The sequence below is a fragment of the Hominiventricola filiformis genome (genome assembly GCF_020686965.1).
GTDB classification, from domain to species: Bacteria; Bacillota; Clostridia; order Lachnospirales; family Lachnospiraceae; genus Hominiventricola; species Hominiventricola filiformis.
Map to the genome: position 1 here is coordinate 115,343 of NZ_JAJEPS010000007.1, position 57,671 is coordinate 173,013.

The following is a 57,671-nucleotide window of genomic DNA, read 5'->3' on the forward strand; positions in this document are numbered from 1 at the left end:
GCGGTTTGAAGGTATCTGCGCGGCTTTTGTGGGAACGGATGAGAAAGGCTATCGTTATATTCTTGGAAGTAAAATAAAGGATGTGCGGGAACTGGCAAAAGAACTGAATACTCGTTTCGCAGGAAAAGGCGGCGGAAAGCCGGAGATGGTGCAGGGATCTTTGAATGGAACAGAAGCCGGGATCCGGTCTGCCATCGGAGATTTTCTTTAAATTTTCCGAATTCCAGCTGCCGCCCCTTGACAAAGTTTTTCTTTCCATCTAAACTAAGGAAGAATTGCAAATGGCAGTGATGAAGAGGAGTACAGATGGACCGCCGTCAGAGAGAATTACCCGCAGGCTGAGAGGTGATTTCGGAATGGACATGTGGAAGGTAGCTTCGGAGCCGGAGCGCTGAAAGGAAGAGATAGGCGTTCCCGAGTCCTCCGCGTTAAGGAGTCAGGAGGTATGTGTGGAACACACATATGAACAAAGGTGGTACCGCGATCATTCGCCCTTTGCACAGATGTCTGTGCAGAGGGCTTTTTTACGCAGAGAAAGGGAGAAATTCACAATGAAAGAATTAGCAAAGACTTATGATCCGTCTGAAATCGAGGATCGTACCTATGCCAAATGGATGGGAAGAAAATACTTCCATCCGGATGTAGACAGAAGCAAAAAACCGTTCACCATTGTTATGCCGCCGCCAAACATTACCGGTAAGCTGCACATGGGACATGCTCTTGACAATACCCTTCAGGATATCCTGATCCGTTACAAGAGAATGCAGGGATACAACGCACTGTGGATTCCGGGAACGGACCATGCAAGTATTTCCACAGAGGTAAAGGTGATCAACAAACTGAAAGAGGAAGGAATCGACAAGAACGATCTGGGAAGAGAAGGCTTCTTAAAGAGAACCTGGGAGTGGCGTGAAGAATATGGCCGCACCATCGTAGACCAGTTAAAGAAGATCGGTTCTTCCTGTGATTGGGACAGAGAGCGTTTCACCATGGATGAAGGATGCTCCGAGGCAGTTCTCGAAGTATTCACCCGCCTCTATGAAAAAGGATATATTTACAAAGGATCCAGAATTATCAATTGGTGTCCGGTATGCCAGACTTCCATCTCTGATGCAGAGGTAGAGCATGAGGAACAGGCTGGCCATTTCTGGCACATTAATTATCCGATCGCAGATGGAAGCGGTTATGTAGAGATCGCAACCACCCGTCCGGAGACTTTGCTTGGCGATACCGCTGTGGCTGTGAATCCGGATGATGAAAGATATACGAATCTGGTTGGCAAGATGCTGAAACTGCCGCTCACAGACCGCGAGATTCCGGTAGTTGCAGATCCGTACGTAGATAAAGAGTTTGGAACCGGATGCGTAAAGATTACGCCTGCCCATGACCCGAATGACTTTGAGGTAGGAAGACGCCACAATCTGCCAGAGATCAACATCATGAACGATGATGCGACCATTAACTGCCCGGGCAGCAAATATGATGGTATGGACCGTTACGAGGCAAGAAAAGCAATGGTAGCGGATCTGGAAGCACAGGGACTGCTTGTAAAAGTAGAAGAGCATGTACACAATGTAGGTACTCATGACCGCTGTGGTACGACGGTAGAGCCGATGATCAAGCAGCAGTGGTTTGTAAAGATGGAAGAGATGGCAAAACCGGCTATCGAAGCGATCAAGAACGGTGACCTGACCTTCGTTCCGGAGCGTTTTGACAAGACGTATCTGCACTGGCTGGAGAACATCCGTGACTGGTGTATTTCCCGTCAGCTCTGGTGGGGACACAGAATCCCGGCATATTACTGTGATGAGTGCGGCGAGACCGTTGTTTCCAAGACAGCACCGACGGTATGCCCGAAATGTGGATGCACCCATCTGACCCAGGACCCGGATACTCTGGATACTTGGTTCTCTTCCGCACTGTGGCCTTTCTCAACCTTAGGCTGGCCGAAGAATACCGAGGAGCTTGATTATTTCTATCCGACCGACGTACTGGTAACCGGATATGATATCATCTTCTTCTGGGTTATCCGTATGGTATTCTCCGGCTATGAGCAGACTGGAAAATGCCCGTTCCACCATGTACTGATCCATGGACTGGTCAGAGATTCTCTGGGACGTAAGATGAGTAAATCTCTTGGAAATGGTATTGACCCGCTGGAGATCATTGATAAATACGGCGCTGACGCGCTGCGGCTGACCCTGGTAACCGGTAACGCACCGGGCAACGATATGCGTTTCTACATGGAGCGTGTAGAGGCCAGCAGAAACTTTGCAAACAAAGTATGGAATGCTTCCCGTTTCATTATGATGAATATGGAGAAAGCAGAGATTCCGGATGAGATTGATCTGAGCACGCTTACCGCAGCTGATAAATGGATCCTGTCCAAAGTCAACAGTCTGGCAAAAGAGATCACTGCCAATATGGATAACTTTGATCTGGGTATTGCCGTACAGAAAATTTACGACTTTATCTGGGAAGAATTCTGCGACTGGTACATTGAGATGGTAAAACCGCGTCTGTGGAATGACGAGGATGAGACCAAGGGCGCTGCTTTATGGACCCTGAAAAATGTACTGATCAATGCACTGAAGATGCTGCATCCTTACATGCCGTTCATCACGGAGGAGATCTTCTGCAACCTGTCCGATGAGGAATCCATTATGATTTCCTCCTGGCCGGAGTACAAAGAAGAGTGGAACTTTGAAGCAGAAGAAAATGCGATTGAGACGATCAAGGAAGCAGTCCGTGGTATCCGTACCGTTCGTACCAGCATGAATGTACCGAACAGCAAGAAAGCAACCGTTTATGTGGTATCCGAGAATGCCAGGATTCGTGAGATCTTTGAACATGGCAAAGTCTTCTTTGCAGCACTTGGATTTGCAAGCGAAGTCATCGTACAGGCAGACAAGACCGGTATCGCAGATGATGCGGTATCTGCACTGCTTCCGGAGGCAGCTATTTACATGCCTCTGCAGGAGCTGGTAGATATCGAGAAAGAAAAAGAGCGTCTCCATAAAGAGGAAAAACGTCTGGAAGGCGAGCTTAACCGTGTCAATGGCATGCTGAACAATGAGAAATTTGTCAGCCGTGCACCGGAAGCAAAGATTCAGGAAGAGCGCGCAAAACTGGAGAAATACACACAGATGATGAGTCAGGTCAAAGAACGTCTGGCTCAGCTGGGAGAATAATATGACATACGAAGAAGCAGAGAGCTATATTAACAATACACCTAAATTTACAAAGAAAAATACATTGGAAAACACACGGATGGTTCTGGACGCCATGGATCATCCGGAGCGTAAGATGAAGTTGATTCATGTGGCAGGTTCCAATGGAAAAGGGTCCGTATGTGCATATCTGTCTTCTATCTTAAAAGCTGCGGGAAAAGAGGTGGGACTGTTCACCTCTCCGCATCTGGTAAAGATCAATGAGCGGTTCAAGATCAATGAGGAGGATGTATCCGACGAACTGTTCCTGGAAGCTTTTGAAGGAGTGATGGATCTGGTTCGTCAGCTTTTAAAAGAAAAGCCGGAGGAGTTTGCCCATCCTACCTTTTTTGAATTATTATTTCTTATGGGTATCTACATTTTTGACAAAGCCCATATGGAATATGTAGTGTTAGAGACCGGTCTTGGTGGACGCTTCGATGCCACCAATGTGATTGAAAAACCGCTGGTCAGCGTGATTACCTCCATCAGTCTGGAGCATACGGAATATCTTGGAGATACCTATGCAAAGATTGCAGGGGAAAAGGCAGGCATTATCAAAGAAGGCTGCCCGGTCGTCTATGACGGAACCAGGAAGGATGTGGAAGCAGCCATTCTTAAGAAGGCTTCCGAGATGCATGCGAAGGCTTATGCCATCCGTCCGGACATGTATAAAATTTTGATGAACACCCAGAAAACGATTGATTTTTCAATGGATACTGGGTATTATGAACCTATGAACGTGTCCATCGACACCGTTGCAGAGTACCAGGTGATGAATGCCTGTGAGGCTGTGACAGCGGCACTGGTGATGGATGAGGGACTGACAGAAACGGATATTCACAGCGGTATGAAGAATATGCGCTGGGAAGGACGTATGGAGCCGGTGCTTCCGGGCGTGATTCTGGATGGCGCGCACAATGATTCCGGAATTGAGGAATTTGTGAAAACAGCCAGACAGCTTGGAAAAGATACCAAAGTGACGTTGTTGTTTTCCTGCGTCAGTGACAAGGACTATGACGGCATGATCAGGACCATCTGTGAGGAGATTCCTTTTACGGAGGTCATTGTCACAGAGGTAGGTGCTTACCGTATGGTTCCGGCAGAGAAGCTTGGCAGTATTTTCCGGAAATATACAAAGCAGCCCGTCGCGGAGATTTCTTCCGTGGAAGAGGCATTTGACGAAGCATATGCCCGCAAAGGAGACGGAATCCTGTTCTGTGTAGGTTCCCTGTATCTGGTGGGAAGTCTGAAAGAGATATTAAGGAGTCGAAAGAATGCTTGACTTTGAAGAAGAATTAAAGAAATTTCATCCGAGCCTGGAGATTGATCAGGTAGAGGAAAATGTGTATAGTAACAATCTGGCAGATGTGACAGATCTGATAGATGAGATGCTGAAGGAAATTAAGGATCGTCGATAGAAAAGGTGAATATATGAAATGTTTTAACTGTGGAGCGGACCTTAAGGATTCCGAGTACTGCAGCCAGTGCGGTGCCGATGTAAAGCTGTACAGCAGGATGCTGAAGCTTTCCAATGCATACTATAATGAAGGTCTGGAGAAGGCAAAGGTACGCGACCTGTCGGGAGCAGTACTGGCATTGCGCGAAAGTCTGAAGATTAATAAAAAGAATACCAACGCAAGAAACCTTCTGGGACTGGTTTATTATGAGATGGGAATGGCTGTGGAAGCCCTGACCCAGTGGATCATCAGCCGCAGTTTCCAGAGCAGCAAGAATATTGCAGATGAATATATAGAGTCTATTCAGAATAATCCGGCGCGGCTGGATACGGTAAATACCAGTTTGAGAAAATACAATCAGGCGCTGGTATATTGCCAGCAGGGAAGTTATGATCTGGCCATTATTCAGCTGAAAAAGGTGCTGTCGGTCAATGGCAAACTTCTGGACGCACATCTTCTTCTGGCTCTTCTCTATATGAAAGTGGAAAATTATGCGCGTGCCCGCAACGAGATTAAGAAAGTACTGGCAGTGGACTGTAATAATACACAGGCACTCCGGTATCTGAAAGAGCTGAACCAGGAGACCGATAAGGATCAGCCGAAGGAAGAAGAGAAGAATAAAGATTATATTGCTTATACAAGAGATAATGAGACGATCATCCAGCCGGTAGGGGTGAAGGACAATTCTGGATTCCATGCGATTCTGAATGTGGTGATCGGACTGGTGATTGGCGTGGCGGTGATGGGACTTCTCATCATGCCGGCTCTGCAGAGTAAGAAGAGCGGAGAACTCAATAAAGCAGTTGCTGAGTACAGTGATCAGGTGGATGCCAAGTCCGCAACGCTTGACAGCCTGAAGCAGGAGAATGAATCCCTGAAGCAGCAGGCAGAAGAGGCTACGAAGGCAGCCAGTGATGCAGCGGATAAAGTGAGCAGCTACGAAGAGCTTCTGAAAGCATATGCCTCCTATTCTGCCGGAGATTCTGCAGCAGCACTGCAGGAACTGGAAGCAATCAATCAGGATACCCTTTCTGATGATGCAAAGACCTTGTATAGTTCTGTTTTCAGTGAAGTGGGTGTTACGGCAGTAAACGATCTTTACAAAACAGGATATGCGGCATATGAGAAGGGAGATTATGATACGGCAATTGCCGATCTTGGAAAATGTTATGAACTGGATAATACCCAGGGAGATGCACTGTATTTCCTGGCAAGATCCTATCATAAATCCGGTGACACTGAGAATGCAAAAATTTATTACCAGAAAGTCATTGAAGAATTTCCGAACACAAGAAAAGCAACAGACGCAGAAGGTCTGATGAAGGGACTTTAGGAGAACTGCCCTGAAGAAAGGGACGTTGTAATGCACAGCATTACAGCGTCCTTTTTCTTTGGTCAAAATGAAGCATGCCGCAGAAAGGAGAACTATTTATGGAAATGCTGGAACAAAAAGGAGGAAGGCTGATCGTCCATCTCCCGGGAGAACTGGATCATCATCATACAGAAAATATCCGGGCAGCGGTGGATCATATGATCCGCACGACACCTGTCGGAGAAGTGGAATTTGATTTTTCAGAAACCTTATTTATGGACAGTGCCGGAATCGGACTGCTAATAGGCAGATATCAGATGATGCAGGCATTTCATGGGCGGATATTGATCAGCCATGTAAATGAGCAGATTGAAAGAATTCTGGAATTATCCGGTATAGAAAAATATATCCGGCTTGAGAAGGAGGAGACCAGATGAAAAACGAGATGACACTGGCATTTGACAGTATTTCAGAGAATGAAGCTTTTGCACGGGTGGCGGTATCCGCGTTCATCACGCAGTTGAATCCGACACTGGAGGAGGTAGCAGATATCAGAACAGCAGTGTCGGAGGCGGTGACCAATGCCATTATCCATGGATATCCGGATGAAGTCCGGACGGTGATTGTGCGTGCCAGACTTACGGATCAGCTGCTGGAACTCTGGGTGAGTGATGAGGGAACCGGAATTGCGAACGTACAAAAAGCAATGGAACCTTTGTACACAACCAGGCCGGAACTGGAGCGATCCGGAATGGGTTTTATGTTTATGGAAGCATTTATGGATCAGATTCATGTGGAGTCTGCACCCGGTGTCGGGACGACGGTCTATATGAAAAAACAGATCGGGCATCAGGATACATAACAGGAGGATTCATATCTTTATGGAAGACACGATGTTTCTGATAGAAAGATCGCACCATGGGGATAAGGAAGCCAGAGAAATACTGGTGCGGGAAAATACAGGACTGGTATGGAGTATTGTCCGGCGCTATATGGGGAGAGGCACGGACAGCGAGGATCTGTTTCAGATCGGAATTATGGGATTGATCAAGGCAATTGACAAATTTGATCTGTCCTACCAGGTGAAGTTTTCTACCTATGCGGTGCCGATGATCGCAGGGGAAATCCGCAGATTTTTGAGGGATGACGGTATTGTTAAGGTCAGCCGCACACTGAAAGAAAACAGTTGGAAGATCCGGAGGGAGTCAGACTTGTTCCGTCAGAGAAAAGGAAGGGAGCCGACTGTGAATGAACTGCAGGAGTGTACCGGGATGACGCCGGAGGAGATTGTACAGGCCATGGATTTTTCTGTGGAAGTGGATTCCATCGACCGTACTGTCCGTCAGAGTGATGGAAGTGAGATCAGCCTTCTGGACAGGCTGCAGGTAGAAAATACCAGGACCGAGGAACTTCTGAATCGGGTGATGCTTGAGCAGCTTCTGGCGGAACTGCCGGAGAAAGAGAGAAGGCTGATTATTATGAGATATTTGCAGGATCGTTCCCAGACAGAAGTGGCACGGATGATGGGAGTGTCCCAGGTGCAGGTGAGCCGTCTGGAAAAGAAGATTCTGAAACAGATGAGGGAGAGACTGACCGGGGAATAAATCCGGTCAAAATAGCACATACTTGTGGAAAACGAAAGGCGGTGCAGGTATGAGTGAGATTCTGTATATGAAAATAGAACGGAACAGCCGGGTAACACATGCAGATGTGAGACTTGGAGACGTGGCAGGGCTGGAGTGCGTGAACCGTTCTGTCACGGCCAGACTGAATGCAATGAGAATTCTCCGGTTCCGGGAGCAGGAAGTGAAGCGGTATGTCATATCTGTCATGAAGGTGATCGAGATGATTCATGAACTGTATCCGCAACTGGAAATACAGAACCTGGGAGAATCAGAATTCATTGTGGAATACGATATTTCGGTGCAGAAATCGGAAATTCTGGAAATCGTAAAAGTGGCAGTACTGTGTGTATTGATATTCATCGGTTCCGCATTCTCTATTATGGTATTTAACAATGATGTGGGGGTTGATGATGTCTTTGCCAGGACCTATGAGCTCCTGACTGGACAGCCATCCAGTGGATATACAGTGATGGAACTGATGTATTCGGTGGGGATTGCCGTTGGCATAATCGTTTTTTACAATCATTTTGGAAAAAAAAGATTTACGGATGATCCGACACCGATAGAAGTGCAGATGCGTCTGTATGAGGACGATGTGAATACCGCGCTGGCCGCGGAAAGCAGCCGGAGGAATAAAACCATTGATGTGGATTAGGATGATTTTTCTGCCCGGGATGGTTGGTCTTGCCAGCGGTCTTGCAGTGGCAGGTGGCATGTTTGCGCTTCTGATTGCGCTGGGAGTAATTGCAAGATTTGCAGGAAAGACCAATACGGCATCCTGGGTACTTTATTATGAGGATGCCGCCGCATTGGGCGGCATTTTCGGAAATCTGTTCAGTCTGTATCAGTTCCGTATCCCGGTTGGAATTACCGGAGCTGCATTATTTGGGTTGTTTTCCGGAATATTTACCGGTACCTGGGCCATGGCTCTCACAGAGATTGTAGATGCTGTTCCGGTTTTCACCAGACGGATCCATCTGAAAGAAGGAATTCCATGGCTCATTCTTGCCATGGCTCTGGGACGGAGTCTGGGAGCATGGCTGCATGCCCGTTTCGGTTATTGAACATCCGGTTCCGGGTGAAACTCGGCCCACTTGTCGTACCAGACAAGGCAGGCGGCGGTATACTGTTCATTCAGACGGTCCAGGGTTTCCTGCCAGAGAGAGGCTGAAGCAGGATCCGTCCAGGAAAGATATTCATCGTATGTATTCCAGTGTTGTGTCAGTGCTTCCTGCACCTGTTCCACAGGTTCAAAGGACAGTCGGAGCTGCCAGTCTTCATAAGCACGCTCCGTATCCTGCTCACGCAGACGGTGACGCTCCGGAAGAGGCACGCTCTGAAGACCGCTTATGAGGGCCTGCTCTTCCGCACGGATACAGGCGGCGGGATCGGCGGCGGCTGCTCTGGCTTTCCGTTCCAGATAATGCTCATAGCCGAAGGGATAGTAAAGTACGGAATGGTCATCAAAGATCAGCAGAGATTCGGCTACCTGACGGATAAAATACCGGTCATGGGATACGAAGAGCAGGGTGCCGGTATAGGCCTGAAATGCGGATTCCAGGGTTTCTCTGGCGGGAATGTCCATGTGGTTGGTCGGCTCATCCAGCAGAAAGAAATTCGGCCTGCTCTGGAAAAGTTCGGCCAGTACCAGACGGGATTTTTCACCGCCGGACAGGGAAGAGACTTTTTTGGAAGCTGCTTTTCCGGAGAAAAGGAATGCTCCTAGAATCTGCCGGACATCCTTCTCTGTAAGAGACGGAAACAGTTCATGGAAATGTTCCGCCACGGTGAGATCGGAAGAAAGAGCAGCGGTCTGCTGGTCAAAATATCCGATCAGGACATTGAGCCCCAGGCTGCAGGTACCTTTTACCGGCGGCAGCAGTCCGGCGGCCGTTTTCAGAAAAGTAGACTTTCCGGCACCGTTTGGACCGATGATACCGATCTTCTGTCCGCGTCGAATTCGCAGGGATAATTCCAGCAAAGACCTGTCATAACCGATCTGCAAATGCTCTGCTTCCAGTACCCATTTGGCACTGCGGATTTCCGGGTCAATGGAACCGGTGAAAATATGTGCGTCATCTTCGACAGGTTTTTCCACCTTCGGCATCCGCTCCAGAATTTTTTTCCGGGAGCGTGCAAAGGCGGCTTTTTTCGGTTTATGTTTGAAGCGTTCGATGAGTTCTTCCAGACGTTCGATTTCTTCCTGCTGCTGTTTCCATGCTTTGGCCTGAAGAGAGTGTTCTTTTTGTTTCTGCGCCTTAAAAGAGGAGTAATTTCCAACATAGCGGTGCAGTTTCCGGTTTTGAAATTCCCAGACGGTATCTGCCGTGCGGTCCAGGAAAAAGCGGTCATGGGATACCATAACGACAGCTCCCGGATAACTGCGCAGATAATCTTCCAGCCATTCAACGGTCTCTACATCCAGATGGTTGGTCGGTTCATCCAGCAGCAGGAGATCCGGTTTCAGCAGAAGCAGACGGATCATTGCGATTTTAGTCTGTTCGCCTCCGGAAAACTGTTCAAGCCGCTTCTTTTTATCTTCCTTTGTAAAACCAAAGCCGGTAAAGACCCGGTCGTATTCCTGCTCCCATGCGAAACGCTCCCGGTCCCATTTATCCGGACAGGGGCAGCATTTCAGAAGTTCTTTTTCCACCGTGACGGACAGATCGGAAAATGCCTGCTGGGACAAAAAACCGGTGGTTGTTTTTCTGGAAGTATAGATTTCCGGGGAAATACTTTTATCGTCCCGGTCAAGTGCCAGTTCACCGGCAAGAAGTCGAAGCAGGGTAGTCTTACCGCATCCGTTTCTGCCGATGACGGCAATTTTTTCGTTTCCGCGGATTTCAAAATGAAAATGGGACAGAACCGTCTGACCGCCGATGCTTAAGGTTCCGTCCTGAATCTGTAACAGCATAATGTCTCCTGTATGAAAGTGTCTGTGGGCACTGTAGTTCTCTTACGTAAATATAGCAGAAAGAGGGCAGCGTTACAAGAATAACCAGAAGATCAGTCCCAGAATCCAGGAGGTGACAACACCGTAAAGAATAACGGGACCGGCGATGGTGAAGATCTTGGAACCGATTCCGAAGACCTGTCCTTCCTTCTTGTATTCGATGGCGGCTGAGGCAACGCCGTTGGCAAACCCGGTGATGGGAACGAGAGCGCCGGCTCCGCCCCATTTAGCAATGGAGGGGTAGAGGTTAAAGCCGGTTAGAAGGACGCTTAAGAGAACGAGAAGAATGGAACACCAGGTTCCGGCAGCCTCCTCTTCAAGCCCCATGGACAGACCGGTGTTGATAAGAAACTGTCCCAGTACACAGATGAGTCCCCCAGTGAGAAATGCTTTTCCCATTTCTAGCGGCAGGCTGTGGGTGGGCGTAACTTCCTTGATATATTTCTGATACTTCTGTTTCTGTTCTTTATTGAGACTGTTCATTGAAAATCTCCTTTCAACAATGTTCCAGCACGATGCCATGGGCAATGCCGGGGATGGAATGACCTTCATTGAAGCTGACCTTGGATAAGAGAGCTCCGGTCGGGAGAAAGAGCACCCGTTTCCATTCGCCGCGTCTGAGTTTTGGCAGAATATAGGATGCCAGCACAGAAGCGGAACAGCCGCAGCCGGAGCCGCCTGCGTGAGTATCCTGGGTATTCGGGTCATAGATCAGGATGCCGCAGTCTTCGTGACGGTCACCAGGTTCAATATTCTGTTCCCGCAGGAGATCCTTTAAAATAATCTGTCCGACGCTGCCCAGATCACCGGTAATGATCCGGTCATAATCTTCGACGGTTCTGCCTGTATCATGGAGATGCCGGGCAATTGTATCAGCTGCTGCAGGTGCCATGGCGGCACCCATATGCATGGAATCTTTCACCCCATAATCCACGATTTTTCCGGTGGTGATTCCGGTGATGCAGACAGATGAAGGGGAAGAGGACAGGAAGTCTTCGGAGGCAAGGAGAAAGGCTCCCGCGCCGGTAACCGTCCAGGTAGTTGACAGGGGACGCTGTCCGGCATATTCCAGGGGAAATCGAAATTCCTTTTCTGCACTGGCAAAATGACTGGAAGTCAGTGCCATCACACATCCGGCATAACCGGCACTGATACACATGGCAGCCAGAGAGAGACTTTCACCGCAGGTGGAACAGGCACCGTAGAGTCCGAACAGAGGAATCTGCAGTTCCATGATGCCGTAAGAGGTGGCGATGCCCTGGGCCAGAAGATCACCGGCAAAAAGATAGCGGACTTCTTCTTCTGTGAGACCCGTTTTTTCCAGTACTTTTCGTGCGGTCCGAAGCTGTAGCTCGCTTTCTGCCTCCTCCCATGTGTTTTTGCCGAATTTTGGATCTTCCTCGATACAGTCGAAGAGATGTCCGAGCGGTCCGTCACTTTCTTTGCTTCCAACAATGGAAGCTGCCCCGATGATACGGGGAGGACGGTCAAAGAGCAGAGTTGCTTTTCCGGTAATCTGTGCCATATAAGAACCTTCCTTTCTAATATTTATCTATAGTTTGTGTAAATTTTCAAAAAATAGTGCACAAAATGAAAAAAATGTGGTATGCTGATTACAGTTTTGGGCAAATGAGAGAGGAGAATATATGAGAAAAAAGTCGCATATTGCACTGGCAGGTTTTCTGGTACGGGGAATGGACAATGAGGTACTGAACCACAGATGGAAATCTTTCTATTTTGGGAATGTGCTCCCGGATTGTAAATGGTCATTCGTGACTATGCGCCATGAGTATGATGGAACTTTTGAGATGACAGCAGCGCTTTTGAAGTCACTGGCAGAGGAGAGTGGTTACTGGTCCATGGATACGGCATCCTTTGTGACTGATCTGGGGCAGGTATTTCATTTTCTGGCAGATTATTTTACGTATCCTCACAATGCCCATTATCCGGGGAATATCAAAGATCACTGCACTTATGAAAATCAGCTGAAACATGGATTGAGGGCATATATCCGCAGCGGACACGCCGTGTTCGCAGGAGGGTGCCACAGACGGCTGAATTCCGTGGATGACATTTTGGACTATATCCGCGAGATGCATGACGAATATATGAGACAGCCGGGAAGTGTGGAGAATGACTGCAAATATATTACGACAGTCTGCTCCAATGTACTGGTTTCTCTTCCGCAGTTTGCAGGTGTGGCAGCGATGGCATACGCAGGCTGATTGAAAGACCGCATTGCAGGCGGAGAACTTTTGCAGAATGTAAATGTCCTCCTGCCGGCTGCGGTCTTTTTTTATCAGAAAGCAAAAGGAGAAAAAAGATGGCGTTACAGTTGATTCTGGGAAATTCGGGAGCAGGAAAATCCCATTATCTGTTTGAAAAGATCATCGCGGAGTCCATGGAATATCCTAACCGACAGTTTCTGGTGATCGTTCCGGAGCAGTTTACCATGCAGACTCAGAAGGATCTGGTAATGATGCATCCGCGGCATGGCATCATGAATATTGATGTCTTAAGTTTTGACCGTCTGGCGCACCGTGTATTTGAAGAGACAGGTGGGGAATATCGGAAAATTCTGGAAGATACCGGAAAAAATCTGATTTTGCGAAGACTTGCAGAGGAGAAGAAGGGGGAGCTTACACTTCTGGGCGGAAACTTACGGAAGCTTGGTTATATTTCCGAGGTAAAATCCCTGCTTTCCGAATTTGTGCAGTACCGGATTACACCGGAGGATCTGACACAGATGATGGAGCGCAATCAGGATAATCCGCAGCTTTATTATAAGCTGAAGGATATGAAAGTCATCTATGAGAGTTTTCAGGAATATTTAAAAGAAGAGTATCTGACATCGGAACAGCTTCTGGATGTGCTGGAACAGACAGTGGAACAGTCTGCCTCTGTCCGGGGCAGTGTGATTGTACTGGATGGATATACTGGTTTTACTCCGGTACAGATGAAACTTCTGGGACGGCTTATGAACCTGGCAGAGGAGGTATACATCACACTGACCATGGACAGCAGGGAGTCTGTCCGGGCACATGAGGCGGAGCATCAGCTTTTCTATCTGACGAAAAAGACGATACGGGATCTTTTCCAGACGGCAGAGGATACGAAGACCAGCATCAGAAAAACGGTAGTGCTGGATGGAGAAACGGCATGGAGATTCCGTGAAGCGCCGGCCCTGTCATTTCTGGAACAGAAGATTTTCCGGCATGAACATTATTTCTGGGGGGATTCTACGGATGCAGTATGCCTCTATGCGGCAGGTACGCCGCGGTCGGAGGCGGACCATATCGGTCGGGAGATCTTAAAGCTGGTCCGGGATGAAGGATTCCGGTACCGGGATATCGCGGTAGTTACCGGTAATCCGGAAGTGTATGCGCCGCTGATGGAGGAGACATTTGCCAGACTTTCCATTCCCGGATTTACGGATCAGAAGCGGGATGTGCTGAAAAACCCCTTTGTAGAATTCTTAAGGGCACTGCTGTCGGCGGTACAGGAAGATTTTTCCTATGAATCCATGTTCCGGTTTCTGCGGAGCGGAATGACGCAGATGACATCGGAAGAGACCGATCAGCTGGAAAATTACGTTCTGGCACGGGGTATCCGGGGAATATCCGGCTGGAAGAAAGAGTGGAAGTACCCGTTAAAAGGCATGCAGGAGGAAGAACTGGATGCTTTAAACGAGCTGCGGCAGAAAGCTATCTGCGGCCTGCAGACACTGAGGGATTGTCTGAAGAAAAAAGACGGGGATGCAGTGTTCATGACCAGAGGGGTCTATGATTATCTGGTGGGGCTTGGAATTCAGGAAAAACTGAAAGGGTATGAACTTCGGTTTGAGAAGGAAGGAAGTTTTAGTCTGGCAAAGGAATACAGCCAGATCTACGGCATGGTCATGGAACTTTTTGACAAGCTGGTGCAGCTTCTTGGTCCATGCCGGATGGATCTTGCAGAATATGCGGAACTTCTGGATGCCGGATTTTCGGAGATGAAGGTCGGACTGATTCCGGCTGGAACTGACCAGGTGGTGGTCGGAGATATGGAGCGAAGCCGCCTGAAAGATGTAAAGGTACTGTTCTTTGCAGGAGTCAACGAGGGCAGTGTACCGAGGGAGAAGAGCCGGGGAGGTCTGCTCTCCGAGATGGACCGTGAGCGTCTGGCGGAACAGGAGGTGGAGCTTGCTCCTACATCCAGACAGGAGACATGTATTCAGAAATTTTATATGTATCTTAATCTTACCAAACCATCACAGCGGCTGATCCTGTCCTGGAGCCTGGCAGATGCGGATGGAAAATCACTCCGGCCTTCCTGGCTGATTGCTTCCATAAAAGAACTGTTCCCGAAAGTAGATATCCGGACAGAAGCGGACAGAACGCTTACCGAACTCCTGGCGCTGCCGGAAGGAAGCCTTACGGAGCTGACAGAGGCGGTGCAGGCGGCGCGGGAACAGAAAGAAACCAGGCTTCAGCAGGCACTGATCCGCTGGTATGCAGAACACAAAGAGTGGCAGCAGAAGCTGGACCGTCTGCTGGATGCGGTTTTTTATGTAAAAAAAGAGCAGCCCATCGGCCATGCGGTGGCAAGAGCGCTGTACGGAACGCTTCTGGAAGGAAGCGTCACCCGGCTGGAACAGTTTGCAGCCTGCGCCTATGCGCATTTTCTACAGTATGGTCTCCGGCTCAAAGAGCGGGAACTGAGCGGCCTGCAGGCAGTAGATATGGGAAATGTATTTCATGATGCACTGAAATATTTTTCTGATACGGTCAGTGGAAGTGAATACGACTGGCTCCATGTACCGGATGAAAAAAGGGACAGCTGGATGGAAGAGTCGCTGGAGCGTGCACTGGAGAAGTATGCAGAGCGGGGACTGGATACGGATGCACAGGATGCCTATGCTGTGGAGCGCATGAAGCGGATCGGAAAGCGGACGGCATGGGCAGTGATGGAACAGCTGAAAAAGGGAATGTTTGTGCCGGAACGGACAGAAGTATCTTTCCGGAATCTGGAGCAGCTGTCCAGTGTGTCGGTGCTGCTCTCGGAAGATGAAAGAATGCGCCTGCAGGGACGCATCGACCGTATTGACGTGTGCAGACAGGACGGTAATGTCTATGTCCGGGTCATTGACTATAAAAGCGGCATGACGAAATTCGATCTGACTAGCGTCTATTATGGATTACAGCTGCAGCTTGCAGTCTACCTGAATGCGGCAATGGAGATGGAACAGAGGGACAGTACAGGAGAAGTACATCCGGCGGGAATGTTCTACTATCATATTCAGGATCCCATGCTGGATTATGAAGAAGAAAGTGATCCGGTTCTTCGGATTCTGAAAGAGCTTGCGCTCAATGGGATTGTCAACGCGGATCCGCAGATTGTGAATCTGATGGATCGGGAAAGCGGAGGAGGCTCATCGGTGCTTCCTGTGAAGTTCAAAAAAGACGGCGGTTATACGGCTTCTTCTTCGGTAGCGGAAGAAACGCAGCTGCAGCGTCTTTCCCGTCATGTCAGCCGAAAACTCTCAGAATACGGGGAGCGGATTCTGGATGGAGAGATCAGTCTGTCTCCTTATGAACTGAAAGATGATGATGCCTGCAGATTCTGCAGTTTTCACAGTATCTGCGGATTTGACAGGCGTCTGGACGGCTGTGAGAAACGGCATCTGGAACCGTTGGAGAGGGCAGAAGTATGGAAGAAACTGGAGGAGGAAGAGTCATGAGTATGACATGGACGAAGGATCAGCAGAAGGTCATTGATACAAGAAATACGAATCTGCTGGTATCTGCAGCAGCCGGTTCTGGCAAGACAGCAGTTCTTGTAGAGCGGATTCTTTCTCTGATTACGGACGCAGAGCATCCTGTGGATGTGGACAGACTTCTGATCACTACATTTACCAAAGCAGCAGCCGGGGAGATGAGGGAGCGCATCAGCAGGGCTCTCGCGGAAAGGCTGAAAGAGGATCCGGGAAATGAATGGCTTCAGCGGCAGGAAGCGCTGGTACACCGCGCGCAGATCACGACGATTCATGGATTCTGTCTCTATGTGATCCGAAATTATTTTCATACAATTGGTCTGAATCCTAATTTCCGGATTGCGGATGAAGGAGAGATGAAGCTTTTGAAGCAGGATACGGCGAAAGAGATCATTGATGAAGCTCACCGCTCGGGTGATCCGGCATTCCGGAAATTCGCGGACAGCTATGGAAGCGGCAGCAGAGGAAACGGTCTGGAAGAGCTGGTGATCAGTCTTTATGAGTACGCCATTGCCAGTCCGCAGCCGGAACAGTGGCTTCGAAACTGTGTATCCGCGTATGAGATGCCGGAGGATGGAACCTGGGAGGATTTTTCCGGAAATGAAGCAGTTCTTGAGGGGCTTCGTACGGCAGCAGGGGATGTGCTCTCTGTGATCCGGGAGGCGAAGAACGTGGCGCAGATGCCGGGTGGACCTGCGGCTTACTGCGAAGCGCTTTTGTCGGATGAGCAGCAGCTGACAGAACTGGCAGAATGTGTTTCAGTGGAACGGTTCAGGGAACGACTGGAAGGAATTTCCTGGGCACGCCTTCCGAGCAAAAGAGCTAAAGTGATGGCAGATGCGGATGAGGAACTGTGTCAGAATGTGATGGATCTCAGAAATCGGATGAAAGAAGCAGTGAAGGGACTGGGAAAACAGTATTTTCAGATATCGGACGAAGAACAGTTTGCACAGCTTCGTGAAACGGCAGGAAATGTACAGGTTTATGTACAGCTGGCCCTTGCCTTTATGGAGCGGCTGGAGGAGAAGAAACGGAAGAAAAACATTCTGGATTTTGCAGACCAGGAGCATCTGGCACTTAAAATACTGACGAGGGAAGAGGATGGAAAGCTGCTGCCGTCCGAGACAGCAGATGTATTTGCAGAATACTTCGAAGAAATCATGGTGGATGAGTATCAGGATTCCAACCTGGTGCAGGAAGCAATACTGGAAAGCATCAGCAGAAGCCGTCTTGGACGGGAAAACAGGTTTATGGTAGGAGATGTCAAACAGAGTATCTACCGGTTCCGCCAGGCAGAGCCTGGACTTTTTCTGGAAAAATATGTGCATTACGGAGAGAAAGACGGAGGAATCCGGGTAGATCTTCATCAGAATTTCCGAAGCCGCAGTACGGTGCTTGACGCAGTCAATGAAGCATTTTACCGCATAATGAGGCCGGAACTGGGTGGGATTGACTATGACGAAGATGCGGCATTAAAAGCGGGGGCGTCTTATCCGGAGGAAGATCATATGACAGCGGAGCTCCTGTTGCTTCAGAAAGAAGAGTGGGAACAGCTTCAGCGGGAATGTCGATGGACGAAAGCAGAAGCAGAGGCCCATATGATTGCCGGAAAGATCAGATACCTTTTCAGGGAGGGCAAGGTCACGGAAGACGGGCAGCTGCGACCGGTTCGTCCGGGTGATATTGCGATTCTTCTGAGAACCATGTCCGGGTGGAGCGAGACATTCGTGCGCGTGCTGCAGGAAGAAGGAATTCCGGCAAGCGCCCAGTCAAGGGAAGGATATTTTCAGACCATGGAAGTGGAGACCCTGTTGGCTTATCTGCGGGTACTTGATAATCCTACACAGGAAATACCGCTGGCAGCATCTCTTCATGGACTGCTGGGAGGATTTTCCTCGGAAGAGCTGGCAAAGATCCGTGCAAGCAGTCCGGAGAGCGGATTTTATGCTGCCTGCAGACAGTACCGGGAACAGGGAGAGGAAGCAGAACTTCGGGATCGTCTTATTTCCTTTTTTGAGCAGGTGGATCGTTACCGTGAGCAGGCTTCCTTTCTCTCTGTTCATGAACTACTCTGGAGAATTCTGATGGAAAGCGGATATCTCATTCAGGTCCGGGCACTGCCGGGAGGAATACAGCGGCAGGCCAATGTGGAGATGCTGCTGGCAAAGGCCCAGGACTATGAGAAGATCAGTTACCATGGACTGTTCCATTTTGTTCGTTATATTGAACGCATGCAGAAGTATCAGATGGATTTTGGAGAAGCGGATATTTCCGGTAAAAGTGGGGAAGCCGTACAGATCATGAGCATCCATCACAGCAAGGGACTGGAATATCCGGTGATATTTGCAGCAGGTATGGGGAAAAGCTTCAACCGTCAGGATGGCCGGGAGAAAATGATTTTCCACAGTCGCTGGGGTGTCGGTCTTGATTATGTGGATACAGAAGCGAGAATGAAATGCCCGACACTGATGAAGCAGTTGATTCGGCGTCAGAATCTTATGGATGGGCTTGGTGAGGAATTGCGTGTCCTCTACGTAGCTATGACCCGTGCAAAAGAAAAGTTGATTCTTACCGGCATGGCATCGGAAAAACTGATCGCTGCCGGACGAAAGGGAGAACGACTTCTGTTTTCAGATCTGATGGGAGCTGAGTGTCCGCTTGCGTGGATACTTCCCGCACTGAATCCGGAGGAGCAGGAGAGCAGTGTGAAGATCAGCATCGTTTCCATGGAACAGGTGATTCGGGAAGCCATTCGGGAGCAGATGGCAGAACAATTGTCGAGGGATGAACTGGAACGGAGACTGTTATATGGTATGCGGGACCAGGAGAGCGAGGATCGGATAGAAAGTCTCCTGAATTGGACCTATGCATGGAAGGACCGAACAGCCGCCAAACAGAAATATACTGTTACGGAGCTGAAAAAACAGCGGCTGCAGGAAGAGATGGAATATGGGGAAGAACTGTATCCGGAAGAGGAGATTGTGCCTCTGGTACCGCAGTTTATTGAAAAGACAGAAGAAAAAACAGGAGCTGCAAGAGGAACGGTTTATCATACGGTCATGGAATGGCTGGATGTTGTTCATATGGCGAAAGTTTTTGAACATGGAGATCAGGAGAACATCATCAGAGAAGAGCTGGACCGGCTCTGTGCAGTTGGAAAGCTTTCAGAAGAGGACCGGAGGGCAGTCCGGGAGCAGGATTTGGTGAGATTCTGTAAAACGGATCTTCTGAAGCAGCTGGCAGCAGCAGAATCACAGGGAAAGCTGTGGCGTGAGCAGCCATTCGTTATTGGTCTTCCGGGAGATGAGGCGGATGGTTCTGACCCGGAGGAAACTGTGCTGATTCAGGGAATTATCGATGCCTTTTTCGAAGAAGAGGATGGAGTTGTCATTCTGGATTATAAGACAGACAGGGTACATGCAGCGAAAGAACTGAAAGAACGGTATCAGGCACAGCTTGACTATTATGCCCGGGCGGTTGCCCAGACAACCGGTAAAACAGTGAAAGAAAAGCTGATCTATTCCTTCTCTTTGGGAAAGACGATCTTCTTGTAATACTTTAAAATAGAGTAGTGAAATACGGAGTATTAAAGTAAACGAAAAGCGCCAGAATAGTAACATATTCTCAACGGAGGGTATGTTATGCAGAACAGGATCAGAGAGCTTCGGGAAGAACGAGGAATGAATCAGGATGCTCTGGCCGGACTTGTCGGAGTGTCCCAGCAGAAGATCAGCAAGGTAGAACGGAATACAGAGTCACTGGGAATTGACCTGCTCATAGAGATATCAGATTATTTCGGGGTTACTACCGATTATCTCCTTTGCCTGTCAGATGAGAAGAGGGGAACTGCACAGGACAGACGGGTCAGACGGAAGATGGATGAACATGCGGCGCTGATTGCTGCCTATGAGGCATTGAATGAAGAAAATCGCAGAATGGCCAGGAAGATGATGACTGTCATGAAGCGGTTACAGGATGAAGAGGCTGTTGCAAAATAGATGAGGAGTCATCTATGGAGCAACAGCTCTTTTTTTACTGTTCATCGTACAAAAAACTTAATTTTGAAACTGCCGTCCTTCGTGATCCATCTCATAATGATCGCGATAGATCAGCTGAGAAACAGGAACGATTTCATAGCCTTTTGCATGAAGACCTTCGATGACACGCGGCAGGGCATCTTTTGTATATTTGGCACCGTTGTGCATGAGGATGATGGAACCGTTCCCAAGATGTTCACTGTCCAGAATACGGGAGACAATGGCATCGGCTCCGTAATTCTTCCAGTCGAGACTGTCACAATTCCACTGAATTGTATAGTAATGAAGCGCTTCTGCAGCTTCAATAAGTGTATCATTGTAATCCCCGTAAGGCGGGCGGAACAGACACATCTCCTGTCCGGTCAGCTCTTTAACCCTGTCATGGACAGACTGAATTTCTTTCTGACATTCTTCAGCACTGAGCTGGGACATTTGTTTATGATTCTCACTGTGATTACCAAGATCATGTCCGGCAGCTGCAATTGCTTTTACATCATCCGGATAGGCGGAGACCCATCCGCCAGTCATGAAAAAAGTTGTCTTTACCTGATACTGCGCTAATATGGAAAGAAGTTCTTCCGTGTCATCATTCCCCCAGGCTGCGTCGAAGCTGATGGATACCTGCGGCTTTTCTGTGCTGACACAGTAGATGGGAAGCTTCCGATTCTCAATAACGGCAGAAGCGGGAACGGATGAGGAATGGGAGATAAAAAAGCCACCCAAAAGGGTAATGATAAGGCATAATGACAGAGGAAGTACGTGCTTCCTGTGAAATAATTTCATATACTTACTCCAGAGAGAGTCTCTTGATAATGAATGTATGCTGTAAAAATGGAAAATATGATGACTGACCAAGTCAGACCGGAGCTCCAGACCAGAGCTCCACGGCAAAAGTCATGCATCCCGTCAGGCTTTTTTATATAGAAAACCCTTGAATTTATAACAATCATTCGCTATAATAGAACCCAATATGAATACATGTATACAAAATATTGCCTTACGCAAGGATAGGATGTGACGAAGATGAGCAATGTGACCATGATGGAGTTATCGAGAGAGCTGGATGAGCAGTTTGATCGTCTGTTGAAAGAATGTATGGTGTCAGGCGAGATTGATCAGGAGTTATATACAGAGTATGACGTAAAGCGAGGACTGCGTGATGCCAATGGTAAAGGTGTGCTGACAGGTCTTACCGAGATTTCCGATGTCCTTTCTTATAAGAGTGTGGATGGCAAGAAGATGCCGGCAAATGGTGAACTTTATTTCCAGGGATATAATGTAAAGGAGCTGATTGCCGGATTTGAAGACCGCAGGTATGGATTCGAGGAAACAACCTATCTTCTGTTGTTCGGAAGTCTGCCAACACCGAAACAGCTTAGAAGCTTTGTCCGTATTATCAAGAGTCTTCAGGAGCTGTCCGGACAGTTCCTTCGGGATGTGGTTATGAAGGCAACCAATAAGAATCAGATGAATGCACTGCAGAGATGTATTCTGACGTTGTACTGCTATGATGCGAACCCGGATGAAGTGACGGTGCCCAATGTATTGCGCCAGTCCCTGCAGCTCATTGCAAAGATGCCGCAGATTGCTGTTCATTCCTATTGTGCTTACCGGCATTTCCATGCGGATGATACACTGGTCATCCGTCTTCCGAATAAAGAGATGTCTATTGCGGAAAATATTCTTCAGATGCTTCGCCCGGATGGAGAGTTCACGGAGCTGGAAGCAAAGGTATTGGATGTGGCGCTGGTGCTGCATGCAGAACACGGTGGTGGTAACAACTCCACATTTACCAACCATGTTGTTACTTCTTCCGGAACAGATACCTATTCCGCAACGGCAGCTTCCATTGCATCCTTAAAAGGTCCCCGTCATGGTGGTGCCAACCTGAAAGTGCAGCAGATGTTTGCGGATATCAAGGAACATTGTCCGGATTATGAGGATGAAAAGACACTGACCCGGTATCTGGAAGATATGCTGGATAAGAAAGTATTTGATAAATCAGGACTCATCTATGGTATGGGACACGCCGTCTATACCTTGTCCGACCCTCGTGAAGTCATCCTGAAAGAGTATGCGAAACGTCTTTCCGAAGAAAAAGGCATGCAGCGGGAGTATGGGCTCTATGAGAGAGTGGAGCGTCTGGCAGGGGAGGCTATTGCGAAAAAGCGTCATCTGTTTAAGCCTATTTGCGCCAACGTGGATTTCTACAGTGGATTTGTATATTCCATGCTTGGAATCCCGGAAGAACTTTATACGCCGATTTTTGCTATTTCCCGTATTTCCGGCTGGAGTGCACACCGACTGGAGGAAGTTGTCAACAACGGTAAGATTATCCGTCCGGCATACAAGTATGTAGGTCATCACCGCAGCTACATTGCACTGGATGACCGCAGGGAATAGTCGTTGCGTTCATAGCGCAGATGTGCTACAATCATAAAAAAGACATCGACAGGACCGGTTTTGTGCCTTATGGGACAAAGCCGGTCTTATGGTGGTTTTCAGGGAGAAGCGAATTTGGATAAAATAGCAGTTTTAATTCCGTGCTACAATGAAGAAAAAACCGTGGAAAAGGTAGTACGTGATTTTCGTCAGGTGCTGCCGGAAGCAGTGATCTATGTATATGATAATAATTCCTCTGATCGGACTGTGGAACTGGCTGAGAAGGCAGGTGCAGTGGTTCGTCATGAGTATCTGCAGGGAAAAGGAAATGTTATCCGCAGGATGTTCCGTGAGATCGATGCGGAAGTTTATATTATGACAGATGGTGATGACACTTACCCGGCGGAGTTTGCCAGAGAGATGGTGGACAAGGTACTTCATCATCAGTCTGACATGGTAGTGGGAGATCGCCTTTCTTCTACGTATTTTACGGAGAACAAGCGTCCGTTCCATAATTTTGGAAATTCACTGGTGCGCGGCACGATCAACAAGCTGTTCCACACGGAGATCAAGGATATCATGACCGGATACCGGGCATTCAGCTATCAGTTTGTGAAGACATTCCCGGTACTTTCCAAGGGATTTGAGATTGAGACAGAGATGACCATCCACGCAGCAGATAAAAATATGCAGGTGGATAATGTGGTTATCGAATACCGTGACCGTCCGGAGGGTAGTGAGTCAAAGTTGAATACCTACTCTGATGGAGCCAAGGTACTGATGAGCATTGCAAAGCTTTACCGGAATTATAAGCCCATGCATTTTTTTGGAATTATGGCACTGCTGCTCACGATTATCAGTGCCGGATTTTTCTGTCCGGTGCTGGCAGAGTATGTGGCGACCGGACTGGTGCCAAAGTTCCCCACATTGATTGTCTGCGGCTTTACGCTGATGGCAGCTATTCAGTCTGTATTTGCTGGACTCATTCTGGCAGCAGGGGCGCAGAGGAGCCGGCAGGAGTTTGAGATGCATCTGATGCAGGTGGATATACGCTATAAGGAGCTTAAGAAAGATGAGTGACAGACTGATCAGGCATCTGAAAAATATCAGACTATGGATTTTTACAGTAACAGGCGGCATATTATTTGCCGCCTTTGATCGTTGTGGATATATGCTGAAACAGTATGGTTCCATCTGGGCTGTATCGGAAAATCCGCTGCATCGGACCATTTTTCACAGGATTCTGTGTGTACTTCCTTTTTATCTGGCAGGTATGCTGCTGGCAGTTCTGTTTATGGATTTTCTGCGGGGAAGATTTGGCAGGAGAGGCAGTATCCGGAATATCCGCTGGGAACTGTTCTGCAGGTGGAGATACTGGGGAGCGGTTATGTGGGGTGTTTATTTTGTCAGTTTCCTGCCTGCATTTCTGGGAGGATTTCCCGGGATTTTTGCGGCGGATGCACCCAACCAGGTAGGATGGACGTTTTCCGGATGGCTGACAGCCCATCATCCGCTGGTTCATACCGGTCTTCTGTGCGGAATTTTTACGGTGGTCAGAAATCTGGGCGGCAGTGATAATCTGGCAGCGGCAGTGTATTCGCTTCTTCAGATGGCAGTGATGGCGGGGATTTTTACGGCAATTTCCCGTTTTTTACGAAAAGAACATGCACCGGTGTGGCTGCAGATCGGAACCGTCGTGTATTTATGCCTGTTCCCATTTCATGGAATGATGGCGGTTTATACAACAAAGGATACCGTGTTTGCAGGAATCTTTGTCCTGTGTGTGATCCGGATTTACCGTATGTGTACCCGTCCGGAGAACTGGCTGAATGGGCTCGTGAGAATTGTGGGAGCGGTGCTTTTGTTTGTCCTTTTATTTCTGTTCCGGAATAACGGAATGCATACGTTATTGTTGTGCGCGCCGTTTCTGCTGTTTTTTCTGAAAAAATACCGGAAAACACTGACAGCTATTTTTCTGTGTGTACTTCTGGCATACATTTTTTACAACGGACCATTATTGAAAATACTGCATGCGGAACCCGGCAACAGCCGTGAAGCTTACAGTATTGTTATGCAGACACTGGGACGCACTTATGTAAGCGGCGGGAAAATCACGGAGGAAGAGTGGCAGGTAATCCGTCCGGTGATGGATGAAGAAACGCTGGCCCAGTATACTCCGAACCTGTCCGACCCCATTAAAAATCAATTCCATACGGATGCCTTTAACGAGGAAAAAGGAGCATTTTTAAAGGCGTGGCTTCAGATTGGATGGAGAAATAAAAAGACATATATCGATGCATTTTTAAATACGACAGCGGCATTCTGGTATCCGGATACGGAGGAAGAATATCTGGATTTTGTCTGCTTCAATATTCAAAAAGATGATCCGAACTATCCTCACGTGGAGATGAGACCGATAAGTCAGGCTTTTTATCGATATTATACGGCAATTGGGAGTGAGGCTGCATTCAGAAAGATTCCTGTGATCCGGCAACTCCTTTCTATGGGACTGTATTTCTGGCTCATGGTAGCTGCGGCACTTTATGTGATTTATCGGAAGGAATATATGCGGCTTTTATGGATGCTGCCATTCTGGACGTATATGGGAACCAGTCTGCTGGGACCGGCAGCTCTGATCCGGTACAGTTATCCGGTGATGCTTGGCGCACCGATCTTCCTGTATTTTTGTGTAAAAAGAAAAAGAACCGGGGCATAGAATAGAACAGCCCCGGTTTTTATCGTATGGGAAACTATCGCCCACAGTCATCGAATGGCGGGCGGGGAGGTCTCGGAGGAGGTGGTGTCTGGCAGAGGGGTTCAGAAGGCATGCATCCGCCTGACTGACATCCACCCTCCGGTCTTCCGGGGCAGATCGGTTTTGGTTTGTCACATCCGCAGGACGGATTTCCACAGGAATTGCATCTGCAGGAATTACATCTGCAGGAATTCCCGCCGCCGCACCAGCACAGAAGCAGTAAAATCCATATCCAATTGTTCATGTTTTCAACTCCTTTCTGCTATAGACTATGCAGAAAGCCATTTCTTGACAAAAAAGGAATCAACTGCTATATTGCAAGTAAGAAACAAGGGCGTTTTCATCAGGTGGATTACGCCCTTTTATCATACTCAAAAATCGGAAAAGGAGCATGGAAATGAGATATACGAAGAAAGATATTCTGGAGATGGTAGAAGAAGAGGATGTGGAATTTGTCCGTTTACAGTTCACAGATCTGTTCGGCAATATGAAAAATGTGGCAATCACAGCCAGTCATCTGAAAAAAGCACTGGATAATAAAGTGATGTTTGATGGTTCTTCCGCAGAAGGATTTGTTCGCGTGGAAGAGAGTGATATGTATCTGTATCCGGATTACGGTACATTCGCAACATTTCCATGGAGACCCCAGCAGGGGAAAGTAGCCCGTCTGATCTGTGATGTGTATCGTCCTGACGGCACCTGCTATGAGGGGGATCCCCGGTATATTCTGAAAAAAGTGGTCAGCGAAGCAGCTGCCCTTGGCTATACCTTTAATGTGGGACCAGAGTGCGAGTTCTTCCTGTACCATGTGGATGATGATGGAATGCCGACTACCATCACCCATGAGCAGGCAGGATATTTTGATATGGGACCTCTGGATTTCGGAGAAAATGCCAGAAGAGATATGGTACTGACGCTGGAGGATATGGGATTTGAAGTGGAATCTTCCCACCATGAAAATGCGCCGGCACAGCATGAGATTGACTTCAAATATGACGAGGCGCTGCAGACAGCAGATAACATTAGCACATTTAAACTTGTGGTCAAAACTATCGCGAAGCGCCATGGTCTTCATGCAACCTTTATGCCAAAGCCGAAAAATGGTGTGGATGGTTCCGGCATGCATATTAACATGTCTCTGTCCCGTGACGGCAGAAACATTTTCCAGGACAGCCATGATCCTAACGGACTGAGCCAGGAGGCATACTATTTCCTGGGAGGAATTCTGAAACATATTAAAGGAATGACGCTGATTTTGAATCCGCTGGTGAATTCCTATAAGCGTCTGATGCCTGGATACGAGGCACCGACCCATATTGCATGGTCAGGCAGAAACCGGACACCCCTGATCCGTATTCCGGCAACCCGCGGAGAGGAGACCCGAATCGAACTCCGTTCTCCGGATCCGGCATGCAACCCGTATCTGGCACTGGCAATCTGTCTTGCTGCAGGTCTTGACGGCATAAAGAATAAGATTGTTCCGCCGGATGCCATGGAAGGAAATATGCATCTGCTGACTCCAAAAGAACTGGAAGAACGCGGAATAGAAAGTCTTCCGAAGAACCTGCAGGAGGCAGTGGAGGAGTTTGAAAAGGATCCGCTGATGAAAGAAGTGCTGGGAGAGGAAGTCTGCGGCAAATATAGTATGGCGAAAAAAAAAGAATGGGAAGACTATAATGCCACCGTATCTCAGTGGGAGATTGACAGTTATCTTCTGAGAATTTAGCCCCTTTTGTTATTTGATACGATAACAGAAGGGATGTGGTAGAATGAACGGCATTATTGTTGTATTCCCGAAAATAGAGGATGGGAAAAGTGTCCGAAATCTGCTGGTAAGATATGGATATGAGGTAACGGCTGTCTGCACCCAGGGGGCGCAGGTGCTGAACTATATTGACACCATGAATGATGGAATCATCATCAGTGGGTACAGATTCCCGGATATGTATTATTTTGATCTGAAACATTCTCTGACACCGGGATTTGACATGCTGCTGATGGCCTCTCAGAGAGTGTGCGGGGAATGCATGGATCATGAAATTGTCTGCGTTACCATGCCCCTGAAGGTGCAGGATCTGATCAGCACGGTGGAAATGATGTGCATGAATCAGGCGCGCAGAAGGAAAAAGCTCCGTTCCAGGCCAAAACAGCGTACAGAAGAAGAAAAGAAAATTTTATGGGAAGCCAAGGCAGTGCTGATGGAACGAAATCATATGACTGAGGAAGAAGCACACCGTTACATACAAAAATGCAGCATGGACAGCGGCACTTCTCTTACAGAGACGGCACAGATGGTGCTGAGCATGATTAAGCTGTGAATAGTCTTGTACAGGATGGATATTTTTGCTATAGTTAAACAAGATATGTGTTAACAGGAAGGGGATTTCTATGAAATTTACAAAGATGCACGGAATTGGCAATGACTATGTGTATGTGGACTGCACGAAGAAAGATCTTGCCCATACATCTGAGATTGCAAAATATGTGAGCGACCGTCATTTTGGAATTGGTTCAGACGGAATGATTTTGATTAAATCATCAGAAAAAGCAGATTTTCAGATGGATATGTACAATGCGGATGGCTCCCGTGGCGAGATGTGCGGAAACGGAATCCGCTGTGTGGCAAAGTATGTCTATGATCATCATCTGACGGATAAAACAGAGATCTCCATCGATACACTGGCAGGTATCAAATATCTGAAACTGACTGTGGAAAATGGAAAAGTAGTGAAAGTCCGGGTTAATATGGGACAGCCGATTCTTGCTCCGGACAGGATTCCGGTAATCGCTGAGAAGGAACCGGTAGTGGCAGAACCCATTAAAGTGTGCGGGAAAGAATGGAAGATGACCTGTGTTTCCATGGGAAATCCCCATGCAGTGATCTTCATTGATACACCGGTAAAAGAATTCCCGCTGGAGGAAATAGGACCGCATTTTGAAAATCATGCACGTTTCCCGAAGCGAACTAATACCGAGTTTGTAAGAGTGTTGGACCGCCAGACACTGGAAATGCGCGTGTGGGAGCGAGGCTCCGGAGAAACGCTGGCCTGCGGAACTGGCACCTGTGCGACTGTAGTGGCAGGAGTACTGAATGGACTGTGCGACCGGAAAGCAGTGGTTCATCTGCTGGGAGGAGATCTGGAGATCGAGTGGAACGAGGATGATAACTGTGTTTATATGACTGGTTCCGCAACTGAGGTATTTGAGGGCGAGATTACACTTCCGGAGGAAATGACAGAGTGAAGATCTGGAACAATTGCAGGAAAGCAGGATATGTGATTCTGTTTGCTGCGGTGATTTCCATGAGCGCCTATATTTTCTACGGTGCTGTGGACACGCTGAAATATGCGGATGCACTTGAAAATGTGATAAACGGAAGGACGGTTCCTGTGGTGATATCAGGAACCGTCCTTTTGCTGGCTATATTTGCTGTTGCGATACTGACCAAGGTGCTTCCGGCGATGGAAAAACGCTTTTCAAAGACAGTGGTGGTGCTCGGAAGCCTCATGGTTCTGGTGCAGATTCTGACAGTACTGGTGCTGCGGACATCGCTTCGGCAGGATCATTTGAAAATATTTGACACAGCGGTGGCTCTGCTGGAATATCCGACGATTGCGGAAACGCATTTCAGCCAGTACTTCATGAAGTACCCCAATAACATTCCTATGTGCATTTTTACGTATGGATGGTTAAAGCTGGCTTCACTTTTTGGAATTCCGGAAAGCAGCTGGATGGATTTTATGAAAATCATCAACGTTGTGTTTATGAATCTGGGAATGTGGGCAGTTTTTGATCTGATTCGAAGACATCGTTCCAAAAAGACCGCTCTTTGTTTTCTTTTGTTTTTGATTGTCAATCCTCTGTGGTATCTTCTGGCAGAGATGTATTACACATCAACTATTTCCCTGGCATTTTCCATGGGAGGTATCTGGTTTTTTGACCGGGCAGGAGAAGAAAAGAATATGGTCAGAAAACTGCTCCAGTATGTCGGTATGGGTCTTCTTCTGGCGGTTGGGTATAAGATCCGGGCGACGGTGATTCTGACGATATTATCTTTACTTGTTTATACGGTATTCACATTGGATGAAGAAAAAATAACAGAATGGAAAAAACGGATTGTTTCCTGGGGGCTTTCCCTGGCAGCAGTTTTGTTTGGCCTTCTGCTGGTGTTTGCCGTCTACGGAAGGGCAGAACAGCAATATGCGGGCTTTGACCCGGCAAAGACAGGTTATCCCACGGTACACTGGATTATGATGAGTGCCCAGGGGGATGGCCAGTACAACAGTGCGGATGATGCTTTTACAGGCTCTTTTGACACGAAAGCGGAGCGGACGGCAGCAGATCTTGCGGAGCTTCGCCACCGGGTAGGAGAGATGGGACCGGGCGGACTTCTGACTCTGTTCCGGAATAAACTAAGGGTGGCATTTTCGGATGGAACGGATGACTACTATGCCCTGTTCCGTACCATGCAGTCACCATCCCGGCTGCAAAAGTATATCAATGGCGGCAGATCAGACCTGCTGGCATTCTATCTCCACAGCTATCATGGTCTTCTTATGGGGATGGTGCTGCTGGCGCTTATTTACCGGGCCTGGAAAGGGAAACCGGAGCTCTGGGATGTGCTGATCATCAATTTGTGCGGTGCGTACCTGTTCTATCTCATCTGGGAAGTGGATCAGGCTTACAGCATTCCGTTTCTGCTCATCCTGACGGCACTGGGCGCGGAAGGAATTTCCTTAAGTGTGGAGGATGCCAGCCGGCCGGAACGGGAACTGCCGGAATTTTTTGGGTGGATTCCGGCTGTCTCTGGCGGTATCCTGCTGGTGGAAGTATTAGCTGTTGTTCTGGTGATGAAGGTGACCGGTCTGCCGGTCCGGGATTATGCAGTGCTGCAGGATCAGGAGACCAGTGACCAGCTGACGCTGCAGACGGATTTTGCTCAGACCTTCCGAACCGGAAAAGCATTTGACCATCTGGATCTCTGGGTGGCCAACTGGGACGGCGGAGCCAATGATTCGGTCTATGATGTGACGATTCTTGACGAGTCCGGCATAGCCGTAGCCACAGGACAGGTGATCGGCGCGGAAGCGCCCTGTATGTCTCCTTATACCATCGCATTTGACCGGGTACAGCCGGATCATGCAGAGACCTATACCATTCGGGTGGCTATTCAAAATCCGGACTGTGTCATTAAGACAGATTTTCTTTATTACCAGAGCACCTGTGATCTGTATGCGGACGGCGCACTCTATACTTCACAGGAAGAACAGAAGGTAGATCTGGCCTTTGCGGTATATTCTGAAAATTTTTCTGACAAATAATAAAAAACTATAAATTTTTCCTTGCAAAGAAAAAATACTTGTGCTAGGATTATGCTCAAATAAAAAAAGGCGAAGAACAGGACTCTTGCCTTGCAGAGACCGACAGGAATATGGCGTCACCGACTGAGAGCGCCGTTTGGAGGAGCAGGTAAAGGGAACACTTGGGAGCTGTCCGGTCGAAAGAAGAGTAGGCCGGTTCCGTGAGCATACGTTACATGCAAAAGAGAGGAGCGCAGTTTTTTTATTGAAAGACATGCACTCAATGCGGGTGGTACCGCGGGAGATAGAATTGATTCGTCCCGTCCCGGAATATTCACAGTATTCCGAGACGGGATTTTTTTGTGCGAGCAACGAGCCGGGCAAACATCCCCCGTCCCGGAAGCCAGATTCAGGAGGAATGAGAATATGGAATTTATGACAGGCGTAAAGAAAACCGACTTACTGGAACTCCCGGAGCTTCAGGACAAATCATTAGCAGGTCAGACTGTTAAAGTCAACGGTGCCGTGCATACCATCCGTGACATGGGTGATGTGGCATTTGTGGTACTCCGTAAAAGAGACGGACTTCTGCAGTGCGTCTACGAAGAAGGCAAAGCGGGATTTGATCTGAAAGACTTAAAAGAAGCAGCCACCGTAGAGATGGAAGGCATTCTGAACGAGGAAGAGCGTGCACCGGGCGGAATCGAACTTCGTATCAGAGGATTGAAGATCCTTTCCAGTCCCTGCGCACCCATGCCCCTTCCCATTGCAAAATGGAAACTGAACACTTCTCTGGATGCCAAGCTTAACATGCGTTCTGTATCACTGAGAAATATAAGAGAGCGTGCCAAATTCAAGATTCAGGAAGGTATTGTGAAAGGGTTCCGTGATTTCCTGTATGAGCAGGGATTTACCGAGATCCACACCCCGAAGATCGGAGCTAAGAGTGCAGAGGGGGGAGCAAACCTTTTTAAACTGGATTATTTCCATCGCCCGGCTGTGCTGCAGCAGTCCCCGCAGCTTTACAAGCAGATGATGGTAGGTGTGTTTGACCGGGTATTTGAGACTGCTCCGGTATTCCGTGCAGAAAAACACAACACCAAGCGTCATCTGAATGAGTATACATCCCTTGACTTTGAGATGGGTTACATCAGTGGCTTTGAAGACATTATGGCTATGGAGACCGGATTCCTCCAGTACACCATGAAGCTTCTGGAAAGAGAGTATGCAAAGGAGCTGAAGATCCTTAATATCACCCTCCCGAAGACCGATAAGATTCCGGCTGTTCGTTTTGATAAGGCCAAAGAGCTGGTTGCCGAAAAATACAACAGAAGGATCCGTAACCCATTTGATCTGGAGCCGGAGGAAGAGACACTGATCGGTCAGTATTTCAAGGAAGAGTATGATGCAGATTTCGTATTTGTCACCCATTATCCTTCCAAGAAACGTCCGTTCTATGCAATGGATGATCCGGAAGATTCCCGCTTTACTTTAAGCTTCGATCTTCTGTATCATGGTCTGGAGATCACCACCGGCGGGCAGCGTATCCACGACTACAACATGCTGGTGGAGAAGATTGCGGCCAAAGGAATGGATCAGGAAGGACTGGAACAGTATCTGGATACGTTCCGTTATGGCATGCCGCCTCACGGTGGACTGGGTATCGGCATGGAACGTCTGACCATGAAACTGGTGGGTGAGGACAACGTCCGTGAGACCACCTTGTATCCGAGAGATTTATCAAGACTGGAACCGTAGTGAAGAGAAGGAGAACTTACCATGGCAAACATTATTTCTGATGAAACCATCGAATATGTCGGCATTCTCGCAAAACTGGAGCTGTCTCCGGAAGAGAAAGAGCAGGCAAAGAAAGATATGGGAAATATGCTGGATTACATTGACATGTTAAATGGTCTTGATACAGAAGGTGTAGAGCCCATGTCCCACGTATTTCCGGTACACAACGTATTCCGTGAGGATGTGGTCACCAACGGAGACGGACACGATGCAACACTGGCTAATGCACCGGCACAAAAAGACGATGCATTCAAAGTACCGAAGACGGTAGAATAGGAGGGCACGAAGATGAATCTCATGAGTCTGACTGCCGTAGAACTCGGCAAAAAAATAAAATCCGGTGAAGTAACTGCAGTGGAAGCCACGAAGGCAGCCCTGAAACAGATTAAGAAACTGGATGGAACTTACAACTGCTACGTGACGGTGGATGAGGAAGCTGCCCTGAAAGAGGCAGAGGAAGTACAGAAAAAGATCGAAGCAGGAGAACTGACAGGTCCGCTGGCAGGTGTTCCGGTAGCGGTTAAGGACAATATGTGTACCGAAGGAATGCTTACTACCTGCAGTTCAAAAATTCTTTATAATTTTAAACCAACCTACACGGCAGAAGCAGTTCTGAATCTGAAAAAAGCAGGCGCTGTTGTGATCGGAAAGACAAACATGGATGAGTTTGCCATGGGAAGTACCACGGAGACTTCTCATTTCGGTCCGACGAAGAATCCCTGGAATCAGGAACATGTACCGGGCGGTTCTTCCGGCGGAAGCTGTGCGGCAGTGGCAGCCGAGGAGTGCTCTTATGCATTAGGTTCTGATACTGGTGGTTCTATTCGTCAGCCCAGTTCTTTCTGTGGTGTGACCGGTATCAAACCGACTTACGGAACCGTATCCCGTTATGGGCTGATTGCCTATGGTTCATCCCTTGACCAGATCGGACCGGTCTGCAAAGACGTGACCGACTGCGCAACGGTACTGGAAGCAATCGCCTCCTATGATCCGAAGGACAGCACTTCCGTAAAGAGAGAATCCTATGATTTTACTTCTGCATTAAAGGATGATGTGAAAGGTCTGAAAATCGGTATTCCGCGAGATTATTTTGGAGAAGGTCTGGATCCGGAAGTGAAAGAAAGTATTCTGAAAGCAGCAAAAGTGCTGGAGGAGAAAGGTGCCATTCTGGAAGAGTTCGATTTAAGCCTGGTAGAGTATGCGATTCCTGCTTACTATGTCATCGCTTCCGCAGAGGCAAGCTCCAACCTGGCACGTTTTGACGGTGTAAAATATGGCTACCGTACCAAAGAGTATAACGGGCTTCACAATATGTATAAGAAATCCAGAAGCGAAGGCTTCGGACCGGAAGTGAAACGTCGTATCATGCTTGGTTCTTTCGTGTTAAGTTCCGGATACTATGATGCTTACTATATTAAGGCACTGAAGACCAAAGCGTTGATCAAACAGGCATTTGACCGTGCCTTTGAAAAATATGATGTGATCCTCGGACCGGCAGCTCCGACTACAGCACCGAAGCTTGGGGAGTCCTTAAGTGATCCGATTAAGATGTATCTGGGAGATATTTATACCATTTCTGTCAACCTGGCAGGACTTCCGGGTATCAGCGTTCCCTGCGGTGTGGACAGCAAAGGCCTGCCCATTGGCATGCAGCTGATCGGCGACTGCTTCAAAGAAGACAACATTATCCGTGCGGCTTACGCATTTGAACAGACAAGAACCTACGAACGCTGCGCAGCAGCCAAAGCGCAGGACTAAGGAGGAGACGAAGATGAGCAAACAGTATGAAACCGTCATCGGTCTGGAGGTTCATGTAGAGCTGGCCACCAAGACCAAGATCTTCTGCTCCTGTAGTACTGCATTTGGAGGAGCACCCAACACCCATACCTGCCCGGTCTGCACCGGTATGCCGGGCTCCCTTCCGGTATTGAACAAACAGGTAGTGGAATATGCAGCAGCCGTAGGACTGGCAACGAACTGTACGATTACTCAGAACTGTAAGTTTGACCGGAAGAACTATTTCTATCCGGACAACCCACAGAACTATCAGATTTCCCAGCTGTATTATCCCATCTGCCGCAATGGTTATGTGGAGATTGACACTCCGGCAGGTCCGAAGAAGATTGGTATTCATGAGATCCATATGGAGGAGGATGCCGGAAAACTGATCCATGATGAGTGGGAAGACTGCTCTTTGGTAGACTACAACCGTTCCGGTGTACCGCTGATCGAGATTGTATCCGAGCCGGATATGAGAAATGCAGACGAAGTCATTTCTTATCTGGAAAAGCTTCGTATGATTATTCAGTATCTGGGAGCTTCCGACTGCAAGCTGCAGGAAGGTTCCATGCGTGCAGATGTGAACCTGTCCGTCCGCGAGGTGGGTTCTGACAAGCTGGGTATCCGTACAGAGATGAAGAACCTGAACTCTTTTAAAGCTATTGCTCATGCGATCGAGGGAGAGCGGGAACGTCAGATTGAACTGCTGGAGATGGGCCGTCAGGTCATCCAGGAGACCAGAAGATGGGATGATAATAAAGAGTCTTCCCATGCCATGCGTTCCAAAGAGGATGCACAGGATTATCGTTATTTTCCGGAACCGGATCTGGTGCCGATTATCATCAGTGACGAGTGGCTGGCAGCCATCAAAGCCCGTCAGCCGGAGCTTCGGACGGCCAAACTGATCCGTTACAAGAAAGATTTTGATATTCCGGATTATGATGCGCAGATTATCACATCCGCTAAGAAGATGGCAGACCTTTTTGAGGCAACAACAGCCATCTGTAAAAAGCCCAAGAAAGTATCTAACTGGCTCATGGTGGAGACCATGCGTCTGATGAAAGAGCATGAGATGGAGGCAGAGGATCTGAAATTCTCACCGGAACATCTGGCAAAACTCATCGATCTTGCAGACGCAGGCACCATCAACAGTTCCGTGGCAAAAGAAGTATTCGAGCAGATCTTCCTGGAAGATATTGATCCTGAGAAATATGTAGAAGAACATGGCTTGAAGACGGTCAACGATGAGGGCGCATTAAGAAGCACGATTGAGAAAATCATTGCAGACAATCCTCAGTCTGTGGAAGATTACCACAACGGAAAAGAGAAAGCCATCGGCTTCCTGGTAGGACAGACCATGAAAGCAATGAAAGGCAAAGCAAATCCGGGTATGGTAAACCAGATTCTGAAGGAGTTATTGTAAATAAAGTTGTTATTCCGGGAGCTGTAGGGTATAATACGTTCATATTTGGAAATACGACAGATAAGGAGTAACGAATATGAATCCGATGGCACTCATGAAGATAATGAATGCAAAAAATAAGTTTAACGCCAGCCATCCGAAATTCGGTGCCTTTCTGAATGCTGCGTTTGCAGGTGGTATTCAGGAGGGGACGATTATCGAGATGAAGGTGACAAAACCGGACGGCACAGAGATGACAACCAATCTGAAAATAAAGCAGTCCGATCTGGAACTTTTACAGGAACTGCGTGAAGCAGTAAAATAAATACTTTCCGGGGATTTATGAAGAGATTGTGAAAATGTAGACAATTATTTTATAATTATTTTACAGTTTCCCCATAATTTGGACATAAGTCTCTGATAAAGTATAAGCATAAAAGTTCTACCGGAGCTTTTCTCTTACAGAAAAACAAACAGGCGGAAGGCCTTGGGAACTTTCTAAAAATGGGGGCGGTGATTTTACATGCGCGCAAGTGAAACTCCGCTCTCGACTAACAACAACAGCGTTTCGATTTTCGAAACGCTTTTATTATGTTATAATGAATCCCAAAAGGAGGACGAAGACATGCAGAAGACTTCGATTCTGCTGATGCACTGTAAAGAGATGGAAAAGCAGCAGAAGATCAGAAAACTGTGTCAGCGATTCGGCATGGAATGCCGCATACTGACGGAAAAAGACGGGAAGGAAGAATTAGGAGTTCTGTGCGCCACGTATCCTGTGGCAGTCGGAAAGCATGAGATGCCTCCATTTGCATGGCAGATGCCGGAACTGCTCGTGTTCTCCGGACTTCAGGAAAACAGTCTTCAACTTTTTCTGATAGCCTATCGTGAAGCTCAGATTGAGCAGATTCCGCTGAAAGCAATTGTGACGCCGCATAATATCAGCTGGAGTATTTATGAACTGAGCAGGGAGCTGGCATCAGAGCATGCAGCTATGCATCCGTGAATACAAAAAAGGACATCCTTTCGGATGTCCTTTTTTCATTTTCCAGTCATAGCATTCTGCATAATTCTCAATTCAAAAAACATATAAGAATCGTTGTACTTATATTTATTTTAACGTAAGAATCTGTTGAAATGTTCGGATTAGAGTTTGGTTACGTTAGTAGCCTGCGGTCCCTTAGCGCCGTTAACTACTTCGAACTCAACAGCCTGGCCCTCTTCAAGAGATTTGAAGCCTTCCATGTTAAGTCCTGAATAATGAACGAATACATCATTACCCTGCTCGTCAGAGATAAATCCATATCCCTTCTGGTTGTTGAACCACTTTACTGTACCTTTGTTCATTGTGGTACCTCCTTAAAATAATACATGTGCAAAGCACAGTCTAAGATTACCACAGTTTAGGGGGAGTGTCAAATAAAATCGGCCGACAAAAAGGCTTCTGAAATGGCAGTTATGAAACTGTGAGCATGGACATAAAATAGGAAAAACAAAGATTTTCCGGAGAAATTAATGAGACGAATTCTGACCGTAAATATAATGATTCTGCTGATTTTTGCGTCTGCTTCCTACTGGATGGAGGAAGGAGAAAAACTGAAAGATACTATGGCGTCAGCTGAGACTATACAGGCGGAAGTCTCAGAGCCGGAAGTGGAAAAGAAATATATAAAAGGGGTAGATTTTCAGGTGTCCTGTCTGGCGCTTTCGGAGAGCTATGAATATGACAGGGATACGTATGGGACGGACCATCATATCAGATGGACAGATCTGTTGGCCTGGACAGCGGCACATACCGGAGGAAGCTTTTCAGATGACCGGAAAGTGTGCAGCCTGCTGACAAAACTGGAGAAAGCGGTGGAAGGCGGTAAGACACTGGAACAGCTGACAGAGAGTCTGGACTATTTTTCATATTATCAGGAAGCATATGAAGCTGTTTTGGGCGGAATGGTGGGTGAATATGAGATGGAGGAAACAGAAGAGGGGGACCAGGGAAGGAAAGTGATGAAGAAACGCTATGGACTGAAAGCGTTTCATCCAATTGCAAAAGGATTTCCTTATACAGACTATGACGATTTCGGAGTTTCCAGAACATATGGATACCGCAGAGCTCACCTGGGGCACGATATGATGGGGCAGACTGGAACGCCGGTGGTCTGTGTGGAATCCGGCTATGTGGAGGTGCTTGGATGGAATCAGTATGGCGGATGGCGTATCGGGATCAGGAGTTTTGACAGGAAAAGATACTACTATTATGCACATCTGCGGCAAGGATTTCCCTATCAGCCGGAGTTGAAAGAAGGATCGGTGGTGCTGGCGGGAGACGTGATAGGTTACATGGGACATACTGGATACAGTGTGAAGGAAAATGTTAATAACATTGATCAGACACATCTGCATTTTGGAATGCAGCTGATCTTTGATGAGTCCCAGAAGGATGGTGACGATCAGATCTGGATTGACTGCTACCAAATCGTCAGATTCCTGTACCGGCAGCAGTCCGAGACAATCAGAGACGACGAAACGAAAGAGTGGCGCAGAGTATATCTGATGAAGGATCCGGCAGCAGAAGCTTATGAGCGGACGCTGGATTTTTCCATGTATCCGTGATCTGTGACAAAAATCTCAGAGATGACGCAGCTTCTGCTGAATCAGATAACCGACGGCATCGGCAAAACGTTCCGGAGAAGATGCCCATACGACATCATTTCCGTAGATTCTGCGAGCAGCAGGGAGATCTTTTTCACGGCCGGTGCAGACAGCAAGTACACTGACATCTTGACGTCTCAGGAGGCTGACTTCTTTTGCTGTATCGGTAATTCCGTGTTCTCCGCCATAATCATAAAAGAATGGCAGCGAGCCTTTTGATTCCACGAGACGGTGATCGTCGTTTGGACTGCAGTCGGACAGGATAATGAGCAGCCGGTGGTCATAGTCAGAGGACAGCAGGCGTTCACCGGTCAGGCGGATGGCGAGACTGTCCCGATTCCAACCGGCGGATATATACTGGAAAATATGGTCATTGTACTGTGGTTCCTCGTAATCACGGAACATATGGAGAACGGTGCATCCATCCGTGGTACAGTAGGAGCAGACTCTGACCGGAATACCGCAGCGGGTAAGACTTTCAGCAATAATATATCCCTGAGAGGCAATCTGCTCCTGACGGTTTTGTTGGGATGCAGATGCATCCAGCAAAATATCCACAGACAGGTTTCCTATGGAGAATGGAATATTCCGGAAAAAGATTTTTTCATGATGGAGTTTTTCGGCCTGCCAGATACGGTCCGGACGGAGGATTCCGTATTTGCTTTCTTCCTCTGCGCTGCCGGTATCACACTGTAGCACATTGCGGATGCGGTCTGTAAGCCGGGAAATGCTGAGCATGTGGCGGGACAGATTTATCTGGTGATAGTGAATATTTTTCTTCTCCTGCAGAAGTGCGGCAGAGCGGAAAGTGCGTGCACCGCTGTCGGCGGAGGAAGAATGCCGGAATTCTCCACGGGTGACATGGAGATGACAGTATCGGTGTCCGCCGCAGCATAGTTTTTTCTCCAGCTTCTCCAGGTCTTCCGGAGCGTAGAGGGAAAGACCGAAACTGTCCTCCAGAAACTGCCGGAGCTTCTGATTCCGGGTTTCTGCCCGCAGGGCAGGCAGCCAGAGGGTCAGCTGTTTCTTCTGTTCAGTATCACCAGAGCTTTGCACCGTTGTAATCAGTGCGCCGCCGTGCAATGCCGCTTTTCGAAAGCGGACGGGAAAGACAGGAAATCTCCGTTTGTCGTGCAGGGGTGGGATAGAACAGTGAAAATACAGTTCCATCAGATGATTCATATGTTCCACGATCTGTTCGGAAGTGAGTGTACTGTCAAATTCCAGATCAGCAAGAAGAGCCTGTTCTTTTTTACTTAAGCGGGAGTGATGTCCGATGACAGCGCCGAAATGGGCCGTGTTCAGACGATCAAAGAGTTCCTGATCCCAGTACGAAGTCCGCTGATCCCAGACAGTCTGGGAATAAGAAGTGCGGAGAGTGGTAAGTAATGGCCGGTCTGTCAGAGCATGCTCATAAGTACAGCGTTCCAGTCCAAGCCAGACCAGTCCGCGAAAGAGATTGGCTTCCCGCAGACGTCCAAGGCGCAGAAGCATATCATGGATGGGAGCATAGTTGTAGTAACGATGGACGGAACCAATAATGCAATTGAAGTAGAGGCTTGGCTCTCCGTCTTTTTCATAGGCAGCATAATCCGGAACGAAATGATAGTCACCGGCTGCATTCCAGATGATATTTTTAGCACGTTGTTCCTGGATGGAATCGATATTCATAAGGGCACCTCTTACTGAAACAGTTCTGCAGCGCTCTGCTTTTCAGAGACCCGGATAAGAAACAGATCATCCACCAGTTTGCGTTCATATGGATCGAAGATCTTATTTCCGATGCCAAGACGCAGTGCCTCCAGCGGAGAAAGCCCTTTTTTTATCAGACGGACAGAGGCGAGCAGTCCACGGAGATCCAGTGCCTTCGGGGAAATTTCTGCACTTTCGCATTTTTTTTGCAGTTCCTGAAAGATTCGGCAGAACTGGGTATTCCAGGCGGGAGACAGATCGGGAAACTCAGACCGGAGAAGTTTGGCCAGGTAATCTTCAGAGATTGGAGGCATATCAATCACCACAAAACGGGATGTCAACGCCTCATTAAGTTCCCGGGTTCCTGCGTAGCCATAATTCATGGTAGCAATAAAACGGCAGGCCGGATGCAGATCGATCCGATCATAGCCAGGGACGTCGATGCTTCCGCGAAAATCCAGTGCTTCATGAAGAACGGCGAGGGCCTCATTTTTGGCCATGTTGATTTCGTCCAGCACACCAAAACCGCCGAACCGTGCGCTCTGGCTGACCGGACCTTCCCGGAATGTAACTTCTCCATTCTTCCATGTGTCGGAACCGATCAGGGACGCCGCATCAGTGTTGATGCTGAGCGAAATATTAAAAAGGGGGCGTCCGAAAGCAGCGGCCAGATTTTCAGCCAGCACATTTTTGCCGGTAGCCTTAGGACCGGTCAGCAGGAGATGTTCTCCGCATAGAAGTGCGGATAATGCCTCTTCCCAGATTTTAGTACCATAATAATAGTATCTTGGAGTGCGGATCCGGTTTGCTACTTCAGGTTCCGTTCCGAAGGCAGACCGGAACTGTTCCAGTTCCTGTATGAGGTGTGGATGAATTCCTTCTTTTTTCAGAAAATCAAGCATGATGATGTATCCCCCTCTTTTATGGCTGTGCCATATTTATGAGATTAGTATAGCACAAAAAAGGCAATAAAAAAGGCGACATAAGAATTTATTCTGAAAATTCTCATGCCGCCTATATAACTGTAATTTCCAATGGACTAAACCTCGATTTCTTTAAATCTATCTCTATTTTATGGTCTTTTTATGACCTATGCTCCGTATGCAATTCCTTTGGAATCTTTACGGTATTTCTATCTGGTTTTTTATTAACAAGGTATCTTTCCTTTACCTTCTTCAAAACATTTCGTTTTTCTTACCAAGTGGTAATTTTAATGATTTTAAAATAAATTATTCAGTTTTTTAGGTTTTAAAAAAAATTATCGTTGCCGGTGGTCCGTACCTCCAATTCTTTATATTATGGGGTGTAACGTTAAGTTTTGGTTGGACTCTCCTCCTTTTCATGCTCCATCGATTGGATTATTTTGTCTTTTCGTTCGCTCCTTTGTTTTTATGAGCTTATTATAACACATCGCATCTATTTGTCAATATATTTTTATAAAAAAATATAAATTTCTGAAAATAAAGAAACAAGAAAGGAAAAGACAGATGACAACAGCGGAATTGACAGCCATAGACGGCTTTGATAGACTGTTACAAAAGAGAGGCGGGGAACTTCACGGTAAACATGAAAGGATGCCATAGATATGTCAGTAAAAAGGAATGTAACATTAATCGGAATGCCCGGCGCAGGAAAAAGTACGGTAGGTGTTGTATTGGCAAAGATTCTCGGATATCATTTTCTGGATTCTGATCTGGAGATTCAGGAACAGACCGGAAAACTTCTGCATGAATTGATTACGGAACATGGAGATGAAGGATTTCTGGAGATCGAGAACCGGGTAAATGCTGGACTTGCAGTAGATAAGACTGTGATTGCCACCGGTGGAAGCGCTGTGTTTGGAGAAGATGCCATGAAGCACTTGCAGGAAATTTCCACGGTTGTTTATCTGCGTCTGCCTTACAAAAGCTTAAAAAGGAGACTTGGTGATCTGAAAAAACGTGGTGTTGTGCTGAAACCGGGACAGACGTTAAAAGATCTGGTAGACTACCGGACTCCTTATTATGAAAAGTATGCGGATCTTATTGTGGATGAAGAAAATCTGGATATCCGCGGAGTTGTAGAGAGAATTGTAAGTGCGCTGGAAAGCGTGGAATAACGGAATATGAAAATAGAAACGTATTATAAAGCAAAAGCTGAGGAAATTCATAAAACCTGTCCGGTAGTGGATACTCATCTGGATCTGGCAGGCGAACTGGTCTTTCGTCTCCGCAATGGGGAAGAAAATCCGTTGCGGGACATTTATCTTCCGGTATTTCGCAAAGGCAGTTTTGATCTGATTGTTTCATCGGTTTACCTTCAGAACCATGAACTTCCGGAAGGTGGACTCCGGGCAGCACTGGAGCAGATTGTGGTGCTGAAAGAGCAGATCCGGAAAAATCCGGAGTTTCTGGAGATTCGGTCAGTGGAAGATCTGGACCGGTGTCTGGAAGAGCATCTGATCGGAATTATTCTCTATATGGAAGGCTTGGACTGCATTGGATCAGATGCGAGGCTTCTGACCGCTCTGTGGGAACTGGGAGTACGCGGGGCCTCCCTTACCTGGAGCAGGAGAAATCTGCTGGCGTCCGGCTGCTGCAAGGCAAGTGAATGCTATGAGATCCGGGGCGGTCTTTCGCCAGAAGGGTTTGATGTTGTCCGGGAGATGGAGCGTTTGGGAATGTTTGTGGATGTCAGTCATCTCAATGATGATGGGTTTGAAAATATTCGGGAAACAGCAATCCGGCCATTTATGGCAACCCATTCCAACAGCAGAGAGGTGGCCTTTCACTATCGTAATCTGACGGATACACAGATGCAGATTCTGGCAGACCAGGGCGGCATAGCAGGACTTAATGGCTACGTCCGTCTGGTGTCGGAGACGGCGGAAGAAGAATATCCGGATGAAAATGGTGTTTACTGTCTGGAAAAATTATGTATGCATGTGGAGCATATGGTGGAAGTGATGGGGCCGGAGCATGTGGGCTACGGTTTTGATTTCTGCGATTCTTACACGGCAGCGGAGCGGATGGCGGAAGGTCAGTCTCATTATGCGGACTGCCTTCTGAATCACGGAAATGTACCGCTTCTGACAGCGGCACTTTTACAGAGGGGCATGGACGAAGAAGCTGTCCGAAAAATCGTAGGAGAGAATTTTGTGCAGTATTTCCGGAAAATGCTGCCGAAAACCTCTTGACATTCCAATGCTTCTCACCTAAAATAGCCGTATAAATCGGCGTTGAAAAGAATAAGTAATGATTTTGAAAGACCACAGAGAGCTGCCGGCTGGTGAGAGGCGCGGGGAATAGAAGTCATGAATACCTCTTGGAGCTTCCCTTTGAAACGGTGAATAAAGCCGCGTGTAGGAGGAGACGGGTGCATCCGATATCATGCGAGGGTATCTGCGAATGGCAGACCGGTCTGTACTGGAATAAAAGGAACATGTACCCGGTGAGGCAGTGCGCGTGAGTGTACTGTGAAAAAAGGTGGTAACACGGAAGACATAACGGCTTTCGTCCTTTGGCAAAAGGGCGAGAGCCTTTTTTGCATCCAGATACTGGAAAATAAAATAAGAAAACAGGAGAAAGAAACATGCAGGTTTATGAAGAACTGGTAGCGCGCGGACTGATCGCGCAGGTAACAAACGAAGAAGAAATCCGTGAAATGGTAAATAACGGAAAGGCTGTATTTTATATCGGATTTGACCCGACCGCAGACAGCCTTCATGTAGGACATTTCATGGCACTGTGTCTGATGAAGAGACTTCAGATGGCAGGAAACAAACCGATTGCCCTGATCGGAGGCGGTACCGCTATGATCGGAGACCCGTCCGGACGTACCGATATGCGTCAGATGATGACTCAGGAGACCATTCAGCACAACTGTGACTGCTTCAAGAAGCAGATGAGCAAATTCATTGATTTCTCAGATGACAAAGCTATCATGGTAAATAATGCAGACTGGCTGATGCCGCTCAACTACATTGAAATGTTAAGAGATGTAGGAGCACACTTCAGTGTAAACCGTATGCTGACTGCAGAGTGCTATAAGAAGAGAATGGAAAAAGGATTAAGCTTCCTGGAATTCAACTACATGATCATGCAGAGCTACGATTTCTATATGCTGTATCAGAAATACGGCTGTAACATGCAGTTTGGCGGAGACGACCAGTGGTCCAACATGCTGGGTGGTACTGAACTGATCAGAAGAAAGCTTGGAAAAGATGCACATGCCATGACCATTACCTTGCTGCTCAATTCTGAGGGCAACAAGATGGGCAAGACTGCAAAGGGCGCTGTATGGCTGGATCCGGAGAAGACTTCTCCCTATGAGTTCTATCAGTACTGGAGAAATGTCTCCGACGCAGACGTGCTCAAATGCCTGCGCATGCTCACCTTCCTGCCTCTTGAGCAGATTGACGAGATGGACAAATGGGAAGGCAGTCAGCTGAACGAGGCAAAAGAGATTCTTGCTTATGAACTGACCAAACTGGTTCACAGTGAGGAAGAGGCAAAGAAGGCACAGGAGAGTGCAAGAGCACTGTTCGGAGCAGGAGCAGGAACTGATGCGCCGGAAGCAGTTCTGAATGAGGAAGACTTTAATGATGGCGTGGTAGATATTCTGACGATCGTTCACAAGTCCGGACTGGCAGCATCCCGTTCCGAAGCAAGAAGAAATGTACAGCAGGGCGGCGTGACGGTTGATGGCGAGAAAGTAACTGATATCGGAACGACCTATACCAGAGAGCAGATGGAGACTGGTCTACTTGTAAAACGTGGAAAGAAGAACTTCAAGAAAGTGGTTGTAAAATAAGATCATGGCAGAAAAAGTATGCCCGCTGGCAAAAAAATGCGGCGGCTGTGACTATCAGGGAATTTCCTATGAAGAGCAGCTGAAGAAGAAAGAAAATTCTGTCCGGAAACTGATGAAAGAATTTGGAGAAATCCGCCCTATTATCGGGGCGGATGATCCTTATCATTACCGAAATAAAGTGCATGCAGTCTTTTCCAGAAAACGGAACGGAGAGATTGTCTCAGGGATCTATCAGGAAGGTACCCACAAAGTAGTTCCGGTGGATGCCTGTCAGATTGAAAATGAAAAGGCGGACGAAATCATTGTATCTGTTCGGAAACTGTTAAAATCCTTTAAGATAAAAGTCTATGATGAGGATACAGGCTATGGACTTCTGCGCCATGTGCTGGTGCGAACGGGTTATATGACCGGTCAGATTATGGTGGTACTGGTGGTGAGTTCACCGATTTTTCCGTCTAAGAATAATTTTGTGAAAGCCCTTCGGGCACATCATCCAGAGATTTCTACGGTGGTGCTCAATGTCAATGACCGGAAGACCAGCATGGTACTCGGTCCGCGAAATATTACATTATATGGAAAAGGATATATTGAAGACCGGCTCTGTGGATGTATGTTCCGCATTTCACCGACGTCTTTTTATCAGATCAATCCGGTGCAGACGGAGAAGCTGTATAAGACGGCCATGATGCTGGCCCGCCTGAACAAGCGGAATGTGGTGGTGGATGCCTATTGTGGCATCGGTACCATCGGCATGGTGGCGGCAAAGACGGTAAAAGAAGTCATCGGTGTGGAACTGAATGCCGAAGCAGTCCGTGATGCTCAGAGCAATGCCCGCAGAAACAACATGAAGAATATCCGTTTTGTACAGGGAGACGCAGGCGTATTTCTGGAAGGCATGGCAGACAGAGAAGAGGCTGTGGATGTGGTGTTCATGGACCCGCCCCGAAGCGGCAGCAGCCCGGAATTTTTAAAATCCCTGCTGGTGATTCGCCCGAAGAAGATTGTCTATATCTCCTGCGAACCGGAAACCCAGGCCAGAGATTTAAAAACGTTGAAAAAAGATTATAAGGTGGAGGCAATTCAGCCGGTAGACATGTTCCCGTTTACTGAGAAGTGCGAGACTGTGGTACTGCTGACGAGAAAAGAGTAACACAGAATAAGGAGTGCAAAAATGGATAAGATATACAGGATTCTGGTGATCAATCCAGGATCTACATCAACAAAACTTTCGATGTTTGAAAATGAAACCTGCTTATTTACCGAAGACGTATTTCATGATTCATCAGTGCTTAAGAAGTTTCCGACCATCAATGACCAGTTGGACTACCGAATGGAAGTGGTTGACAAGTTTTTGAAAGATGGAAACATTGACCTGACTGGGGTGGATGCTATAGTTGGAAGAGGCGGCGGATGCTATTCTGTGGAAGGCGGTATTTACAAAATCGATGACCGCCTGATTCAGGATACTAAGGCTGCAAAGGGTGGGCTTTATCATTCCTCTATGCTGGGTGTGCAGATGGCAGATGTACTTCACAAAAAATATGGCGGTATCATGATTATGATGAATCCGCCTATTGTAGATGAACTCTGTGACCTGGCCCGTGTGACCGGAGTGGATGGCGTTTATCGCCGTGCCGTCTGCCATGCGCTGAATCTGAAAGAGACAGCCAGAAGACATGCCATCAGCCTTGGAAAAAAATACGAAGACTGTAATTTCATCGTCTGCCATATTGACGGCGGAATCTCTATTACTGCTCATAAAAAAGGAAAAATGATTGATGGAAATGACGCAGGCGGCGGAGAAGGACCGTTTACCCCAACCAGAATGGGAACTATGGCGGTGACGGACATTACTCGTTATTTCTGGGATAAGACACAGGCAGAGATGAAATCTCTCTGCAGTCAGACCGGTGGCTTGAGCAGCTATTTTGGAACCTCCAATTCGGATACGATCCACAAAAAGGTGGAAGAAGGTGACAGGAAAGCCACTCGTGTCTGGAATGCCATGATCTATCAGGTAATCAAATATATTGGTTCTATGAGTACCGTATTACAGGGAAAAGTAGATGGAATCGTACTGACTGGCGGACTGCTGCGTTTCCCGGAGGTGGAAGAAAAGATCCGTGAAAGCTGCGGTTGGATCGCACCGGTGACTTCCTACCCGGGTGAATTCGAGCAGGAGGCCATGGCATTTGGTGCACTCCGGGTACTTCGCGGAGAAGAGGAAGCGAAGATCTATCCGGGTAAACCAGTGTGGGATGGTTTTAAAGACTGATGTTTTACGTGTTCGATGAAGATTTCAGCAGTACGTGACAGCTGATGATTTCTCAGCCAGATCAGCGCATAGGAAGCAAATGCATCAGGGTGATCGATCTGACGAATACATATTTCATTATTCTTGATCATATGGGAAATAGAGGCCGGGTAGATGGCAACACCGACTCCGTGCCTGCTTAATTCATAAGCGTTCATCATATGGGCGATTCGTCCCCGTATGACGGGCGCTTTTCCTGTATGGGAAAACCAGCGGTCAATCTCACTTTTCCTGGATTCCCGGGATGGAATCAGCAGTTCATATGGAAGAAGTTCTTCCGGCATAAGAGGTTTGTCCGCATTGCTTGCTAAAGGATGATCATGTGGGAAAATAGCAACCCATGGTTCCTGGTGAACGGGAAGAACCTCGAAGCCCTCTTTGTTGTAAGGGGCAGTGATCATGGCAATTTCACACAGACCTTTGGAAACACGTGCATTGACATCATCGGAATTTCCGTTCCAGAGGTTGTATTGAACATGGGGATATTTCTTTTGAAAAGAAGAAATCGTTTCGGCAAAAAACTGGGGACCATAGCCTTCGACAGATGCAATATAAAGGGTTCCCTGTAATCCTTCTTTTACTTCTCGTACTTCTTCTGCTGACCGGTTTACCAGGTCCAGAATCTGATTGGCATATTGGAGAAAGAGTTCTCCTTCGTGGGTCAGAAGGATTTTGTGAGGATTTCTTATAAAAAGTTTTGTTCCCAGATCCTGCTCCAGATCCTGAATCTGTCGGCTTAAGGGGGGCTGGGCAATATTTAATTTTTCAGCTGCTCTTGTAAAATTCAGCTCTTCTGCGACCGCTTTAAAATAACGAATGTGCCGTAATTCCATGAAGTGATCCTCCGTTGATACCTTATAGGTATAATTTTGGTTTTAGTATAAATATTTTGTGAAAAATATGCAACATGATTATTTTCCAGAATATTCCGTGGTTTACTTTATACAAAAAAACGGATATAATGGGGGTATATTTATGGAGGGAATAAAAGATGGAGATTCGTTTTGTAAAACCGGAAGAAGTACAGCAGCTTGCAAGAAATGTACAGACAGCATTTCCGTCTAAAACACCGCAGGCATTGCTTGATAATATGCCGGGGGAGCTGGTACATCCAGATGAGGGACGGTACCTGGGATGTTTTGATGAGGATGGAACTATGATCGGTTCTCTTCTCATGATGGATTTTGAGATGAACGTGCGTGGAAAAATGATGAAAATGGGAGCGCCAGCTTATGTTTCCACCAGTTTTCTGCATAAAAAGGAGCATGTTGCGAAGAACCTTCTCCGTGTGCAAATGGGGGTATTTGCACAGACGGGAACAGCGGTAGGGGCGCTGCATCCTTTTAATCCTGCATTTTATCATAAGATGGGATACGGATACTGTACAGAACAGGTGATGTATTCACCGCGTCCGCAGTATATTCGTTCTTATGGAGATAAGTCAGGACTTGCCTATGCAAAACCGGAGGATGAGGAAGAAATTCTGGAGTTCTATCGGCAGTATGCCAGAAAGACGCACGGAGCTACGATTCACTCCTTTATGGACAAACACCGGATTTTTGATGAGCCCTATGTGGTAGTCTGCAGAAGAAATGGAAAGATTACGGGTTATCTGACCTTTGATTTTGTGGAAGTGGATCATTATACGGATATGTACCATGATTTGGCTGTCCGCGAGATTATCTGTGAAGATATGGAGACTATGAAGCAGTTCCTGACTTTTTTTGCATCTCAGACGGATCAGATCGAGCGGGTGCGCATTTATACATATGAAGAGTATTTCCATATGCTGTTCACAAATCCGGACAGCGGAGAGAATCGTGCCTATGATGGCGCTATTCAGGAGACAGGAAGGAAAATCATGGGCTTTATGTTCCGCATTCTGGATCTGGACGACTATTTCCGGCAGCAGAACCACTGCGACAAACCGGTGAGCAGAGAGTTCACACTGGAGCTGCAGGTGGAAGACAGTTTTATGGAATCGAATAATAAGAAGGTGCAGCTTCATATCAAAGATAAAGAAGTGAAACTGGTAAGAGGACAGCGTGCAGATGTGATATTGAAGACGAATATTGCAGACTTGTCTTCTCTGGTGATAGGAGCTATCCCGCTGGAAGCGTTCTTATGGACAGGGCGGATGCAGTGTAGCGATACGGCATATGCACAGGATATACAAAATGCCATTGGCTGGAGCCAGAAACCGAAGAACTATACGTATTTTTAAACAAATCATTAGCTAATAAAATTAGAGCATATTGTTAAAGTGAGATACTTAAAACAGTATACTCTAATTTTTTTTGTGTAATTTTACATATTTATATTTACAAACGTAAAGTTTAGTGTTAATATAACATCATAATACAATATAGAACATTACCAAAGGGGGTGAAAATTTGGCAAAGCTATTAGGACTGGGCGATAATGTTATAGATTGTAATTATACAAGAAGAGTAAGATATCCTGGCGGTAATTGTGTTAACTTTGCTGTCTTCGGTAAACAGATAGGAAATGAGACAGCATATGTTGGGAAAATAGCAAATGATCAATGGGGAAGAATGCTTTTAAAGGTATTACAGGAAGAAGGCATTGATTGCTCGAAATGTATTATCGAAGATGGAGAAACAGGAATTTGTGGAATTCATTTACAAGATGGAGATCGAGTAATTGTAGATGAAAATGATGCAGGGCTTGTAAAAGCTAATCCATTAGTTATTACAGAAGATTTGCTCAATTATATTAAAAAATTCGATCTTGTACATTCTAGTTGCTACAGTTACATCGAGGAAGAGCTGATAAAAATTAAAAATGCAGGAATTCCTGTTCTATATGATTTTTCTGATGAATGGACGGATGATAAATTACAATCAATCTGTAAAAATATAAATATCGCCTTTTTTTCAGGAAAAGATTTAGATGAAGAATGTTTGAAAGACTACCTGGTAAAATGCGTGGACAGCTACGGTTGTTATCTGGCAATAACAACAATTGGTGGACGTGGAGCCATTGTTTACAATGGAAGAAAATTTTACAGAAAGCTTCCATACAATTTTGCAGGTGGTGTTATTGATACTACAGGTGCAGGAGATTCATGGATTACAGGATTTATTTCTTCTTATATCGACAATATGAAAAAAATGGAAATTTTAAAGAAAAATAGTCCTGATAATTTTTTATCACAATCTGATGTGGAAGATTTTGAAGATCATGTGATTGAACAAAGTATGTGTTTAGGAAACTTGCTGGCGAGACGAAATTGTCTGGTAGAAGGTTCTTTTGGAAAAGGTAGTCCATTTTAAAAAGGCGGTGACAAAGTGGCAAAAACTATTTTGGAAATGAAAGGTATATCAAAATCATACGGGGGAATCAAAGCCCTGAAGGATGTAAAAATTGAGCTATATGAGGGTGAAATCCTGTGCCTGTTAGGGGAAAATGGTGCTGGAAAATCAACTCTGATGAAAATCTTATCAGGTGCTATCTTACCAAGCGAAGGTAGTATTTATATGAATGGAGAACTGATAAATATAAAAAATCCTGAAATGGCTCATAACTATGGAATTAGTACTGTATATCAGGAATTAATTCAATTTCCGGATATGACAATCATGGAAAATATATTTATCGGACGATATCCAAAGAAAAATGGGCTGGTAGATTTTGCTGAACTTAGAAAAAGAACACTTCAGCTAATGGATGTACTGGATATTCATTTTGAACCAGATGAGTATATTAGAAACCTGAGTGTTGCACAACGACAGCTGGTAGAAATTATGAAAGCGGTGTCATTCGACTCTAAAATTATTATTTTCGATGAGCCAACTTCGTCGTTGACAACAGAAGAAACCGCTATTCTGTTTAGGATTATTGATGATTTGAAAAAGAAGAATATCTCTATGATCTATATTTCTCACCGTTTGGAAGATATTTTTGCTATTGGAGACAGAATCACGGTACTTAGAGATGGACAAAACTCAGGTGGCGGCCTGGTAAAAGACTTGAATACAGACCAGGTAATTGCTTTGATGGTAGGACGAAATGTAGAAAACCAATTTCCTAAGAAAGAGGTACCTATTGGAAAAGAAATCCTGAGAGTAGAGCATATTACGAATGAATATGTAAATGATGCATCGTTTGTTTTGAAAAAAGGTGAAATCCTTGGATTTGGTGGCTTAGTAGGTGCAGGACGAAGCGAATTAATACGTGCAATTATGGGGTTGGATAAGTGTTCCGGAAAAATCTATAAAGATGGGAAAGAGATCATTAACAGAAGTCCAGCTGACGCAATTAATAATCATTTTGCATTAGTTCCAGAGGACAGAAAGGACCAGGGACTTGTTTTAATCAGAACCTTACTTCATAACATCGAGATGAGTTCGTTGAAAAAACTCAGTCATTTCGGATTTATGAATGGAAAACAGGAAACAGAATATGCCGACCGTTATATGAAGCAGCTTCATGTAAAAGCCGCAGGAAGCTATCAGCAAGCGGGTGACTTAAGTGGAGGAAATCAGCAGAAAGTTGTAATTGCAAAATGCCTGGCAACAAAACCCGATATTCTGATATTGGATGAACCTACGAGAGGCATTGATGTTGGATCTAAAGCTGAAATTTATGAAATCATGAGTGATCTCGTAGAACAAGGTGTTTCTATTATTATGATTTCCTCAGAACTTCCTGAACTTTTAAATATGAGTGATCGTATTATAGTCATGCGGGAAGGTTCAATTACAGGAGAACTTACAAAAGAAGAAGCAAGTGAAGAGCGCGTTATGAAATTTGCAACGAAGGAGATGTGAGATTCATGGAGAAGGCAAAAAATAAAAATGTAAACACAATTAAAAAAATATGGAACAATCCTAATTTTAAATCTTATTCGGGAATTATCCTGGTAATTATTGTAGTATCTTTATTCATGAATTTCAGGAGCCCCAATTTCATGACCTACAATAATATCATGAATATCTTAAGGCAGATTGCTGTATATGGAATTCTTGCCTGTGGAATGGCATTTACCATGATGACCGGAGGAATTGATCTGACGGTTGGTTCTATAGCGGGTGTGTCAGGAGCTGTTGTGGCACGGCTGATGGTAGAAAGTTCAGTACCTCTTCTTCTTGCGATGCTTGCAGGAATCCTCATAGGTGCGGCTCTTGGACTCATTTGCGGAACAACAATCGCATATACAGGAATTCCGCCTTTTATTATGACTCTTGGATTTCAGATAACATTAAGAGGTGTTTGCTATCTGATTACAGAAGGAAAACCGATTGGTAACCTTCCGGAAAATTTGCTCTTCCTGGGATTGGAATCTATTGCTGGTATTCCTGTTCCGATTTTCTTCCTCGCAGGAACATTTGTTGTGGTGGGAATTATACTTTCAAGAACATCTTTTGGACGATCCGTATATGCGGTTGGTGGTAATTATCAGGCTGCGCATCATTCGGGAATTAATGCGAAAAGGGTTATCATGTTCTCCTATATGATCAGTGGAATTTGTTCAGCACTGGCAGGCATTATTTTGGCAGCAAGAAATGCTTCCGCACAGCCGACAGGAGGAAATACCTTTGAGACAGAAGCAATTGCTGCATGTGCTATGGGAGGTGTATCTTTCAGCGGCGGAACTGGTGCGGTACCTGGAATCTTCTTTGGAGCTTTACTGATGGGAATTATTAATAACAGTATGAATCTTATGTACATAGATTCCTATTGGCAGCAGGTTGTAAAAGGACTGATTATTGTTGGTTCTGTACTCTATTCTATCTACAATAGTAAAACCAAATAAACTTGAACTCAGGTGCACAGCACTAAAAAGATAATTTAAGGAGGATGTTACATGAAAACGAAACAGGTAGGATTATTAATGGCGGCGGTGATGGCAGTTTCCATGATTGCAGGATGTGGAGGGAGTAAAGAAGCTTCAACAGCAACTGATACTTCAAATGAAGCAGCAGCTGATCAGCAGGAAAACGATTCCCAAGACGGAAAATATACGATTGCAATGATTACCTATTCTCTGGCAGAGGAATTTGGCGTGGATGCTCTGAAAGGAGCTCAGGAAAAAGCAGCCGAATTAGGTGTGAATCTGGTGTACCAGGATCCGGCAGCAGATATGCAGAAAGATATTGCAATCATGGAGGATTTGATTACACAGGGAGTTGATGCGATCTGTATTTCACCAATTGATGCGCAGGCAATTGCTCCGTATATTGATAAAGCAAGAGAAAATGGAGTTGTTGTAGTAAACTGGGATATTGAAACACAGGCAGAGGTTGATGCAAAAGTTTTAACAGATAACTTTGAAGGTGGAGCATTAGGTGCAGAATACCTTGTGGAAAAAATGGGAACACAGGGAAAAGTGCTTGTTGTAACGGACCTGGAGTCAGTTACAAGTACATATGAAAGAAATAAAGGTTTTGAAGATAAAATGGCAGAAATTGCACCAGATGTAGAAATTGTTGAACAGCTTTCAAGTGGAACAAGAGATACCCATAGAACAACTGTCGAAAATATGCTGCAGGCACATCCTGATATTACTGGTATTTTCTGTGCAGATGGAGACCGTACACTTGGAGCATATGTAGCATGCCAGGCAAATAACAGACAGGATGTATTAATTGCGGGATATGATGCAACACCGGAACAGAAGGAAATCATGCAGCAGGATGGCGCAGAGTGCAATATGATTTGTGCAACCAATTTACATCCGGATAATCTTGGAAAAGTTTCCACAGAAATTGCTTATAAGATTCTTGAAGGAGAAGAAGTTCCGGAACTTACAATGTCAGATATTGATCTTATGAAAGCAGAAGATGTAGCAGCAGGAAAGTAATGAGGAATTAGAAATGAAGTTTTCTTTCTTAACATATCAATTTGCACGCTATCCATTAGAATATTGTTTCTATATGGCAAAAGAATATGGTTTTAATGGCGTAGAAGTCTGGGGCGCGAGACCACATGCATATGCTTATGATATGGATAACACAATGATTCGTCAGGTAATAGACTGGAAGAAAAAGTACGGAATCGAAATATCAATGTTTACGCCTGAAATACTTGCCTATCCTTATAGCCTTACTTCGGCAAGCTTGAAAGAACGTCAGGAAACAAACGAGTATTTGATTAAGAGCGTTGAGGTGGCTGCTGCAATAGGAACAGATAAAATGCAGATAACTGCAAAGCATCCGGGTTATGGAAGAGACAGAGAAGAAGTGTGGGATGTCTTGACAGAAGGCGTAGGAAAATTATGTAAGCGTGCAGAAGAACTGGGTGTTGATATTATTCTCGAGTCATTGTCACCTTCTGAAGGAAATACGATTACCAACGCAGATGATATCGTAAAATTACAAAAGAGGGTAGGAAGTAAAGCTTTATGTACAATGATAGATGTTGTTCCACCATTTATTGCCAATGAACCGTATTCAGAGTACTTTGATAAATTAAATGGAACTATGAAATATGTTCATATTTGTAATAGTGATGGGGCTACAGAATTTCACATGCAGTTAGATGATCCTAAAGGAGTTCTTCCGTTAATTGATTTCTTCAGAATATTGAAAAGAAATAAGTACGATGGATGGTGCTCAACGGAGCTGCTTGCTCCATATTTTAGAGATCCAGAACTTTATTTATCGCAGTCCATGAGAGCAATTGAATATATTTGTAAAGAAGCTCAAATCGTAAAAGAAATTTAAGCATTTGATATTGAGATTATCTCAAAAATTTGAATCAAATGTATAAGGAGGAAATATGAAACTTACAGCACAGGAATTCGGACGGATGGTTGATGGAGCTTGCATCACAGCAACAATGTCATTTTCTTCTCAGGTAGATTTGGCAGAAGCGGCAAAGAAATACGAATTTAAGCAGGTATATGGTTTTGCATCTTACTATGATTATCTGCTTAAAGAATTAAAAGGAACTAAGACAGGAGTCGGAGGCGGCGTTGGATCATCCCTTGGAGCCGGTACCGAAAGAACAGAAGTAAAGGTTTTTGAGGCTCAGACATATATGAATATGGGCATGGATGAAATCGATATGTGGATGAATATAGCTGCATTAAAAAACAGCGAATTTGACTATGTTTTAAAAGACATTCAGGCAGTACGTAATGTGGTTCCGAAAGGACATAATCTGAAGGTTATTATTGAACCTTGTACATTAACATCTGAACAAATTGAAACCGCAGTTAAATTAGTTGTAGAAGGTGGCGCTGATTTTGTAAAAGCAGGAACAGGCTTTTTGGGAGCATGTACATTGGAACATGCCAGACTCATGCTCAGAGCAGCAGATGGTAATGTAAAGGTAAAATGCTCAGGCGGAATTCGTGAACTCGCTGTTGTAAAAGAAATGTATGATATGGGAGTTGCACGGTTTGGAATGGGTGTAAAATCTGCGGAAAATATTATTCGTCTTTTGAAAGAGGAGGAGTAACAGCGTATTTATGATACCTTGCATTTTGGCTCATGATCTTGGAACATCAGGAAATAAAGCTTCTTTATTTGATTTTAATGGAAAACTTATAGGAAGTACAGTTGTCTCTTATTCAGTCTATTATCCAAGGCGCGGATGGGCAGAAGAAAGACCGGAAGACTGGTGGAATGCTGTTTGTCAAGCAACAAAAAGTGTATTAGAGATGGTTCCAGATGCAGAAGTTTCAACGGTGGCTGTTACTGGTCAAATGATGGGATGTCTTGCCCTTGATAAAGAGGGCAAGACACTTGGAAATAGTATTATATGGTCTGATTCAAGAGCAGAAGCTGAGAGTGAAAGACTTGTTCGGCAATTAACAAAAGAAGGTTATCAAAAAATAACAGGACAACCACCAAGTGCGTCATACACTTTACCCAAAATTCTCTGGCAAAAAGAACATATGCCAGAAATATATCGAAATGCATCTGTTTATATTCAGGCGAAAGACTATATCAATTATTGTCTGACAGGCGTGATTGCAACAGATCCAACGGATGCGGCATATACAATTGCCTATGATATACAAAAAAAACAATGGTCAGAAGAAATTCTTAATTGTGCAGAAATAAACAAGGATAAATTTCCGGAAGTTTTTCAATGTGAAACTGTTATTGGAAAAGTAACAGCATCGGCAGCAAAGCAGTGCGGATTGAAAGAAGGAATTCCTGTGGTTGTAGGAGCTGGGGATGGTTCTGCAGCTCATTTAGGAGCGGCATGTACGGAGCCTGGAGATACATATTTGTGTCTTGGCAGTTCTACATGGCTTGTCACACAAACAGATAGGCTTATTTTTGATGAAAAAGGAAGAATGCAATCAGAACCGCATGTAATAAAAGACCAGTTTGTGTATACCGGAACTATGCAGACAGGAGGTATGGCATATTCGTGGTCAAGAAATGCGTTTCAGGATACGCCGATACCCTATGAAAAATTGGAAAAAATGATCGGAGAAAGTCCTGCTGGAGCACGAGGCCTTCTTTTTTTGCCATATTTAATGGGAGAGCGTTCTCCGTGGTATGATTTTGATCTGAATGGAGCCTTTTTAGGAATTCGACAAGGAGTACAGCCAGGGGATTTTTATCGTTCGGTTATGGAAGGTGTAGGACTGAATTTGAAAATCCTTCTTAAAATTATCGAAGAATCTGTAGCGGTTAAGAATATTGTGCTTATAGGCGGAGGCGGCAAGAGCAATGTCTGGAGACAAATATTGGCTGATATTTTTCAAAAAAACATACTATTGCCGGAGAATATGGAAGCAGGAACAAGTATTGGCGGTGCGATTATTGCCGGTGTAGGTACAGGGATATTTGATAGTTATTCAGATGCAAAAAGATTCATTAAAGTAGAAAACGAAGTTGTTCCGGATGAGAGCAAGAGTTCTTTGTATGAGAAAAAACTACAGATTTTTGAAAATGCCTATTATGCATTAAAAGAAATTAATAAAGAAATAAAAAATTCACAATAGTACTTTACAAAACTTGTATTATGATGTACTATAACATTATCAAATATATTAAACAAGGAGAATGAAAGAATGTTTAATTTTAATGTGGAGAGATACGAGAAGGTTGTTAATGATGCTATTGCATTAAGACCGCAGATTGAAAAGGCAGTAGACGAAATCTGCCAGCAGGGATTTAGTAATCTGTTTTTTATTGGATGTGGTGGAACATATGCACACTCCCTGCCGATGATGTATTGGCTGGATACTGCAAGTAATATTGAACATCACTCTGTGATCGCTGCTGAGTTTATGGCAATGGGTCATAAGAGATTTACAAAAGACAGTGTATGTATCTTCTCTACCAGAAGTGGAAATACGAAAGAAATTGTTGCTGCTGCAAAATTCTGTAAAGAAGCTGGTGCTAGAACGCTTGTATATGTATCAAATGATAATACACCGGTTTGCGAATATGCTGATTATAAATTCTTCAGTTTTGCAGAAGATGATTGCTTATGTGAAGCAATTTATACATACATGTTTGCTCTTGTAGGA

51 protein-coding genes and 2 other annotated features (2 of these 53 running past the window's edge) are annotated in these 57,671 nt (G+C 46.1%); of the genes, 42 read left to right on the top strand and 9 right to left on the bottom strand.

Annotation, left to right across the window (positions count from 1 at the left end):
- From LKD36_RS08915 to LKD36_RS08960, 10 genes are all read left to right on the top strand, one after another.
- Positions 1 to 211 carry the end of an alanyl-tRNA editing protein gene (locus LKD36_RS08915; protein WP_308459403.1) on the top strand. It extends 995 nt beyond the left edge of the window, so 211 of the gene's 1,206 nt are visible here — the last part of the coding sequence; its start codon lies beyond the left edge, outside the window; its stop codon occupies positions 209 to 211.
- A gap of 67 nt (positions 212 to 278) precedes the next feature.
- Positions 279 to 499 (top strand) — a binding site (T-box leader).
- A gap of 52 nt (positions 500 to 551) precedes the next feature.
- A complete protein-coding gene (locus LKD36_RS08920; RefSeq protein ID WP_308459404.1) occupies positions 552 to 3,191 on the top strand; it encodes a valine--tRNA ligase in 2,640 nt (879 codons plus the stop codon).
- Between the two features lies 1 nt (position 3,192).
- Positions 3,193 to 4,494, top strand: coding sequence for a bifunctional folylpolyglutamate synthase/dihydrofolate synthase (locus LKD36_RS08925; protein ID WP_308459405.1), 1,302 nt, complete (start codon positions 3,193 to 3,195; stop codon positions 4,492 to 4,494).
- The gene (locus LKD36_RS08930; RefSeq protein WP_308459406.1) at positions 4,487 to 4,630 is read left to right on the top strand and encodes a hypothetical protein; all 144 of its coding nucleotides are present in this window, start codon (positions 4,487 to 4,489) and stop codon (positions 4,628 to 4,630) included. The genes LKD36_RS08925 and LKD36_RS08930 overlap by 8 nt, the downstream gene beginning before the upstream one ends.
- A 13-nt stretch (positions 4,631 to 4,643) precedes the next feature.
- Entirely contained in the window at positions 4,644 to 6,002 is a 1,359-nt protein-coding gene (locus LKD36_RS08935) for a tetratricopeptide repeat protein (protein ID WP_308459407.1), read from the top strand.
- A 98-nt stretch (positions 6,003 to 6,100) separates the two neighbouring features.
- Positions 6,101 to 6,418: an anti-sigma factor antagonist gene (locus tag LKD36_RS08940; RefSeq protein ID WP_308459408.1), complete on the top strand. Its 318-nt coding sequence runs from the start codon at positions 6,101 to 6,103 to the stop codon at positions 6,416 to 6,418.
- Positions 6,415 to 6,843 (top strand): anti-sigma F factor, encoded by a 429-nt coding sequence (gene spoIIAB / locus LKD36_RS08945; protein WP_308459409.1) that lies wholly within the window; start codon positions 6,415 to 6,417, stop codon positions 6,841 to 6,843. Before LKD36_RS08940 ends, spoIIAB begins: the two co-directional genes overlap by 4 nt.
- Positions 6,844 to 6,862: 19 nt before the next feature.
- Positions 6,863 to 7,585 carry a SigF/SigG family RNA polymerase sporulation sigma factor gene (locus tag LKD36_RS08950; protein ID WP_308459410.1) on the top strand — a complete coding sequence of 241 codons (723 nt, stop codon included), beginning with the start codon at positions 6,863 to 6,865 and terminating at the stop codon, positions 7,583 to 7,585.
- A 49-nt stretch (positions 7,586 to 7,634) separates the two neighbouring features.
- The gene (locus LKD36_RS08955; protein ID WP_118770962.1) at positions 7,635 to 8,261 is read left to right on the top strand and encodes a stage V sporulation protein AA; all 627 of its coding nucleotides are present in this window, start codon (positions 7,635 to 7,637) and stop codon (positions 8,259 to 8,261) included.
- The gene (locus LKD36_RS08960; protein ID WP_118770961.1) at positions 8,251 to 8,670 is read left to right on the top strand and encodes a stage V sporulation protein AB; all 420 of its coding nucleotides are present in this window, start codon (positions 8,251 to 8,253) and stop codon (positions 8,668 to 8,670) included. The genes LKD36_RS08955 and LKD36_RS08960 overlap by 11 nt, the downstream gene beginning before the upstream one ends.
- Here the strand turns inward: LKD36_RS08960 and LKD36_RS08965 are convergent.
- The 3 genes from LKD36_RS08965 to spoVAD form a co-directional block, all read right to left on the bottom strand.
- Positions 8,664 to 10,520, bottom strand: coding sequence for an ABC-F family ATP-binding cassette domain-containing protein (locus tag LKD36_RS08965; protein ID WP_308459411.1), 1,857 nt, complete (start codon positions 10,518 to 10,520; stop codon positions 8,664 to 8,666). The genes LKD36_RS08960 and LKD36_RS08965 overlap by 7 nt on opposite strands.
- Positions 10,521 to 10,592: 72 nt before the next feature.
- A complete protein-coding gene (locus LKD36_RS08970) occupies positions 10,593 to 11,042 on the bottom strand; it encodes a SpoVA/SpoVAEb family sporulation membrane protein (protein WP_308459412.1) in 450 nt (149 codons plus the stop codon).
- A 13-nt stretch (positions 11,043 to 11,055) separates the two neighbouring features.
- Positions 11,056 to 12,084 (bottom strand): stage V sporulation protein AD, encoded by a 1,029-nt coding sequence (gene spoVAD, locus LKD36_RS08975; RefSeq protein WP_308459413.1) that lies wholly within the window; start codon positions 12,082 to 12,084, stop codon positions 11,056 to 11,058.
- 121 nt (positions 12,085 to 12,205) lie between these two features.
- Here spoVAD and LKD36_RS08980 point away from each other — a divergent pair, with 121 nt between their 5' ends.
- The 4 genes from LKD36_RS08980 (at position 12,206) to LKD36_RS08995 (ending at position 20,309) form a co-directional block, all read left to right on the top strand.
- A complete protein-coding gene (locus tag LKD36_RS08980; RefSeq protein WP_308459414.1) occupies positions 12,206 to 12,784 on the top strand; it encodes a zinc dependent phospholipase C family protein in 579 nt (192 codons plus the stop codon).
- A 98-nt stretch (positions 12,785 to 12,882) separates the two neighbouring features.
- Positions 12,883 to 16,278, top strand: a complete 3,396-nt coding sequence (addB, locus tag LKD36_RS08985; RefSeq protein WP_308459415.1) for a helicase-exonuclease AddAB subunit AddB — start codon at positions 12,883 to 12,885, stop codon at positions 16,276 to 16,278.
- Positions 16,275 to 19,865 (top strand): helicase-exonuclease AddAB subunit AddA, encoded by a 3,591-nt coding sequence (gene addA, locus LKD36_RS08990; protein WP_308459416.1) that lies wholly within the window; start codon positions 16,275 to 16,277, stop codon positions 19,863 to 19,865. Before addB ends, addA begins: the two co-directional genes overlap by 4 nt.
- Positions 19,866 to 19,952: 87 nt before the next feature.
- Entirely contained in the window at positions 19,953 to 20,309 is a 357-nt protein-coding gene (locus tag LKD36_RS08995; protein WP_118770954.1) for a helix-turn-helix domain-containing protein, read from the top strand.
- A gap of 57 nt (positions 20,310 to 20,366) precedes the next feature.
- Here the strand turns inward: LKD36_RS08995 and LKD36_RS09000 are convergent, their stop codons facing one another.
- Positions 20,367 to 21,131, bottom strand: a complete 765-nt coding sequence (locus LKD36_RS09000; protein WP_308459417.1) for a polysaccharide deacetylase family protein — start codon at positions 21,129 to 21,131, stop codon at positions 20,367 to 20,369.
- Between the two features lie 240 nt (positions 21,132 to 21,371).
- On the opposite strand from LKD36_RS09000, the gene LKD36_RS09005 reads away from it, so the two are divergent.
- The 3 genes from LKD36_RS09005 to LKD36_RS09015 all read left to right on the top strand — a co-directional run bounded on the left by LKD36_RS09005 (position 21,372) and on the right by LKD36_RS09015 (position 25,446).
- Positions 21,372 to 22,751, top strand: coding sequence for a citrate/2-methylcitrate synthase (locus LKD36_RS09005; protein ID WP_308459418.1), 1,380 nt, complete (start codon positions 21,372 to 21,374; stop codon positions 22,749 to 22,751).
- A 114-nt stretch (positions 22,752 to 22,865) separates the two neighbouring features.
- On the top strand, positions 22,866 to 23,810 hold the full coding sequence (locus LKD36_RS09010; RefSeq protein ID WP_308459419.1) for a glycosyltransferase family 2 protein: 945 nt from the start codon (positions 22,866 to 22,868) through the stop codon (positions 23,808 to 23,810).
- Positions 23,803 to 25,446, top strand: a complete 1,644-nt coding sequence (locus tag LKD36_RS09015; RefSeq protein ID WP_308459420.1) for a DUF6020 family protein — start codon at positions 23,803 to 23,805, stop codon at positions 25,444 to 25,446. The genes LKD36_RS09010 and LKD36_RS09015 overlap by 8 nt, the downstream gene beginning before the upstream one ends.
- Positions 25,447 to 25,480: 34 nt before the next feature.
- Here the strand turns inward: LKD36_RS09015 and LKD36_RS09020 are convergent, their stop codons facing one another.
- Positions 25,481 to 25,729 carry a hypothetical protein gene (locus LKD36_RS09020; protein ID WP_308459421.1) on the bottom strand — a complete coding sequence of 83 codons (249 nt, stop codon included), beginning with the start codon at positions 25,727 to 25,729 and terminating at the stop codon, positions 25,481 to 25,483.
- Positions 25,730 to 25,882: 153 nt separating this feature from the next.
- Here LKD36_RS09020 and glnA point away from each other — a divergent pair, with 153 nt between their 5' ends.
- The 10 genes from glnA (at position 25,883) to LKD36_RS09070 (ending at position 36,769) form a co-directional block, all read left to right on the top strand.
- On the top strand, positions 25,883 to 27,211 hold the full coding sequence (glnA, locus tag LKD36_RS09025) for a type I glutamate--ammonia ligase (protein ID WP_331465200.1): 1,329 nt from the start codon (positions 25,883 to 25,885) through the stop codon (positions 27,209 to 27,211).
- A 43-nt stretch (positions 27,212 to 27,254) separates the two neighbouring features.
- Positions 27,255 to 27,803 (top strand): ANTAR domain-containing response regulator, encoded by a 549-nt coding sequence (locus LKD36_RS09030; protein WP_308459423.1) that lies wholly within the window; start codon positions 27,255 to 27,257, stop codon positions 27,801 to 27,803.
- Between the two features lie 70 nt (positions 27,804 to 27,873).
- Positions 27,874 to 28,728, top strand: coding sequence for a diaminopimelate epimerase (dapF, locus tag LKD36_RS09035; protein WP_308459424.1), 855 nt, complete (start codon positions 27,874 to 27,876; stop codon positions 28,726 to 28,728).
- Positions 28,725 to 30,806 carry a glycosyltransferase family 39 protein gene (locus tag LKD36_RS09040; protein WP_308459425.1) on the top strand — a complete coding sequence of 694 codons (2,082 nt, stop codon included), beginning with the start codon at positions 28,725 to 28,727 and terminating at the stop codon, positions 30,804 to 30,806. The genes dapF and LKD36_RS09040 overlap by 4 nt, the downstream gene beginning before the upstream one ends.
- Positions 30,807 to 31,211: 405 nt before the next feature.
- Positions 31,212 to 32,543 (top strand): aspartate--tRNA(Asn) ligase, encoded by a 1,332-nt coding sequence (gene aspS / locus LKD36_RS09045; protein ID WP_308459426.1) that lies wholly within the window; start codon positions 31,212 to 31,214, stop codon positions 32,541 to 32,543.
- Between the two features lie 21 nt (positions 32,544 to 32,564).
- Positions 32,565 to 32,858, top strand: a complete 294-nt coding sequence (gatC, locus tag LKD36_RS09050; protein ID WP_308459427.1) for an Asp-tRNA(Asn)/Glu-tRNA(Gln) amidotransferase subunit GatC — start codon at positions 32,565 to 32,567, stop codon at positions 32,856 to 32,858.
- A gap of 12 nt (positions 32,859 to 32,870) precedes the next feature.
- On the top strand, positions 32,871 to 34,340 hold the full coding sequence (gatA, locus tag LKD36_RS09055) for an Asp-tRNA(Asn)/Glu-tRNA(Gln) amidotransferase subunit GatA (RefSeq protein ID WP_308459428.1): 1,470 nt from the start codon (positions 32,871 to 32,873) through the stop codon (positions 34,338 to 34,340).
- 13 nt (positions 34,341 to 34,353) lie between these two features.
- A complete protein-coding gene (gatB, locus tag LKD36_RS09060; RefSeq protein ID WP_308459429.1) occupies positions 34,354 to 35,784 on the top strand; it encodes an Asp-tRNA(Asn)/Glu-tRNA(Gln) amidotransferase subunit GatB in 1,431 nt (476 codons plus the stop codon).
- A gap of 76 nt (positions 35,785 to 35,860) precedes the next feature.
- Positions 35,861 to 36,088 (top strand): hypothetical protein, encoded by a 228-nt coding sequence (locus LKD36_RS09065; protein ID WP_308459430.1) that lies wholly within the window; start codon positions 35,861 to 35,863, stop codon positions 36,086 to 36,088.
- Positions 36,089 to 36,388: 300 nt separating this feature from the next.
- Positions 36,389 to 36,769, top strand: a complete 381-nt coding sequence (locus LKD36_RS09070; RefSeq protein WP_308459431.1) for a DUF3783 domain-containing protein — start codon at positions 36,389 to 36,391, stop codon at positions 36,767 to 36,769.
- Positions 36,770 to 36,909: 140 nt separating this feature from the next.
- On the opposite strand, the gene LKD36_RS09075 is transcribed toward LKD36_RS09070, so the two are convergent.
- The gene (locus tag LKD36_RS09075; RefSeq protein ID WP_118770924.1) at positions 36,910 to 37,110 is read right to left on the bottom strand and encodes a cold-shock protein; all 201 of its coding nucleotides are present in this window, start codon (positions 37,108 to 37,110) and stop codon (positions 36,910 to 36,912) included.
- 168 nt (positions 37,111 to 37,278) lie between these two features.
- On the opposite strand from LKD36_RS09075, the gene LKD36_RS09080 reads away from it, so the two are divergent.
- On the top strand, positions 37,279 to 38,373 hold the full coding sequence (locus LKD36_RS09080; protein WP_308459432.1) for a M23 family metallopeptidase: 1,095 nt from the start codon (positions 37,279 to 37,281) through the stop codon (positions 38,371 to 38,373).
- A 15-nt stretch (positions 38,374 to 38,388) separates the two neighbouring features.
- Here LKD36_RS09080 and LKD36_RS09085 read toward each other — a convergent pair whose 3' ends face one another.
- On the bottom strand, positions 38,389 to 40,083 hold the full coding sequence (locus LKD36_RS09085) for a hypothetical protein (RefSeq protein WP_308459433.1): 1,695 nt from the start codon (positions 40,081 to 40,083) through the stop codon (positions 38,389 to 38,391).
- 11 nt (positions 40,084 to 40,094) lie between these two features.
- Positions 40,095 to 41,012: a MoxR family ATPase gene (locus LKD36_RS09090; RefSeq protein WP_334301340.1), complete on the bottom strand. Its 918-nt coding sequence runs from the start codon at positions 41,010 to 41,012 to the stop codon at positions 40,095 to 40,097.
- Between the two features lie 677 nt (positions 41,013 to 41,689).
- Between LKD36_RS09090 and LKD36_RS09095 the strand changes: the two genes are divergently transcribed.
- The 5 genes from LKD36_RS09095 (at position 41,690) to buk (ending at position 47,170) form a co-directional block, all read left to right on the top strand.
- Positions 41,690 to 42,202, top strand: a complete 513-nt coding sequence (locus LKD36_RS09095; RefSeq protein ID WP_308459435.1) for a shikimate kinase — start codon at positions 41,690 to 41,692, stop codon at positions 42,200 to 42,202.
- Between the two features lie 6 nt (positions 42,203 to 42,208).
- Positions 42,209 to 43,279 carry a dipeptidase gene (locus LKD36_RS09100; RefSeq protein ID WP_308459436.1) on the top strand — a complete coding sequence of 357 codons (1,071 nt, stop codon included), beginning with the start codon at positions 42,209 to 42,211 and terminating at the stop codon, positions 43,277 to 43,279.
- A 33-nt stretch (positions 43,280 to 43,312) separates the two neighbouring features.
- Positions 43,313 to 43,606 (top strand) — a binding site (T-box leader).
- A 68-nt stretch (positions 43,607 to 43,674) separates the two neighbouring features.
- Positions 43,675 to 44,895 carry a tyrosine--tRNA ligase gene (gene tyrS / locus LKD36_RS09105; RefSeq protein WP_308459437.1) on the top strand — a complete coding sequence of 407 codons (1,221 nt, stop codon included), beginning with the start codon at positions 43,675 to 43,677 and terminating at the stop codon, positions 44,893 to 44,895.
- A gap of 4 nt (positions 44,896 to 44,899) precedes the next feature.
- Positions 44,900 to 46,045, top strand: coding sequence for a 23S rRNA (uracil(1939)-C(5))-methyltransferase RlmD (rlmD, locus tag LKD36_RS09110; RefSeq protein WP_118770917.1), 1,146 nt, complete (start codon positions 44,900 to 44,902; stop codon positions 46,043 to 46,045).
- Positions 46,046 to 46,066: 21 nt separating this feature from the next.
- Entirely contained in the window at positions 46,067 to 47,170 is a 1,104-nt protein-coding gene (gene buk, locus LKD36_RS09115) for a butyrate kinase (protein WP_308459438.1), read from the top strand.
- Here buk and LKD36_RS09120 read toward each other — a convergent pair.
- A complete protein-coding gene (locus LKD36_RS09120; RefSeq protein WP_308459439.1) occupies positions 47,131 to 48,042 on the bottom strand; it encodes a LysR family transcriptional regulator in 912 nt (303 codons plus the stop codon). The genes buk and LKD36_RS09120 overlap by 40 nt on opposite strands.
- Before the next feature lie 158 nt (positions 48,043 to 48,200).
- Between LKD36_RS09120 and LKD36_RS09125 the strand changes: the two genes are divergently transcribed.
- The 9 genes from LKD36_RS09125 to LKD36_RS09165 all read left to right on the top strand — a co-directional run.
- Positions 48,201 to 49,433, top strand: coding sequence for a GNAT family N-acetyltransferase (locus LKD36_RS09125; RefSeq protein WP_308459440.1), 1,233 nt, complete (start codon positions 48,201 to 48,203; stop codon positions 49,431 to 49,433).
- Positions 49,434 to 49,602: 169 nt separating this feature from the next.
- Entirely contained in the window at positions 49,603 to 50,505 is a 903-nt protein-coding gene (locus LKD36_RS09130; RefSeq protein ID WP_308459441.1) for a PfkB family carbohydrate kinase, read from the top strand.
- Between the two features lie 15 nt (positions 50,506 to 50,520).
- On the top strand, positions 50,521 to 52,002 hold the full coding sequence (locus LKD36_RS09135) for a sugar ABC transporter ATP-binding protein (protein ID WP_308459442.1): 1,482 nt from the start codon (positions 50,521 to 50,523) through the stop codon (positions 52,000 to 52,002).
- Between the two features lie 140 nt (positions 52,003 to 52,142).
- Positions 52,143 to 52,988: an ABC transporter permease gene (locus tag LKD36_RS09140; protein ID WP_308459443.1), complete on the top strand. Its 846-nt coding sequence runs from the start codon at positions 52,143 to 52,145 to the stop codon at positions 52,986 to 52,988.
- Between the two features lie 51 nt (positions 52,989 to 53,039).
- Positions 53,040 to 54,035, top strand: a complete 996-nt coding sequence (locus LKD36_RS09145; protein WP_308459444.1) for a sugar ABC transporter substrate-binding protein — start codon at positions 53,040 to 53,042, stop codon at positions 54,033 to 54,035.
- A 13-nt stretch (positions 54,036 to 54,048) separates the two neighbouring features.
- Entirely contained in the window at positions 54,049 to 54,897 is an 849-nt protein-coding gene (locus LKD36_RS09150) for a TIM barrel protein (RefSeq protein ID WP_118770910.1), read from the top strand.
- Between the two features lie 55 nt (positions 54,898 to 54,952).
- The gene (gene deoC / locus LKD36_RS09155) at positions 54,953 to 55,636 is read left to right on the top strand and encodes a deoxyribose-phosphate aldolase (RefSeq protein WP_308459445.1); all 684 of its coding nucleotides are present in this window, start codon (positions 54,953 to 54,955) and stop codon (positions 55,634 to 55,636) included.
- A 10-nt stretch (positions 55,637 to 55,646) separates the two neighbouring features.
- Positions 55,647 to 57,140, top strand: coding sequence for a xylulokinase (gene xylB / locus LKD36_RS09160; protein WP_308459446.1), 1,494 nt, complete (start codon positions 55,647 to 55,649; stop codon positions 57,138 to 57,140).
- A gap of 69 nt (positions 57,141 to 57,209) precedes the next feature.
- A protein-coding gene (locus tag LKD36_RS09165) for an SIS domain-containing protein (protein WP_118770907.1) crosses the window boundary here: on the top strand, positions 57,210 to 57,671 show its 5' portion. 552 nt of this gene lie beyond the right edge of the window; only the first 462 of its 1,014 coding nucleotides appear in the window; the start codon lies at positions 57,210 to 57,212; its stop codon lies off the right edge, out of view.

Excerpts from the sequence above, each read along its gene's own strand:
- LKD36_RS08920 (WP_308459404.1), top strand. The coding sequence starts at position 552 with ATGAAAGAATTAGCAAAGACTTATGATCCGTCTGAAATCGAGGATCGT.
- LKD36_RS08925 (WP_308459405.1), top strand. The coding sequence starts at position 3,193 with ATGACATACGAAGAAGCAGAGAGCTATATTAACAATACACCTAAATTT.
- LKD36_RS08930 (WP_308459406.1), top strand. The coding sequence starts at position 4,487 with ATGCTTGACTTTGAAGAAGAATTAAAGAAATTTCATCCGAGCCTGGAG.
- LKD36_RS08935 (WP_308459407.1), top strand. The coding sequence starts at position 4,644 with ATGAAATGTTTTAACTGTGGAGCGGACCTTAAGGATTCCGAGTACTGC.
- LKD36_RS08940 (WP_308459408.1), top strand. The coding sequence starts at position 6,101 with ATGGAAATGCTGGAACAAAAAGGAGGAAGGCTGATCGTCCATCTCCCG.
- spoIIAB (WP_308459409.1), top strand. The coding sequence starts at position 6,415 with ATGAAAAACGAGATGACACTGGCATTTGACAGTATTTCAGAGAATGAA.
- LKD36_RS08950 (WP_308459410.1), top strand. The coding sequence starts at position 6,863 with ATGGAAGACACGATGTTTCTGATAGAAAGATCGCACCATGGGGATAAG.
- LKD36_RS08955 (WP_118770962.1), top strand. The coding sequence starts at position 7,635 with ATGAGTGAGATTCTGTATATGAAAATAGAACGGAACAGCCGGGTAACA.
- LKD36_RS08960 (WP_118770961.1), top strand. The coding sequence starts at position 8,251 with ATGTGGATTAGGATGATTTTTCTGCCCGGGATGGTTGGTCTTGCCAGC.
- LKD36_RS08965 (WP_308459411.1), bottom strand. The coding sequence starts at position 10,520 with ATGCTGTTACAGATTCAGGACGGAACCTTAAGCATCGGCGGTCAGACG.
- LKD36_RS08970 (WP_308459412.1), bottom strand. The coding sequence starts at position 11,042 with ATGAACAGTCTCAATAAAGAACAGAAACAGAAGTATCAGAAATATATC.
- spoVAD (WP_308459413.1), bottom strand. The coding sequence starts at position 12,084 with ATGGCACAGATTACCGGAAAAGCAACTCTGCTCTTTGACCGTCCTCCC.
- LKD36_RS08980 (WP_308459414.1), top strand. The coding sequence starts at position 12,206 with ATGAGAAAAAAGTCGCATATTGCACTGGCAGGTTTTCTGGTACGGGGA.
- addB (WP_308459415.1), top strand. The coding sequence starts at position 12,883 with ATGGCGTTACAGTTGATTCTGGGAAATTCGGGAGCAGGAAAATCCCAT.
- addA (WP_308459416.1), top strand. The coding sequence starts at position 16,275 with ATGAGTATGACATGGACGAAGGATCAGCAGAAGGTCATTGATACAAGA.
- LKD36_RS08995 (WP_118770954.1), top strand. The coding sequence starts at position 19,953 with ATGCAGAACAGGATCAGAGAGCTTCGGGAAGAACGAGGAATGAATCAG.
- LKD36_RS09000 (WP_308459417.1), bottom strand. The coding sequence starts at position 21,131 with ATGAAATTATTTCACAGGAAGCACGTACTTCCTCTGTCATTATGCCTT.
- LKD36_RS09005 (WP_308459418.1), top strand. The coding sequence starts at position 21,372 with ATGAGCAATGTGACCATGATGGAGTTATCGAGAGAGCTGGATGAGCAG.
- LKD36_RS09015 (WP_308459420.1), top strand. The coding sequence starts at position 23,803 with ATGAGTGACAGACTGATCAGGCATCTGAAAAATATCAGACTATGGATT.
- LKD36_RS09020 (WP_308459421.1), bottom strand. The coding sequence starts at position 25,729 with ATGAACAATTGGATATGGATTTTACTGCTTCTGTGCTGGTGCGGCGGC.
- glnA (WP_331465200.1), top strand. The coding sequence starts at position 25,883 with ATGAGATATACGAAGAAAGATATTCTGGAGATGGTAGAAGAAGAGGAT.
- LKD36_RS09030 (WP_308459423.1), top strand. The coding sequence starts at position 27,255 with ATGAACGGCATTATTGTTGTATTCCCGAAAATAGAGGATGGGAAAAGT.
- dapF (WP_308459424.1), top strand. The coding sequence starts at position 27,874 with ATGAAATTTACAAAGATGCACGGAATTGGCAATGACTATGTGTATGTG.
- aspS (WP_308459426.1), top strand. The coding sequence starts at position 31,212 with ATGGAATTTATGACAGGCGTAAAGAAAACCGACTTACTGGAACTCCCG.
- gatC (WP_308459427.1), top strand. The coding sequence starts at position 32,565 with ATGGCAAACATTATTTCTGATGAAACCATCGAATATGTCGGCATTCTC.
- gatA (WP_308459428.1), top strand. The coding sequence starts at position 32,871 with ATGAATCTCATGAGTCTGACTGCCGTAGAACTCGGCAAAAAAATAAAA.
- gatB (WP_308459429.1), top strand. The coding sequence starts at position 34,354 with ATGAGCAAACAGTATGAAACCGTCATCGGTCTGGAGGTTCATGTAGAG.
- LKD36_RS09065 (WP_308459430.1), top strand. The coding sequence starts at position 35,861 with ATGAATCCGATGGCACTCATGAAGATAATGAATGCAAAAAATAAGTTT.
- LKD36_RS09070 (WP_308459431.1), top strand. The coding sequence starts at position 36,389 with ATGCAGAAGACTTCGATTCTGCTGATGCACTGTAAAGAGATGGAAAAG.
- LKD36_RS09075 (WP_118770924.1), bottom strand. The coding sequence starts at position 37,110 with ATGAACAAAGGTACAGTAAAGTGGTTCAACAACCAGAAGGGATATGGA.
- LKD36_RS09080 (WP_308459432.1), top strand. The coding sequence starts at position 37,279 with ATGAGACGAATTCTGACCGTAAATATAATGATTCTGCTGATTTTTGCG.
- LKD36_RS09085 (WP_308459433.1), bottom strand. The coding sequence starts at position 40,083 with ATGAATATCGATTCCATCCAGGAACAACGTGCTAAAAATATCATCTGG.
- LKD36_RS09095 (WP_308459435.1), top strand. The coding sequence starts at position 41,690 with ATGTCAGTAAAAAGGAATGTAACATTAATCGGAATGCCCGGCGCAGGA.
- LKD36_RS09100 (WP_308459436.1), top strand. The coding sequence starts at position 42,209 with ATGAAAATAGAAACGTATTATAAAGCAAAAGCTGAGGAAATTCATAAA.
- tyrS (WP_308459437.1), top strand. The coding sequence starts at position 43,675 with ATGCAGGTTTATGAAGAACTGGTAGCGCGCGGACTGATCGCGCAGGTA.
- rlmD (WP_118770917.1), top strand. The coding sequence starts at position 44,900 with ATGGCAGAAAAAGTATGCCCGCTGGCAAAAAAATGCGGCGGCTGTGAC.
- buk (WP_308459438.1), top strand. The coding sequence starts at position 46,067 with ATGGATAAGATATACAGGATTCTGGTGATCAATCCAGGATCTACATCA.
- LKD36_RS09120 (WP_308459439.1), bottom strand. The coding sequence starts at position 48,042 with ATGGAATTACGGCACATTCGTTATTTTAAAGCGGTCGCAGAAGAGCTG.
- LKD36_RS09125 (WP_308459440.1), top strand. The coding sequence starts at position 48,201 with ATGGAGATTCGTTTTGTAAAACCGGAAGAAGTACAGCAGCTTGCAAGA.
- LKD36_RS09140 (WP_308459443.1), top strand. The coding sequence starts at position 52,143 with ATGACCTACAATAATATCATGAATATCTTAAGGCAGATTGCTGTATAT.
- LKD36_RS09145 (WP_308459444.1), top strand. The coding sequence starts at position 53,040 with ATGAAAACGAAACAGGTAGGATTATTAATGGCGGCGGTGATGGCAGTT.
- LKD36_RS09150 (WP_118770910.1), top strand. The coding sequence starts at position 54,049 with ATGAAGTTTTCTTTCTTAACATATCAATTTGCACGCTATCCATTAGAA.
- deoC (WP_308459445.1), top strand. The coding sequence starts at position 54,953 with ATGAAACTTACAGCACAGGAATTCGGACGGATGGTTGATGGAGCTTGC.
- xylB (WP_308459446.1), top strand. The coding sequence starts at position 55,647 with ATGATACCTTGCATTTTGGCTCATGATCTTGGAACATCAGGAAATAAA.